Here is a 46,630-nt window from a genome sequence, read left to right on the forward strand (position 1 = left end):
GGTTAGCAATTCCTTTTTATAAAAGCGCATGGGGCAGTATTAAAGGTGGATTAGCTAATATGGATGTGTTAGTCAGCTTAGGAACATTAAGTATTTATTTTTATTCTCTATTTATGTTGTTGTATAGCTCAGAACATACAGCGCATGCTATGCCGCCTGTGTATTTTGAAGCAGGTGTTATGGTATTAGGTTTTGTTAGTCTGGGTAAATTTTTAGAAGAACGCACTAAAAAACACAGCTTAAATAGCTTAGGTTTACTGCTTAAATTAACACCAAAACAAGTCAAAGTATTACGTGATCAACAATGGCAAGAGATTCCTTTAGATCAAGTACAAGTGGGTGAGTTATTACGTGCTAATCAAGGTGAACGTATTGCCGCAGATGGTATTGTACAAAGTGGGAGTGGTTGGAGTGATGAAAGTCATTTAACTGGCGAGTCCAAACCTGAAATTAAAAATGTAGGGAGTAAGGTGTTGGCTGGTGCAATGTTGAGCGAGGGTACATTAATTTATCGAGCAGAACAATTAGGTAGCCATACTTTATTGGGTGATATGATGAATGCATTATCAGAAGCACAGGGAAGTAAGGCCCCAATTGCTCGTTTCGCAGATAAAGTAGCCGCAGTGTTTGTGCCTGCCGTTATTGGTATTGCGTTATTCACTTTTGTCTTAACTTATTGGATTAGCCAAAATGCAGTGACAGCATTGATTCATGCCGTGGCAGTATTGGTGATTGCTTGTCCTTGTGCATTAGGTTTAGCGACCCCTGCTGCGATTATGGTTGGTATGGGCAATGCAGTAAAACGTGGGATTTGGTTCAAAGATGCCGCTGCAATGGAAGAAAGTGCAGCCGTAAATACGGTAGTATTAGATAAAACTGGCACCTTAACTGAAGGTAAACCACAGATCGCTACATCTTGGCTTGACCAAAATATGGGCTATTCAGCAACACAATTGCTACAGATTGCAGCTTCGGTTGAGCAACATGCCAATCATCCTTTGGCGCAAGCGATTGTACAGTTGGCAGCTGAACAGCAGCTGGCTTTATTCAACACTACACAAATTCAGACCACACTTGGTGTAGGTATTCAGGCAGTGGTGGAGGATATTGGTGTTGTGAAAGTAGGTAAGCCAGAATATTGTCAATTATTACTGCCTACACTGACAGATCCTGTTTGGCAAATTGCAAGTATTGTTGCGGTTGCTGTCGATGAACAACCAATTGGTGCATTTGCAATTGCTGATAGTTTGAAAACGGATTCTCTGGTGGCGATTGAACGCTTAAGAAAACAACATATTGATGTGTATATCATGAGTGGTGATCAACAAAGTGCAGTGGAATACATTGCTCAGCAACTTAGTATTACACAAGCCTATGGAAATTTATCACCACGTGATAAAGCTGCAAAAATTCAGCAGCTTAGAGCAGAAGGCAAAGTCGTTGCTATGGTGGGTGATGGCATTAACGATGCGCCTGCATTGGCAACTGCTAATGTAAGTTTTGCTATGCAAAATGGGGCAGATGTGGCAGAGCATACTGCTTCAGCAACGCTGATGCAACATTCAGTTAATCAGATGGTAGATGCCTTGTTGGTTTCACAAGCGACTTTAAAAAATATCAGGCAAAATCTGTTTTTTGCTTTTATTTATAATGTGTTAGGTATTCCATTAGCTGCTTTCGGTTTATTGAATCCGATTATTGCGGGTGCGGCGATGGCAATGAGTTCAGTTTCTGTGTTAATGAATGCATTACGCTTAAAATCGCTGAAACTTGAGTAATAGTAGGGGTTTACTGAGATTAAGAAAAAGTCTATCGAATAATATGATTCGATAGGCTTTTTTCGTGATTTTAGCGGCAGTTGCTAGCTGATAAAATAACAAAGCGTAAATCATAAGGGTTATTGCTATCTGCCTTACGCCATTCTTCATAGTCAATGTGCCAATCGTTCCAATTGATAGTAGGGAAATAAGTATCGCCTTCTAATTCTGCTTGGATTTCAGTGAGATAGAGCTTGTCTGCTTGCGGCAAATATTGCTTAAACAGTTCACCACCACCAATGAGCATAATTTCAGCAGAATCTTTGACAAAATCGACCGCACTTTCCAGACTGTTTTTCCAAATAATACCTTGCTGTTGATAAGGCTGGCGTGATAGCACGATATTGGTTCTATTCGGCAACGGGCGTCCGATGCTTTCAAAGGTTTTACGCCCCATAATGACAGGCTTACCCGTTGTATTTTTACGAAACCAAGCTAAGTCGGCTGGAAGGTGCCAAGGCATTTGATTATCTTTTCCAATGACAGCATTTTTTGTCATCGCAACGATAAGGCTGAAAGTCATATGATGGTCCTGTTATTAAGCCAGAGAAATGCGATTACTATAACATAATTTGGGGTGTAGAAAAGGAGGTTATCTTGTCGGTTTAAGCAAGATAAAATTAATGCTTTTTTTAGTTATTAATGGTAATTTAGCCACAATTTTTGAACAAAAAAGAATAAGATGATGCTCAATATGAAAACAGATAAAACGATCGTAGTGAAATTTGGTACTAGTACCTTAACACAGGGTTCTGCCAAGTTAAATTTGCCACATATGATGGAAATTGTACGCCAACTTGCTCAGCTGCACCAAGCAGGTTTCCGTCTAGTTATTGTCACTTCTGGGGCGATTGCGGCTGGTCGTCATTATTTGAATCATCCTCAGTTGCCGCCTACAATTGCCTCAAAGCAATTGCTGGCTGCGGTGGGGCAGAGTCAGTTGATTCAAACATGGGAAAAGCTTTTTGCTATTTATGATATTCATATTGGGCAAATTTTATTGACTCGTGCAGATATTGAAGATCGCGAACGTTTCTTAAATGCAAGAGACACTTTACGTGCTTTACTTGATAATCAAATTATTCCCGTGATTAATGAGAATGATGCGGTGGCGACGTCAGAAATCAAAGTAGGGGATAATGATAATTTATCAGCGCTGGTTGCGATTTTAGTACAGGCAGAACAGCTTTATTTGTTAACTGATCAACAAGGACTTTTTGATAGTGATCCGCGTAAAAATCCAGCGGCTAAACTGATTTCAGAAGTGGATAAAATTACTGATCATATTCGTTCAATTGCGGGTGGCAGTGGGACCTCTTTAGGGACTGGTGGTATGTCTACCAAAATTAGTGCTGCCGATGTTGCAACGCGCTCGGGTATTGAAACGATTATTGCGCCAGGTAACCGAGCAAATGTGATTAGTGATTTAGCTTATGGTGCAGATATTGGGACAAAATTTACGGTACAAGCAGATCGTTTAGAAGGGCGTAAGCAATGGTTATATGCTGCACCAGCGGCGGGTGTGATTACGATTGATGAGGGAGCAGAAAGTGCGGTATTGATTCAATATAAATCATTACTACCTGCTGGGATTATTAATGTAGACGGACGCTTTTCGCGTGGTGAAGTGGTGAAAATTCGCACTCAACAAGGTAAAGATATTGCATTAGGCGTACCGCGCTACAATAGTGATGCATTACATTTGTTGAAAGGTAAAAAATCACAAGATATTGAGCAAATTTTAGGTTATGAATACGGCTCAGTTGCGGTACATCGAGATGATATGATTGTGCTATAAACTTAGGATAATACAATGAAGCAAATTAATTTACTGTTATTTAGTGTGATTGCACTTAATCTCGCGAGCTGTGCTCAACCTAGTGTTTCTGCACATCCGCAAATTGAAGCACATAAACCTTTTTCAGTGACGCAAACGGAAAAACGTATTAATACAATGGCATGTCAAGATAAAGACGATTGGTATTTGGATGGTTATCGTGTTGGGAAGTCGTTTCGTCAGCATAAACAAAAAATGTTAGCTCAACGTAGTACTTATTGTGAGCAGCAAACACAGCAAGCGATAGCACAAGTTTTTTTAATTTCGTGGGAAAATGGCTATCAACAAGGTTTAAAACGATAAAATGACGGTATTATGTAGCAGTTGCACAAAACCCATAATCGCTACAAAGCCCTGTTAAAATTCACAGCAAAATTTTAGCAAAACACCGCTGAGAAATCGACAAAAACGCCCTGCTCGCTATCAAAATGCGCAGGGCGTTTCATTTTTGATAAATTCAAGACAAGCTTACCCAATCCACTTGCTTTCAAGTAGAAATTTAACCATTTCAAAAACTAATTAAACCGTCAGATTTAAGCTTTACGCCACCAACGAGAAAAACTCATCCTGTTCGTTCGTACTCATTTCATTCAACCGCATCGTATATTCCTTGGAAATTTCTTGCGGCGAAAACGCGTCCATTCCGATAACCTCACTTTCGCGATGATTTCCTTGCCAGTAGCCTACCCATTCTCTTAACGGTAATCCCCATAAGCAGCGTTGCAGTACATCTTCAAAGAGTTGTCCGTTGGATTTACGGCGGTTATCGGAGTGATATGCAGCTTGATTCGCATAGAGTAAGGCGTATTTATTGCTTCTATGATGATGCACTCCACGGGTCAAATCGCGTTCACGCGCATTGAAAGATTCGGCTAAATTGTTGTTTATGCCACATTTACTGTACGCTTCCTGATGGTTGACCGACCAAACGTTGTAATGAAAATCTAACAATTTGTAAGCAGGATTTTCATCGCAGAAAATATCACTACCTTGCTTCACAAAGCGTTTGTTCATGGCAAAAATCGTATCGGCGTTTTCGCTGTAATCCATCGCCACAATGGTTCGGTTTGAGCCTTGCATTTCATCATTGGCCGCACGTTGCACTAGGCTGATAATGCAGCGTTTAGTTGGGCGGAATTTGGGATAGCCTGTTCTCTTTTCTCTCTGTTTGGCTCGATTATTGCGGAAATTCGCCTTACGTTGACGAAAGTTAATCCACATCCCGTCCTGATGAATCTCACCTTGCAACGGCGATAAATCGCGCGTTTTAAACAAGGCTTCACGCAGCTTTTGGCAAAGGACGTAAGCGGTTTTGTAACTGACACCCAAATGGCGACTCATCGTAATCGCGGAGATACCTTTGACTTCATTGACAAATAAGGTGATGGCCGCAAGTAAATCCGCGAGTGCCAGTTTATGAAAGGCAAAAACAGTGTTCGTAGTAACATAAAAATCGCGCGAGCAATGTTTGCACCTCCAACGTTTGTGAGAGTGAAGAAAATAAGCATTGTGTCGTTTACCGCAATGCGGACAGCAGACATCATTCAGGTTGTCGGGATTGCCCCAACGAGCACCTTTCATTAGGCGGAAGGCTTCCCATTCAGATAAGCGGTAAATGGTTTTGAGTTTGAGCGTGCGAGATTGAGAAGAAAGCAAGAAGTGTTGCATCGTGAAACCCTTGTTTTATTACATGAATTCCTACTGCAAGCATTCAATCAAAATGTGCAGTAGCCATAGTAATAAAACCCAAAGGGTGAGCCAATATGGGCTGCTTTAAAGGCGGTAAAACCAACCTCTTCTCTTGCTTTAAACAAGAGAAAAACTCGCTAGACTTCAATGCCTAACGAGCCTTTAATCTATCAAAAAATGAGCAGTTTGTCAATAGGAAGTGTTAGTTCACCAATTCGAATTTCCGTTGGTAAATCTCGTGCCATTCTAATACATGGCGTTTGGCTTCTTTCTCATCGCAGAGCCACTCAATTAAACTATCGATTTCTGCAATCGCTTTTTTAGCCTGCTGCAAGGCATAGGCTTGGGTGTAGGTAGGGAAGATTTGATGATGAAACGGATCGCGTTCATCATAGCTCTGCCATTTATCATAATCGGCTTGTTTACGCTGCTTCTCTCTTGCTTCCCAATCAATTCTTTCTCCCTGATACGGCTCTAATTTTGTTGGTTCTAGCTTATTCTGCAAGATGCGGATGAGTGCCTGTGTTTCATCGTCAAGTAGAAAATCTTCAAACCAAATCTCCGAAAATAAGCTACGTTTGAACGTGAAAGATTTCATCATTTCCCCTCCAAATAGGCTTCCCGTTTCGCTCTGTCTTTTGCCGAGAAAATCCAGTTTTTCGACACAAAGCAGTACATTGGCATTTCTTTGCGTGAAGTAGCCACTTCAGGAAAATGCGGAATAAGCTGAATCCCCATAATGAAGCCCTCCATACTGCACACCATCTTACTTAATCGCCCGTAATCGCGTAAAAAGGCGATGTCGCTTTTCATCAGCCACAATGACAGGCTAACGAATATGCACATCAAAATGAGATAGTAGAGGGGCTTTAAGGCTAGAGCGCGGCGACAAAGCCAGATTAAGAGGGGGATCGTAACAAGATCAAAGAGAAATGATGATGAGTCCATGGCGGTTTCCTTCTATGCGTTGATAAATCATCTGGTATGAAGGAATCCATAAAAAATAGCCCCTTCATCACCACTTTTTTTCAAGCCTTTTTAGGTCAAAAAAGCAAAAGTCGTAATGAAGGGACTATTGTCCCTGGGCAAAAAGGTATTAGTTATAGGGGGCGTTGTCAAGCGAAATTTTGCTGTGTATTTTATCGCCAAAATAGACTTAAACCCCGATGAAATCGCAAAAGTACCTTGTCAAGAAAAATCTTTTTTGTAGTTTGATTGCAGATATTTTGTTCTAATGGGAAGTGGTTTGCTAGTGTTTTATACAGTATTTGAATGTGGTATAATGTGGCAAATTGCAAAGGAATGGGACGATCGAAATGCTTTATATTCCACCGACAAATCCTGATTACTATGTCAGCAGTATTGTGGCATTGAATGTCATCAGCCCTGAAAATACGGGGGATTGGCATAGTGCAGCAGCATTAAGTTCTAATGCTTATCCACTAGACTTCTATCTCTACGGGGAAAATCAGCCGAAGAATACCCATCACTTGCTTGGCCAACACGGTATTATTGACGGCACACAACGGCTCAATGAGATGGGTTATTACCCAGAGCATACACCTGTTTGGATGGCCGACCACCCAAGAGCGTGCGTGGATTACCTTTATTATGCCGTGTTAAAAACAGGTTCGATTGGGCGTGTCGTGCTTGATGATTGGTTTCCGTCTGATGAAGATAAGGAATCGGTTTATGCCCTAATTCGTTCACTAGAGCCTAATTTAACGGAAAGTGAAAAGGAGAACTTACGATTATGGAAAAGCAAGAATCCAATAATGTAAACGAACGTGATAAACAACATGAACGATTGATGCGTGGCGTATTATCCCAATTAGTCGAAACCCCACTTGTATTGAAAGGCGGCACGGCCCTCTATTTAGGTTATGGGCTAAATCGTTTCTCTGAAGATTTAGATTTTGACTCCGATAAAAAGCTTAATCTTATCAGCAAAATTAAAAGTGCAGCGCCACACGGCATTATTATTGATGAGATCAACGTGAAGAAAGATACCGATACAGTCAGTCGCTATATGGTGAATTATCACGTTCGAGAGACGGGGCATAAAGACTCTCTCAAAATTGAAATTTCTTACCGTAATCCACCACCAGAAGAGCAAGTTTCAGTGAGAAATGGTATTCGAGTCGCTTCGATTGAACGTATTACCGACAATAAATTAAATGCAGCATTTGATGGCGATAATACCCGAACAAAAGGGCGTGATTTATTTGATTTGCACTTTATCGCTAAAAATTATGGATATGCTCTGTCATCTCCAATACTAGAGCGGTTAAAAGCGTTTGCACAAGATCCTGATAAATTAGTGAGTACCTATAGCGAAGATATACAGGCCGATCCACTCTTAAACAAAATTATGGATGTGGAAACGGTTTCCCTTGAACTTAATGAATTATCCAATAGCTTATATTATTCAAGATGGATGCTAGAAATTTCCGCTCAAAATGTCATGAAAGATTTGCTTCAGCCTTTCCCTGATGAGCTAATGAATAGAACATCAGAGAATAAGCCTAAAAGTGAGAATGAAGTAAGAGTTAATCCAATCAAGATGCGAATTAGATAAAAATAGCGAGTAGGGAGATCGCTATTTTTATTTATAGTTTTTTAACTAATTCATTATCTTTTTCGCTTTAGCCAAAATTTCATCAGCTTTTTGTATCTTGTTTAAATACTCTTTTTCTAATTTTCTAAGTTTTCTAGATATTGCTCTTTGTTCCGTAATAGGAATTATATCTACAATAATAGAATCCACTTGGGTTGGAGTTAATTCTATCATACCAGTAGAACCAGTATAAAGTCTTTCAATCTGAATATTCCCAAAGCCATTACGTAAGTAATCACATAAGTAATATGGGTCAATCTCATTTTGGTTCACTCTAATAATTGTCACATGTCCGTCCGCTATAGCAGGTATATCTAATTCATAAACAGCTGACTTACCTAGCGTTCCATCACCAGTAGAAGATAATAATATATCCCCTTTTTTTATAAGGGCATTGTTATCTCCTTTAGTCTTGGCGTCTGCAATATATTCATCATACAAGGATTTCTCAATCCAATCAGAATTCTCAATGGAAACCGTTCCAAATTTAGTTATATTACTTCCTGATTTTATTACTACTGCATAGCCATCTTTTTCATCAACATAGTTATCTGCAGAAGGGCTTTTTCCTCTAGATGTTTTTATTTTATTTATTTGGCTTATATTTTTTCCTTTTTTTTCTAGTTCTAATATTTTATCCTTTACATTTAGATTCCAATATTTAAAGTCAAACCTATAAGAGTTTATTTCATTTATTTCTTTAGCAAGAATGTCAAATGATTCCCAATTATACCCTGACCTATGAGTTCCTGATTCTTTATTGAATAACTCTGTAGAAAGTTCATTTAATAGCCTTTTTATATCAAACCCTCTGATTTTTTCACCTGAACCTAAATAGCCTAAAGAGCTAATACTACAAATAGGTATGCTATAATTATCATCAAGATCAACATCGGGCATCTCTCTTTTTTCAAGATATAATAGGCTAGATCTTACATTTATTTTATTTGGTTTAAATGTGTCTGATGGTAAGTTAACTATTGCTTTTATTTTACAATTTTCCATTATCCATTTTCTTAGCGGTTTAGAATTATCATTATTTAGAATTCCTTCGTCTATTACTGTGCATATTTCTCCAGTGCCATTTTTTAAACACTTTATCATCTTTTGAATAAATAAACTTTGACCTTTACCATTTTTTATATCAAATTGTTTTAAATCATCTTTAGATAATGAAGCCGTTTCTACGGTTCCAAAAGGAGGATTTGTTAATATTAAATCGCAATCAGGATAATCAATATTCCAGTTTTTTGCTGATAGACTTAGACTATCCTCATGTTGTATATTAGTATGTCCATCTCCTGAAATAATCATATTCATTTTTGCAGACGCTGCAACGCCTTCGTTTGCATCTGAACCAAAAAAAGTATCTTTTTTTATTTTTTCAGTTAACTCTTGTAATATATGATGCTGAATCTCTCTATTATTATACTTAGTATTAATCTGGTTAATTGCATCTTGCATTAAAAATACAAGAAACCCTCCTGTTCCACAAGAAGGATCTAATACTTTGAATTGATTTCCTAGCAGTAATGAATTAATAATTTTATTTCTTCCAACTATTGAAATCATAACTTCAACTAATTCTCTAGGAGTAAAGTATTGCCCCAATTTCTTACCTTTTAACGTTGCCCTAACGAAATATTCAAATGCAGCACCTTTAGAGTCCAAGCTGCAATCACAAAATGAAACATTAGATAATTCTTTCACTATATATTTAAATGTTTTAGGATTTTTTAATTTTATCTTATCTTCCAAAACTTCCCCATACGATTTTTGTTTAACGATATATTGAATCATATTCAGGATTGAGTCTTTTATTTGATCTGCTTCATGGTCTGGTTTCAAAGCTAATTCATGAAACTTATATGAGTAAGGAAGTAAAAAACCTTCGTCTAAATCTGATTTTTCCTCCAATAACTTTAAGAATAATAATTTCGAAAAATCAGAAAAAGCATTCTCCTCGTTTTTTTCTATTTTTCTAATAGCACTATGACATCTATAAAAAAGAGAATTAAGCTGTCTTAATGCCAAACCAGCTCTAAATGGTAAGCTAGAATCATTAGAAATAGAAATGTTTGTTTCATCAGGATTTGTTTTTAAGGTAGAAATAACTTTCTTTAACTGTTCTTTATTTGGAATTTTATCTTGAGATTTTCCATCCCATAAAATTCTATTTTTATTCTTCACATTAAAACATTGAATATCATGACCATTAGTTATTACTACAAATAGTACATTAATATCCTTTGATCTAGCGTACTCAATTGCTTGATCTCTATCTTTTTGTGTTAGGTTTTTATTAATTCTTTTAGCTTCTATTAAAAATAAAGGAGATTTTTTACCACAAGTAACTAAAATATCAACATATCCATTACTGTATCTTTCAGGTAATTTAATACAAGTCTCAAAATTAAGATCTTTTACAATGTCATACCCTCGTCTCTGTAAATAAGGGATGATTTTTTTTACAACTGTCTCTGTTTCAGTATTAATCATTAGCAACCTCCAAAAATAAATTTGTAAGGTTGATATTTAGAAAATAAACTATTTGTAGGCTTGTAGGCTTGTAGGCTTGTAGGCTTGTAGGCTTGTAGGCTTGTAGGCTTGTAGGCTTGTAGGCTTGTAGGCTTGTAGGCTTGTAGGCTTGTAGGCTCATTTTTCGTCCTTAATTATGCTTGTCAAGTGTTATTTAATTATTTCTAATTAAATTGTTTGATTAAATTCGTTATCTTGAGAAAGTGCCTGAATATTTAATTCAGCCGCTTTTTTTCCTAATGAATTACATTGTCTAAAATGAGAAAGTAATTGTTTTTCCTGATCGGCTAATTCAATGGCATCTTGGGTAAACATTTCACCTGTACCGCTCACTAACCAATTCAAGTTAATACCGACTTTCGCAATCGCGGTCATTCCTTCGGCGTTCGGCTCACGTTCGCCACCGATATACCCCTGCATTGTGCGGTAGGGTAATCCTGTCATTTCGGCAAAATCCTTGATCCGCCAATTTTTCAACTCACAGACTTGCTTCAATCTCTCTGATATACACATTTGCGCGTTCCTTATCAAAACACAGATTGACAATTAACGCATTTGAGCGTATAATTGCGAATTATGGTCATCATTATATCGCATTTGAGCGTAAGCTAGGTAATGGTATTTTGATGAAATTCGTCAAAATTATATGTAGTTTTTCCTCACTTTTTGCATAGTTTAGGATTATGGCCCAACACTTTCTCTTATCTAGTCAGGCGAAAACGATTTCATAGTTTAAGATAGCAAAACTATCTGACGAGGAAGCCTTCTGGATTTTCGCAAACCTACGTTGGCAAAGCACGGAGAATGTAGTTTGCCCGAAATGCGGCGTTCGTCACAAAGCCTATTTCATTGCAACGCGTAAGCAGTGGCGGTGCAAAATGAAGGATTGCCGACATACCTTTTCTGTCACGTCTGGCACGATTTTTGCCAACCGCAAAAAGTCGTTGCAAACCTACCTTTATATTATTGCCAAATTCGTGAATGCCGCGAAGGGTATTTCCTCTTTGCAACTGTCGCGCGATGCAGACGTAAATTACCGAACAGCTTTCGTGTTGTCGCATAAAATCCGCCAATCCTTACTTGAAAAGCGAGATATTCATGAACTATCAGGCTTGGTGGAAATGGACGGCACTTACGTTCACCCAGCGCCACGTAAAGCGAATAAGAAAACTGACCGCATCGACTATCGGCTCAAAGAAAACCAAAGCCCCGATAAGCGTTGTGTGATGGTTGCACGTGAGCATTATACCGAAACGGAAAAACAAGTTGACCGCCACGCACGCGGAGCAAAATCCACCCACGTTTTCGTGACCTATTCAGAAACCCAATCGGTAGTACAGCAGTTCGCGGATAAATTTATCCAGCGTGGCTCGCGCATTCATACGGACGAAAGCAACGCGTACTCGGCCTTAATGCCACACTACGATTTACATACGGTAAACCACCAACACGAATACCGTAGCGATGACGGCATCACCAACAATCAGGCGGAAAGTTACTTCTCGCGTTTCAAACGCATGTATTACGGCCAAGTCCATAAGATGAGCAACGTCTATCTGCTTGGCTATGCGAATGAAATTGCCTATCGTGAAGATAACCGCCGAAAATCGAATGGTTGGCAGTTCCGTGATGTACTGGAAAAATGCTTAACTACGGACAACAATACAAACTGGTGCGGTTATTGGCAGCGAAAGCATATCGCCGTAGAAAGGATATTGCACTGATGAACACCCTTATTCGCCAACTCCGTAAAGAGCTAAAAGCCCTTGCGTTTGAGAAAAAGCAGATTTTGGAACACCTCAACATCGTAAACACCAAAATTGACAGCCTTAACAAGAGTCTCAATTTAATGTTAGAGCAAAAAGCGATTGAGGAATACAACACGCCCAACTACACCTACCGAAAAGGCGTACGGCTATTCAGCATCAAAATCACCCACAATCTGATGAAGATAATGAAAAGTGAGGCTCGCAGCTTTACCATCGCAGAACTGACCTTACGCCTATTCGAAATCGAGGATAACCCCTCTGCACCTGCTGAAAAGCACTACGATGCCGTGCGGAAGCGAATGAATAAACTCTACGCGCAAGGGTTCATAACGCGCACCGAAATCAGCCGTAGAATCGTTAAGTGGCAGTGGAAAGGTTAACCAACCGCCATTGTGATTGGAACCTACCATACATTCCATTCTCATAATGGGTTTTCCTATCTAATATCCCTTCTTCGTGTAGTAAACGCAACGCAGCAGCAATCTTTTTTCGTAGTGTAGAGTAAATTGCTTTATCATAGAGAATATGCTCTAACTCCATGAATTTTAATGTGATTTCTTCAGTAGAAAACCATTGATGAGGCAATCGTTTTATGATTTTGGCAAGACCTTTGCGGAACTGATACTTTTCTCTCATTAACGCATATTCAGTTTTAGGAATAATCCTATCCTCAGAATCCAAAAAATAATTATCATTGAGCGGATTCAGGATGAACAAGGCTTGCTCTAGCACTTTGATCTTTTTCTTTGCATCTTTATAAGCATGATGATAATGTTGAGCTTGCTGATGAAGCTCGTTAATTTTATTGCTAATAAAGGAAACGGGTCTTGCCATAAATAAAAATCCTCGCAAAATTATAAAATCTTGCAAGGATTGTAAAATGTTAAGCGGTTAAAATCTTTGTGCAACTGCTACATAATACCGTAAAATGAAATAAAAGCGGTGAACATCACCGCTTTATTATTTATAGGATATCTAATAATTCCACTTCAAATACTAATGTACTAAATGGCGGAATTGATGCGCCTGCACCACGCTCACCATAAGCTAAGTTGTGAGGAATAGTTAAGCGCCATTTTGAACCCACTGGCATCATAGCTAGAGCTTCAATCCAACCAGCAATCACACCACTGACTGGAAACTCCGCAGGTTGACCTCGTTTAACTGAGCTATCAAATACAGTACCATCAATTAAAGTCCCTGTGTAGTGTACACGCACTTGATCTTGACGACTTGGTACAGAACCTGTGCCTTCAACTAATACTTCGTATTGCAAACCTGACTCAGTGATGTTAACGCCATCTTTTTTTGCATTTTCTGTTAAGAATTGCTGACCTGCTGCTTCAATTTCTTTGAATTGGGCTTGTTGCGCTTCAGTTGCTTGCTGCTGTAAGGTTTGTAAAGCTTGGCTAACCACAGTTAAATCTAATGCAGGTGGATTTTGGTTTAATACATCAAAGATACCTTTTGCGACAGCTTCCGCGCTGACATCAAGTTGACTATCCAGTAATTGTTGACCAATTTGTAGACCGATACCGTAACTGCCTTGCGCAGAAACGCTGTCTAATGAAACTTGTTCAAAAAATTGTTTGCTCATGCTATTTTCCTATTGTCGTTAAATATTATTTTTGGTGTGCTAAAATTTCACCCATCCGCACAGGGCTGTCTACTTGTAAATGATCTGCGAGCTGTACATGATCTTTTTCAAATAAATTGATGACAGTCGAGCCTAATTGAAATGCGCCCATTTCTTGTCCCTTCACTAATTTAATCGCGTTTTCGCCTTCATAACGCCAAGTCGTCACTTGATTTGGACGTGGCGGGTTAACAACACCTGCCCAAACTGTACTCATGCTTGCAGTAATTGTGGCACCTACTAAAATTTGCACCATTTTGCCAAATTCCGTATCAAATACACAGATAAGGCGTTCATTTCGCGCAAATAGATTTGGTACATGTTCAGCTAAGAAAGGATTCACGGAAAATAAGTCACCTGGCACATAAATCATTTGACGTAATGTCGCATCACAAGGCATATGTACACGATGATAATCACGCGGTGAAAGGTAAATCGTTGCAAATTCACCATGTTTGAATGTGTCTGTTAATGCTTGATCGCCAGCAAGTAAATCAGACAAGCTGAAATAATGCCCTTTAGCTTGTAATAAAAGATCATGAGCAATATGCCCAATTTGGCTGATTCGTCCATCTGCTGGGAGGCAAAGTGCGGTTGGATTTTGATTAATTGGACGCGCATTTTCCGCCAGTGGGCGAATAAAAAACTCATTGAAGCTCGCATAGTCACTAAAAGCAGGTCTAGCCGCTTCTGCCATGTTGACATTATATTTTTTAGCAAACAACTTGATCACAAAATGAGTGACTGAACCCCATTGCTGTTTGGCGAACCAACCTGCAAGTTGAGTTAAATAAAGTTGCGGCATGACGTATTGGAAAGCAATTTTAATTCGTTGCCAATAACTAAGTTGAGATTTTTTTTCTAATATATTCATGGTGATAAATCATCTTTTTAAGTTAGAATAAAAGGCTTTCAAACCTCAGTGCTGGGCGATTATAGCAAGTTATTCAATTTATGTAAGTAGTTGTGTTCATTTACGCCAGTTTACCGGAGAGTCCCCCATGAATGAAAATTCACTTTTACAATTTGATCGGCAACACATTTGGCATCCCTATGCAGCAGTAAATAGTGAACTACCATTATTTGCAGTACAGCGTGCAGAAGGGGTGATAATTCAATTAATGGATGGTAGGCAGCTTATTGATGGCATGTCTTCTTGGTGGTCTGCGATACATGGTTATAATCATCCACGTTTAAATCAAGCCGCGACGCAACAGCTGGCGCAAATGAGTCATGTCATGTTTGGTGGTTTAACCCATGAACCTGCTGTACGATTAGCACAACAACTTGTTCAACTCCTACCCGCGCCATTAGATAAAATTTTCTTTGCTGATAGTGGTTCTGTTGCGGTCGAAGTCGCAATGAAAATGGCAGTACAATATCAACAAGCTAGAGGTGAGCAGCAACGCTATAAATTCGCCACTATTCGTGCAGGTTATCATGGCGATACTTGGCATGCCATGTCAGTGTGTGATCCTGTGACAGGTATGCACAGTTTATTTGCTAAAGGATTACCCGTTCAATATTTTTTACCACAACCTTGTGTGAAGTTTGATGAAATCTGGCATGATGAAGCCATTACGCCATTAGAAGAGCTACTTGCTGAAAAAGGTCATGAAATTGCTGCTTTAATTTTGGAGCCTATCGTGCAAGGTGCAGGAGGAATGTATTTTTATTCTCCACAATATTTAGTACAAGCAAAAGCATTATGTGAACAGTATGGGATATTGCTGATTTTTGATGAAATTGCAACAGGGTTTGGGCGTACTGGTAAGTTATTTGCTTATCAACATGCACAAGTACTACCTGATATTATGTGTCTTGGTAAAGCATTGACTGGTGGTTATTTAACTCTCTCTGCTACGATTACGAGTCAACAGATTGCTGAAATAATCTGTTCTGGTGAAGCGAAATGTTTTATGCATGGACCAACTTTTATGGCAAATCCATTAGCTTGTGCCATTGCTGCTGAAAGTATCCAATTATTATTAGACAGTGACTGGCAAAGCAATGTGCAGCGGATTGAACAACAATTTAAACAAGAATTACATGCTGCGCAAATGCTCTCTGCGGTAAAAGAAGTCCGAGTGTTAGGGGCAATTGGCGTGATTGAAATGAAACAAGCTGTCAATATGGCGACTTTACAACTACGTTTTGTGAAAAATGGCGTATGGGTTCGCCCGTTTGGTAAGCTGGTATATTTAATGCCGCCTTTTATTATCCAGCCTCATGAATTATCGCAGCTTATTGCAGGCACTATTCAAGCTCTAAGGGAAGAATATGGCAATCTATAATCATTTCAGTCAGCAACTTGCCGGTTTGCGTGAACAAAATCAATTTCGCCAACTGCCACAATTAACACATCAGGGGCGTTTTATTCATAAAGATGGCAAAACCATGCTTAATATGTCATCGAATGATTATTTAGGCTTAGCGAATAATGCAGCATTACGCCAAGCTTTTCTCAATCAATATCAAGATCAATTACCAAGTTTGACTTCGTCTTCCTCGCGTTTGTTAACGGGGTCTTTTCCGATTTATGATTCACTTGAAACATTGATGGCGAACGCTTTTGGTCGTGAAAGCGCCTTACTGTTTAACAGTGGCTATCATGCCAATATTGGGATTTTACCTGCTTTAGCCGATAAGCAAACGTTAATCGTGGCAGATAAATTAGTCCATGCTAGTCTGATTGATGGTATTCGTTTAGCACAGTGTGATTTTCTACGCTTCCGTCATAATGATTATGCACATTTGGCACAAATCTTGCACAAAAAACACCGCACTTTTGCGCGTATTATTGTGGTGACGGAATCTGTATTCAGTATGGACGGTGATCTGGCTGATTTAAATCAACTGGTGGTATTAAAACAGCAATTTGACAATGTCATGTTGTATGTCGATGAAGCCCATGCCATTGGTGTTTATGGTGCAACAGGGCTTGGATTAGCACAGCAACAACAATGTATTGAACAGATTGATCTCTTAGTTGGTACTTTCGGTAAAGCTTTGGCTTCTATGGGCGCCTATGTGGTTTGTGATCAGGTGCTCAAAGACTATTTAGTCAATAAAATGCGTCCTTTAATTTTTTCCACTGCCTTGCCGCCATTGAATGTGGCTTGGACTCACTTTTTATTTGAAAACTTACCGCACTTTAGCCAGCAACGGCAACATTTAGCCCAGCTTAGTGATTACTTACGCCAACAAATTGTTCGCTTATTTAATGTTACCATGCCAAGTGAAAGCTGTATTGTGCCTTATATTTTAGGTGACAATCAGAACACGGTACAATTGGCACAGCAATTACAGCAGCAAGGCTATTATTGTTTACCTATTCGTCCGCCGACAGTACCACAAGGTACTTCGCGTATTCGTTTCTCTCTTAGTGCAGACATGACGTTTGATGATGTGACGGGATTAGTTGGCTGTTTACAGGAGTTGAGCGCGTGAAAATACAACATTTTGATCAACAAGGGCAGCATGTTATCGTCTATTTCGCTGGTTGGGGCACGCCACCAAGCGTGGTTCAGCATTTACGTCTACCTGAAAATTACGATTTAGTGATTTGTTACGATTATCAACAGTTAGCCTGTGATTTTGATTTCACTAGCTACCAAACTATTCGTGTTGTGGCATGGTCCATGGGCGTTTGGGTAGCAAAACGCATTATGCAGCCTTATCAATTGAGTTCAGCAACGGCAATTAATGGTACTGGCTATCCTTGTCATGATCAATTTGGGATTCCTTGTACTATATTTGAAGGAACCTTAACGGGATTGAATGAAGAAAATCGGCATAAATTTGAGCGTCGAATTTGTGGCAATAAAACAGCGCTGCAAGATTATCAACAGTTAGCACAACGCCCGACACTTGATGAAATTTACTCAGAACTGACCGCACTTTATCAAGGTTTACAGCAAGATCAACGTACCGATCTGATTCTATGGAGCAAGGCGATCATTGGTACAAAAGATAAAATTTTTCCTGCGCAACATCAACGCGATTATTGGCAATCTCGTTGCCAAATCACAGAAGTTGAAGCGGAGCATTTATTGTTTCCACAGTTTAGTCATTGGGCACAATGTTGGGAATACCAATGCAAAAGTTAACGAAACAGCGTATTAAACAACGCTTTACGCAAGCCTTGACGCACTATGATCAACAAGCCTTCGCTCAACAACAAATCCAACAGCGTTTAATTGATTTACTACCTTTAATGCAATGCCAAAAATTTGAAAATGTGCTGGAGTTAGGTTGTGGAACGGGGGGATTAACACAAGGTTTAATGACAGCACTTTATGCACAGCATTGGGAACTCAATGATCTTTGTGATGTGCAGCAGCATTTACAGATGACACTGCCTCAGCCTTTTAAATTTCATTGTGGTGATGCAGAACAGTTTCGTTTCAGCAAAAAATATGATCTGATTGCGGCAGCTTCAGTGGTGCAATGGTTTGAAGACAAACAAGGTTTTATTCAGCGGGTGAAAACTGGCTTAAGAAAACAAGGGTTCTTGTTGTTAAGTACGTTTAGTGCGACCAATTTATACGAAGTGAAACAAATTACGGGAATTGGGTTAGACTATCCGAGTGCAGCACAATGGCAGCAATGGTTGGTGCCAGAATTTGAGCTATTGGCATTCGCACAGGAGGAGATTGTATTGACCTTTGCGCAACCCATCGAAGTATTAAAACATCTGCAAAAAACAGGCGTCAATGCGATTAGCCAACATGGATGGACTAAAACTAAATTGCAGCATTTTTGCCACCAATATCAGCAAAATTATGCCAATTTGCAACAACAAGTGACTTTAACCTATGCGCCATTGTATTTATTGGCACGCTTAAAATAGTATCAAATAAACTCAAAAAGGATAAGTATGGCAGCGACAATTTTCTTTATCAGCGGTATTGATACCGATATTGGCAAAACTATCGTCACTGGCTGGTATGCTAAAAAATTAATGCTGCAAGGCTTCTCAGTGATTACCCAAAAGATGATTCAAACTGGCTGTGAAGGTATTGCAGAAGATTTATTAACTCACCGTAAAATACAAGGCATTGCACTAACTGAAGAAGACAAACAAGGAATCACTTGCCCTTATGTATTTGATTATCCTTGTTCTCCGCATTTAGCTGCAAGGTTAGCGCAGCGCAAAATCGACAGTAAAATCATTGAAAAATCGACCGCACTTTTAGCACAGAAGTATGACTATGTGCTACTAGAAGGGGCGGGGGGATTATATGTACCCTATAACGACAGTGAAACCACCTTAGATTATATTCGTACCCAGCAATATCCCGTCATTCTAGTCACATCTGGTAAGTTAGGGAGCATTAACCACACTCTATTAAGTCTACAAGCTTGTCAGGTTAACAAGATTAAAGTGCATGCTGTTGTTTATAATTTATACCCAACAGGCGATGCTATTATCAGTCAAGAAACCCAACATTTTTTACAAACTTATTTAGCACAGCATTTTCCTAACACCTTATTTGAAGTGATGGACTTCATTGCCTTCTGAACAGGTAGAACAAGTCATGTTTCACTTGAAATGGAGTGCTATTTTGCCTAGCATAGCCTTGTTTTTGTTAAGGTTTTATGGTGTTTAAACCGTATTATCAATTTATTTATTTGGGTTAAGGAGTTATGCAATGAAAATGTTAAAAATTTTTAAGCTTACTTTTGGAGTGATCACGCTTACTGCTTGTAGTCAAACAATGCAATCTGCCGAAAAGCATAGCCATTGGGGCTATACGGGGCATGAATCACCAGAGCATTGGGCGGCGCTTTCACCAAAATTTGCGATTTGTAGTGAAGGAAAAAGCCAATCACCAGTGAATATTGTTAACACGATTGATGGGAAGCTAGCGCCTATTAAAATTGATTATCGTCCTTCTCAGGTTGAAATTGTAAACAACGGACACACTATTCAAGTGGATTTCAAAGAGCCGACTAACCTCATGCAATTGAACGGTAACACCTATACATTAAAACAATTCCATTTCCATGTACCAAGTGAAAATCAAATTAAGGGAAAATCTTTCCCATTAGAAGCTCACTTTGTGCATGCAGATCAAGCGGGTAATCTTGCCGTGCTTGGCGTGTTATATACATTATCAAGTGAGAATCAGCGTTTAGCACCGATTTGGAATAACATGCCACAGAAAGCTGGTGAAACTTTCAAGCTCGAAAGCGCATTTGATCCCGCTAAATTGATTCCTAAAAAACGTGACTATTATCGCTTCAGCGGTTCATTAACCACGCCACCTTGCTCTGAAGGCGTCAATTGGTTAGTGTTAAAACAATATGACAATATTAGCCAATCACAAGTCGACGCTTTTTCTGCGTTAATGCATGGACATAATAACCGTCCTGTACAGCCAATTAATGCTCGTGTGATTGTTGAATAAGGACATTTTTTGACTTAAAAAGTGCGGTCAGTTTTACAGCGATTTTTTAGTTTAAAACTCGCAAAAAACAAACCGCACTTTTTGTGCGGTTTGTTCGTGTTTGTTAGGTTAGCCTGCTTTAAAACAAGCGACAAAGTGATTATCTTGTCCTTTGAGTAACGGTTTATCTGCAATGCAGTGCTGATCTGCTAATGGACAGCGGGTTCGGAATACGCAACCTGATGGTGGGTTAATCGGGGAAGGCAGGTCGCCTTCAAGTAATTGAATCTGTTTGTTGCGTTCCAATTTAGGATCAGGAATGGGTACCGCAGACATCAAGGCTTTAGTATATGGGTGTTTGGTGTCATGATAGACCTGTTCATAATCGCCTAGTTCGACGGCATTACCTAAATACATGACCAAAACACGATCAGAAATATGCTTCACTACCGCTAAATCATGTGCAATAAAAATGAGCGATAATCCCATTTCGCGTTGTAATGATTTTAATAAATTGACTACTTGTGCTTGGATTGATACATCAAGTGCAGAAACAGGTTCATCACAAATGATCAATTTAGGTTCTACAATTAAAGCACGCGCAATCCCAATACGCTGGCATTGACCGCCTGAAAATTCATGGGGATAGCGGTTAATTAAGTTTGGTAATAAGCCGACTTTCATCATCATCGCACGTACTTTTTCTTTCACTTCTTCTTTCGTTAAGTGTGGTTGATAAATTTTTAAAGGCTCAGCAATAATGCTGCCAATAGTCATGCGTGGATTTAATGATGCTAATGGGTCTTGGAAGATCATTTGAATATCACTGCGTACAGCCTTCCATTCTTTTGCATTTTGTTGGGTTAAGTCTTTACCTAACCAAAGAATATTACCACCAGAGCTTTTTACTAAGCCAGTAATCGCACGTGCTAAAGTGGATTTACCACAACCTGATTCGCCTACTACACCAAGTGTTTCGCCTTCATATAGGTTGAAAGACACATTATTGACTGCTTTTAAAGTTTGGTGTTTGGTGAAAAACAAAGATTTGGTATCTTTAATTTCGAAATGAACGCTTAAATCTTTGACTTCTAGGATGACTTTTTTCTCTGTCGTCATTATGCGTTTCCTCTAATTAACTGTTCTGCTGATAAAAAGCACGCGCGCAGGCGTTGATCTGCCAATATTTCTAATTTTGGTGCTTTTAAACATTGTTCTGTGGCATGAATACAACGAGGTTGGAATGGACAACCACTTGGTAGTTGAAGTAAGTTTGGTGGATTACCAGGAATAGTAATCAGCTCTTCTTCTTGACCATCAACACGTGGAACCGCACCAATTAAGCCTTTCGAATAAGGGTGGCTTGGGCTATAGAAAATTTGTTCTGCTGTGCCATATTCCATTGTTCGTCCAGCATACATAACCAACACGTTATCACAAATGCCTGCCACAACACCTAAGTCATGCGTAATCATGATGATTGCTGTATTAAATTCAGTTTTAAGCTCGTTTAATAACGTCATGATTTGTGCTTGAACTGTCACATCTAACGCAGTAGTTGGTTCATCAGCGATCAATAATTTTGGACGACATAATAGTGCCATGGCGATCATGACGCGTTGGCGCATACCACCTGAAAATTCATGAGGATACATATTCATACGTTTGCGGGATTCTGGCATTTTTACAGCATCTAACATACGTACAGATTCTTCAAATGCCGTTTTACGATCCATACCTTTGTGTAAGATCAAGACTTCCATCAGTTGCTCACCAATTTTCATGTAAGGATTAAGCGATGTCATGGGATCTTGGAAGATCATAGCAATTTGTTCTGCACGCAGGCGGTTAAGCTGTGCTTCTGGTAAATTAAGAATTTCTTCACCATTAAATTTGGCTGAACCCGCAATACGTCCGTTATCAGCAAGTAACCCCATTAAAGCGAAGGCAGTTTGGGATTTACCTGAACCTGATTCACCAACAATTCCTAATGTTTCACCCGCATTTAAAGAAAATGTTAAGTTATTGACCGCTGTAACATCGCCATCTGGCGTTTTGAAAGTGACACGCAAGTCTTGTACATCGAGTAGTAAATTTTTTGTTGTCATTGTGCTCTCCAAAGGCTTGTACTAGCGATCTTTCGGGTCAAGTGCATCACGCAAACCATCACCGATAAAGTTAAAACAAAATAGGGTAATGACTAAGAACAGCGCTGGGAATACTAATAACCAAGGTGCAGCTTCCATTGATTTGGCACCATCGTTCAGTAATCCACCCCAGCTACTTAGCGGTTCCTGTGTCCCCAGACCTAAGAAGCTTAAAAATGATTCAAATAAGATCATACCTGGTACCAGTAAGGAGGCATAAACGACTACAACGCCAAGCACATTAGGCACAATATGACGCCATACAATTTGACGAGAAGAGACACCACACACGATCGCGGCTTCGATGAATTCTTTTTGCTTCAAACTTAAGGTTTGTCCACGTACAATCCTTGCCATGTCTAGCCAAGACACCATACCTATTGCCACAAAAATGAGGAAAATATTGCGTCCAAAGAAGGTGACTAACAAGATAACGAAGAACATAAATGGGAAAGAGTTAAGAATCTCTAGAAAACGCATCATAAAAGTATCAACTTTACCACCAATATAGCCAGAAGTTGCACCATATAATGTGCCGACTAAGACGGCGATTAATGCGCCTGCAATACCAACTAATAGCGAGATTCTACCGCCAATGGCGACTCGAACGAGTAGATCTCGCCCAGATGCATCGGTACCAAAATAATGCATTGTTTCCCATTCTGGTGGAATTGAAATGGCTCCAAAATCAAGCTCATCGTAAGGATAAGGCATGAGCATTGGGGCAAAAATAACGAAAAGGCTAATACAAAATAAAATAAATAAACTGGTTAATGCCGCTTTATTATGAAAAAAGCGACGGCGTGCATCTTGCCATAAACTACGTCCTTCAACCGTTTCTAATGTTTCCACAACGGTTTCTAGCAGTTCAGCATCTTTTTGATTTTTTAACATTTTTTATCCCTGTTAGCACTGCAAATTAATAACGGATTTTTGGATCGATAACCGCATATAAGATATCGACAACAGCATTAAATGTAATCGTTAATGCGCCAACTAAAATGGTTAGGCTTAATACTAAAGAATAATCACGGTTGAGTGCGCCATTAACGAAAAGTTGTCCAATACCTGGAATACCAAAAATACTTTCAATGACCATTGAGCCTGTGATAATACCGACAAAGGCAGGACCCATATAAGAAATCACAGGTAATAAAGCCGGGCGTAATGCATGCTTGGTTAAAATACGTCCCATTGGTAAGCCTTTGGCTTTGGCGGTACGAATAAAATTAGAATGTAATACTTCAATCATGGAGCCACGTGTGATACGTGCGATACTGGCAATATAAGATAAACAGAGCGCAATCATGGGCATTAACATGAATTTAAATGCGCCGCCTTCCCAACCACCGGAAGGTAACCATTTTAATGTGATAGAAAAGACCAGTATCAATAATGGGGCAACCACAAAGCTGGGGATGACTACGCCAGTCATAGCAAAGGTCATAATCAAATAATCCAGCCACTTATTTTGTTTTAGTGCAGCAATCGTGCCTGCGCTGACACCAAGTGTTAAAGCAACTAAAAAGGCAGAAAAGCCCAGTTTAAAGGAAACTGGAAAGGCTGTCGCGACAAGCTGATTTACCGTATAGTCTTTATATTTAAAAGAAGGACCAAAATCACCATGTGCAAGATCTTTTAAGTAAATAACGTATTGTTTGTAAAGTGGTTCATTTAAGTGGTATTTAGCTTCGATATTAGCAATGACTTCAGGTGGATAATTTTTTTCACTGGTAAATGGGCTACCCGGTGCTAATCGCATCATGAAAAAAGAAATTGTAATCAGAATAAAAAGCGTTGGAATTGCCTGAAACAAACGACGAATGATCAATTTAAACATACAAGATAATCCAATTTAAAACACGCCAACGTGTAAAAAAATAAGAAAGTGCGGTCGGTTTAGTAAAAGTATTGACCGCACTATAAAGTCGTATAGAAATTATTGTTTAACTAAATAAACATCTTTTAAGTAGTAGTTTTTACCTGGGTGCTTAGTCGCAAAGCCTTTTACATAAGGTTTTACCATACGAGGATCAACATAGTAATACATTGGTACTAATGCTGTATCTTTTTCTAGCTGTTGCTCAAGTTTAGCGTAAACTTCTGCACGACCTTCATCACTCTCTACTTGGTAGGATGAGGCTAATAATGCATCATATTCTGCACTCTTATAGAAAGCAGTATTGTTACTACTGGTTGATAAGAAATAGTTTAAGAACGTTGTTGCTTCGTTATAGTCAGCACACCAGCCTGCACGAGTGACATCATAGTTACCTTGATGGCGTGAGTCTAAATAGGTTTTCCATTCTTGGTTTTCTAACTTAATGTTTACTGCACCATCGAGATTTTTCTTCCAAATAGAAGTTGCCGCAATCGCAATTTTCTTATGGTTATCTGAAGTGTTGTAAAGTAAGTTGAAAGTTAATGGATTATTCTTATCAAAGCCAGCTTCTTTTAGTAATTCGACAGCTTTTTTATTACGCTCTGCTTGCGGTAAGTTTGACCACTCAGGCGTTGTGATTTTTTCACCGCCATTAATATAAGGTGGTGTAAAACTATATGCAGGAACTTGACCTTGCGCAGTCACTTTTTCAGTAATAATGTTACGGTCCATTGCCATTGATAAGGCTTTTCTTACACGAACATCATTGAATGGTGCTTTTTTATGATTGATTTCATATAGATAAGTGCATAGCACCGGTGGTGTATATACTTCATTTGGGAATTCGGCTTTTAATTTAGCAAAAAGCTCTACTGGAAGTGCGTGGTTAGTGATATCTAAATCACCTGCGCGATAGCGTGAAACATCAGTATTTTCAGAGGTAATTGGATAAAGCGTGACATGAGTTAATACTGTTTTTGGGTGGTTCCAATAATGATTATTTGGTACCATCTCTAATTTTTCATTGATGATCCAATTAGTAATTTTAAACGCCCCATTACCGACAATATTCTTAAGATCAGTCCATTTATCACCAAACTGTTCTACAAGTTTTTTATTTACTGGTGCAAGTACATAGTGTTCAGTGAGTTTATCTGCATAAGGGACACTTTCAGAAAGTGTGAGTTGTAACGTATGTGCATCAAGTGCTTTTACACCTAAGTCTGTGATAGGTTTTTTACCTGCAACAATATCTGCTGAATTTAATAATTTTAAATATTTTAAATAGCTGGAATAAGGCGAGGCTGTTTTTGGATCAGCTAAACGTTGGAAAGCAAACACGAAATCTTCTGCGGTAACAGGTTCACCATTTGACCATTTGCCATCTTTACGAAGATGGAACGTCCAAGTTTTGAAATCTGCACTATGTTCCCATTTTTCTGCGGCACCTGGAATGATATGACCATCAGCATCTGAAATCACTAATGTTTCGAAAAGTTGACGAGCAACTAATGCTTCGGGCGTTCCTTCGATTTTATGCGGGTCAAGAGAGGATGGATCTGAGCCATTATTCATTCTGAGTTCTTGCTTATCAGCAAGAACAGTACCTGCAGGTACTTCGGCTGCGAAAGCGCTTTGTGTTGCCAAAAGCGTTAACGCACTTGTTAATGCGACATTAAGAAATGTTTTTTTCACTGTGTTTGTCATAGTTTTACCTTTTTTTGTGAGTAAAAAGAACTTCTATTAATAAAGGAAAAATGGAGTGCTGTAAAGTATTGAAAGTGTGATTTGTGAGCTAAAATAGATAAATTTGATTTAGATACACCATTTGTTATTTTCTTTTGAAGTTTTTCTACTCTTTATTCATCATTTTTAAATAAATGAATTAAAATTGATGTGATGAAAAAGGTTTTTTGCTAAATTTTCGGGGGAAGTTCAGTGAAAAAGTAATAATTTCCTTTGACTATTTTGTTCTCAAACGGTAATATTCACGCCCTATGCAAAAGGTAAAATTACCCCTAACTGTTGACCCAGTTAAAGATGCACAGCGTCGATTAGATTATGATGGCTATTATGCTATTAATCAGCTTGAACGTCTTTCTGAGTCAGTAAGTAAAGTGCTCAGCGATGCACAGGTTAGATTATCGTTTTTTATTGATCCACAAAAATTAGTGGTCATGAAAGGTCAAGCAACAGTTGATATTGAAGTTGTCTGTCAACGTTGTCAAAAAGCCTTTATGCAAACTATCGATTGTACATTTTGTTACAGTCCTGTGGCTAATTTGGATCAAGCCGATGTATTGCCCGAAATTTATGAGCCAATCGAATTTAATGAGTTTGGTGAAATAGATTTACTTGGTACTGTTGAAGATGAATTAATTTTAAGTCTACCAATTGTACCATTGCATTCATCTGAACACTGTGAAGTGTCCGTAGCTGAACAGGTTTTTGGCGAATTGCCCGAAGAGCTGGCAAAAAAACCGAACCCGTTCGCTGTATTAGCTAGTTTAAAGCAAAAGTAAATTTAGGAGTATAGCCAATGGCTGTTCAACAAAACAAAAAATCTCGTTCAAGACGCGATATGCGTCGTTCACACGATGCATTAACCACTGCCGCAGTATCAGTTGATAAAGCAAGCGGTGAAACTCATTTACGTCACCACGTAACTGCTGATGGTTACTATCGTGGTCGTAAAGTGATTAATAAATAATTTATACATTATTTAATTAAGGTAATCACTTGAGTCGTCTAACCCTTGCGTTAGATGTGATGGGCGGGGACATAGGTCCCCGTATTACTATCCCTGCATCCTTACTTGCGTTGGAAAATGATCCAATGCTTTCTTTATTATTGTTTGGTGATAGCCAGCAAATTCTTCCCTTACTTGAAAACATCCCCGCTTCTGTTCAACAACGCCTTACTGTTTGTCATTGTTCACGTACGATTGATAATGAACATGGTATTTCTTATGCATTGCGCAATAGCAAAGGGACATCAATGCGTTTGGCTATCGAAGCCGTACAAAAAGGTGAAGCGCAAGGTTGTGTTAGTGCAGGGAATACAGCTGCATTAATGGGGCTTTCAAAAATTTTGTTACAACCACTTAAAGGGATTCAACGCCCTGCGCTTATTTCTGTGATTCCAACTGTTGATGGCAGAAAAAGTGTTATGCTTGATCTTGGTGCTAACATTGATTGTGATGCGGAAAACTTATATCAATTTGCATTGATGGGCAGTATTTTTGTCGAAAATATTTTAAATTTGGTTTATCCGAGAGTTGCGTTACTTAATATTGGCAGTGAAGATATCAAAGGGCATAAGTCAATTCGAGATGCGGCAGTTTTATTAGAAAAGGATACCGCACTTAATTATGTTGGCTTCATTGAAGGTAACTTTTTGTTAAATGGCAAAGCTGATGTTATTGTAAGCGATGGATTTGCGGGCAATGTGGCATTAAAAACGCTTGAAGGTGCGGCTAAAAATGTTATTGCCTTACTAAAAGGTAAATCGAAAAATAGTCTACTGAAACCTATATTTTCTTGGTTATTACGTCATTTATTTAAAGATAGCTATCAGCGTTTAAAGCAAATTAACCCAGATGAATATAATGGTGCTTCTTTAATTGGATTGGCATCCGTTGTAGTAAAAAGCCATGGTAGTGCAAATATCGAGGCCTTTTCTTATGCAATTGCTGATGCTGCATTTCAAGTGCGTCAGCAAATTCCAACAAAAATTTTAGCTGGACTCGAAAAATACGAGTCATCTGCGCATATAAAAATAACAAGTGATCATTAATTTAATATAGCGAGTTCGCTATCCTTTTTAACGAGATTTATTATGTATAGTAAAATCTTATCAACAGGTAGTTACTTACCCAAAAATATTCGTACTAATGCAGATTTAGAAAAAATGGTGGAAACCTCTGATGAATGGATTTCTGAACGTACTGGTATTAAAGAACGTCGTATTGCTGATCCACATGAGACGGTAGCAACTATGGGCTTTGAGGCAGCAAAAAAATGTTTGGCTATGTCACCGATGGATGTGAATGAAATTGATTTAATTGTTGTTGCAACAACAAGTTCAACTCATGCATTTCCAAGTGCTGCTTGTCAAATTCAAAAAATGCTTGAAATTAAAGATGCTATTGCTTTTGATGTGGCTGCTGCTTGTTCAGGTTTTGTTTATGCATTAACAGTTGCAGATCAATTTATTCGTACTGGAAAAGCCAATAAAGCACTTGTCATTGGTGCAGATCTTTTTTCTCGTACTTTGAATCCAGCAGATCGTGGTACTGTAATTTTGTTTGGCGATGGTGCTGGTGCGGTTATTTTAGAACGCTCAAATGAAGCAGGAATTCTTTCTACGCATTTACATGCGACTGGAGAAAATGCAGATGTTTTAACGCTAGCCAATCAAGCGCGAGGTGTTGAAAGCGATCCCGCATATTTAGAAATGCAAGGTAATGCGACGTTTAAAATTGCTGTACGTGAGTTAGCAAATGTCGTAGAAGAAACTCTTGAAGCAAATAATTTGGATAAAAAAGATATTGATTGGTTAGTGCCACATCAAGCCAATTTACGTATTATTTCGGCAACAGCAAAAAAATTGGAAATGGATATGTCGCAAGTAGTTGTTACTCTCGATCGTCATGGTAATACTTCGGCGGGTAGTATTCCAAGTGCGCTAGATGAGGCTGTGCGTGATGGTCGTATTCAGCGTGGTCAGATGTTATTGTTAGAAGCTTTTGGTGGTGGTCTGACTTGGGGATCGGCATTAGTTAAGTTCTAATAGCACTGGTCATGCATAAAAGCGCGGTCGATTTTTAAAAAGTTTTAATGAATAAGGAAAAAAACATGAAAAAATTTGCAATGGTATTTCCGGGGCAAGGTTCACAAGCGGTGGGCATGTTAGCTGAATTAGCAGAGCAATATCCTGTTGTACAACAAACTTTTCAACAAGCTTCAGAGGTATTAGGCTATGATTTGTGGCAATTAGTGCAGAAAGGCCCAGCAGAAGAATTAAATAAAACTTGGCAAACTCAACCTGCATTGTTAGTGGCTTCTGTTGCAATTTATCGTGTTTGGCAACAACAATATCCGAATTTAAAACCCGAATTAATGGCAGGACATAGTTTAGGCGAGTATTCTGCGTTAGTTTGTGCTGATGTGATCGATTTCCAAGATGCGATTAAATTAGTAGAGTTACGTGGTAAGTTAATGCAACAAGCTGTACCAGAAGGTACGGGAGCAATGTATGCTATTATTGGTTTAGATAATGCGTCAATTATTAAAGCTTGTGCAGAATCAGAACAAGGTGAAGTGGTTTCAGCCGTAAACTTTAATTCACCAGGTCAGGTTGTTATCGCTGGTGCAAAAGCCGCAGTTGAACGTGCCGCAGTCGCTTGTAAAGAAGCTGGAGCAAAACGTGCTTTACCTTTAGCAGTCAGTGTACCTTCACATTGTGCATTAATGAAACCTGCGGCTGATCAATTAGCGGTTTCTTTAGATAATATTGCAATTAAAACACCAACGACTTCAGTGATTAATAATGTTGATGTTGCAACAGAAACGGAAAGTTCAGCAATTCGTAGCGCACTTGTTCGTCAGCTTTATAGCCCTGTGCGCTGGACTGAAAGCGTAGAAAAAATGGCAGAGCAAGGAATTGAAGTACTCATTGAAATTGGACCAAATAAAGTGTTAACAGGTTTAACAAGTCGTATTGTAAAAGAGCTTGTTGCTCAAGCAGTAAATGATGTTAATTCATTAGCATTAGCCGAACAGGCATTGGCATAAGATAGATTTTGTCTAGTATTGCTATGAAACATGGTGTTCACTTTATTGTTCTTTTGTGTAATGGCTACATTTGTTGAACATACTTTAGTGATTGTTTCTTCTGGCGCTACTTTAAATACACACGTTGTCTAAAACATTAACACAATGTAAACAAAAGTAAATTTTGAGTGTGTATTGAAAGAAATACAATATAAAGAAAAGAGTAAAGAACGATTTAAACTTCGCTGTGTCGAATTAGTGAATGAGGCACAAATTTAATTAAGGAGATATTTATGCAGGGTAAAATCGCGTTAGTCACAGGCGCAACTCGTGGTATTGGACGTGCAATAGCAGAGGAATTAGTTGCGAAAGGGGCGTTTGTTATTGGTACTGCAACATCAGAGAAAGGGGCGGAAAGTATTTCTGCGTATTTAGGTGAAAAAGGAAAAGGTTTGGTTTTAAATGTATCCGATTTTGCTTCAATCGATGCAACATTAGAAAAAATCAAAGCTGATTTTGGTGATATTGACGTGCTAGTCAATAATGCGGGTATCACACGTGATAATTTATTGATGCGTATGAAGGATGAAGAATGGTTTGCTATTATGCAAACTAACTTAACATCAGTTTACTATTTATCAAAAGCGATGTTGCGTTCAATGATGAAAAAACGCTTTGGTCGTATCATTACTATTGGTTCTGTGGTGGGCTCAATGGGAAATCCAGGACAAACTAACTACTGTGCAGCGAAAGCGGGTTTAATCGGTTTTAGTAAAGCGTTGGCAAAAGAAGTGGCTTCGCGTGGTATTACCGTGAACGTAGTTGCCCCAGGTTTTATCGCGACAGACATGACAGAAGTGTTAACAGATGAGCAAAAATCAGGTATTTTGTCGCAAGTTCCGGCGGGTCGTTTAGGAGAACCAAAAGATATTGCGAAAGCAGTTGCGTTTTTAGCTTCTGATGATGCGAGCTATATTACAGGTACAACTTTGCATGTGAATGGTGGTATGTATACCAACTAATTGTGTGAAATCAATTACAGATTTTAGGGGATAAAAGCATAGCCAAAGATTGAGGTTAATGTTAAAATCTTGGTTGCAATGTAACTTGGTTACGCCACTTTAAAGCGTAGATGAAGTAACGTAACTGTATTTTTCACTGTATGTGTTTTTTAAAAGATGGTTTTAAGGTTTGACCACCAGCAAAAATCATTGTAACTTTACAAAAAATATATACACTAACTAACTCGTCGCAGTGAGCGAAAAACTAAACAATAGGAAGAAACAAATGAGCATTGAAGAACGCGTAAAAAAAATCATCGTTGAGCAATTAGGCGTTAAAGAAGACGAAGTTAAATCTGAAGCGTCTTTCGTTGAAGATTTAGGTGCGGATTCTTTAGATACTGTTGAATTAGTGATGGCTTTAGAAGAAGAATTTGATATCGAAATTCCAGATGAAGAAGCAGAAAAAATTACAACAGTTCAATCTGCGATTGATTACGTTCAAAACAATCAGTAATTCACATTTAGGCGGTTTGTATAACCGCCTAAATTTTTTCCCATCTTATCACTATCATTTCCTCATTTGATCTAAATAACTCCCTATTTTTTATAAGCATTTTACTTTTTTTGATTTAAACCAAATAATTGTTTTATTTTTCGAAAAAATTACTTAAAAGAAAGTGAAAAGGATTGTGTACAAATATAAATCAAGTATGATGTCGCTAATATTTTTTATAACATTTTAGAGGTATATCTATGCTTTATTTAGAGTTTTTGTTCCTACTACTCATGCTATATGTGGGTAGCCGTTTTGGCGGTATAGGATTGGGGGTTGTATCTGGGATAGGCTTAGTGATCGAAGTCTTTATTTTCCGCATGCCAGTTGGAAAAGCCCCAGTTGATGTTATGTTGATTATTCTTTCCGTTGTTACTTGTGCATCTATTTTAGAAGCTGCTGGTGGCTTAAAATTTATGTTGCAAGTCGCAGAACGTATTTTACGTAGTAATCCGAAACGTATCACATTACTTGGTCCAATCGTTACTTATTTAATGACATTTATGCTTGGAACAGGTCACTCAGTCTATTCTATTATGCCAATTATTGGTGATGTGGCATTAAAAAATAAAATTCGCCCTGAGCGTCCAATGGCAGCAGCATCTGTTGCATCTCAATTAGCGATTACGTCAAGTCCACTTTCTGCAGCAGTAGTATTCTATCTTGGTAAAATTGTTGAATTACCCGGCTTTGCACATATTTCCTTATTAGATATTATTTCAGTTACCGTTCCTGCAACCTTTATTGGTACACTTGCATTATCTTTATATAGTATGCGCCGTGGTAAAGAGCTAGAAGATGATCCAGAATACCAGCGCCGCTTACAAGATCCAATTTGGCGCGATCGTATTTTAAATACAACAACGACAACGTTAAATGAAGAGTTACCGCCAGCGGCAAAACAATCGGTTTACTTATTCTTGCTAGCTTTAGCTGTTATTGTCATTGTGGCGATGTTCCCTGAAATTCGTACTATTGGTGAGGGTGATAAAGTTAAACCTATTTCGATGTCACTTATTATCCAAATGATGATGCTCTGTTTTGGCGGTATTATCTTATTAGTGACTCGAACTAATCCTCAAATTGTACCAAATGGTGTTGTATTTAAATCAGGTATGGTGGCAGCTATTGCAATTTTTGGTATTGCATGGATGAGTGATACTTACTTCAAATTCGCTATGCCAGAGTTTAGAGAAGGTATTACTTCAATGGTAAGACATTACCCTTGGACCTTTGCACTTGCGTTATTTGCTGTGTCAGTAGTCATTAACAGTCAAGCTGCAACGGCTGTCATGATGTTACCTGTTGGTCTTGAATTAGGTCTACCTGTGGCATTATTGGTCGGTTTAATGCCCGCTACTTATGGTTATTTCTTTATTCCAAACTATCCATCAGATATTGCAACAGTCAACTTTGATGTGACAGGTACAACAAAAATAGGTAAGTATTACTTTAACCATAGCTTTATGGTACCAGGACTTATTGGGGTTGTGACAGCTTGTTGTGTTGGTTATGTGATAGCACAAATCATGATTTAATTTGTGATTTTTGTTATAAAAATGCGGTCAAAGTTAAAATATTGACCGCATTTTTCATATCATTTGGTTATTTTTCTTTCTATATTTAAGGAACATGTATGTTTAGAGCGTTAGGACAAATTTTCACAAAACTGACCGCACTTTTATTGCTTGTATTCAGTGTCAATACGATGGTTGTAGCAGAAACTGCAGAGTCAAAGCAAAAATTAGATGAAATTGAAAGGCTTCTCTTTATTCATGGGACCGAAGGTCCTGTCAAATTTCCTTTACCTGGTGGTGTTTTTGACTTGCCTAGTGATATGGTACTTTTGCCTGGATTTTATGCTAATCAATTCATGGAGCTTATTGGTAATAACGCGAATATAGGTCGTTTAGCAATAGTGATGAAAAAAGATGACCCTTCTTGGATTTTTGATATCGTCTATTCTGATATCGGTTATATCTCAGATAAAGAAGCAAAAACATGGGATATAGATGCACTGTTTGAGAAATTGCGAGAAGGTGATAAAGAGCGCAATGAAATTCGTCGTGAAAAAGGTGCAGCAGAAATTGATACCTTAGGTTGGGTCAAAAAACCAATTTACGATGACAAAAAGCACCATCTCGTTTGGGCTATTAATTTAAAACCAATAGGACCTAATGTAGAGGAAGGGGCTAGCAATATTGTTAATTATAATGCTTATCTGCTTAGTCGTATAGGTTATATCGGGTTATCATTCTTGACTGAAGAATCAACATTTGAGTCTGAGCAAGCGATTGCGGAAGAGCTGCGTGAGCGTATCCACTTTAATAAAGGGGAAGGATATGAAGATTTTACACTAGGGAAAGACAAAGTTGCTTGGTTTGGGATATCTACTTTAGTTAGCGGTACATTTGGACAAAAATCAAGTTTATTTACAGAGAGAGATAAATTTTTTTTGCTAGTTGCGATGATTATTATTGCAGTTGTATTGTTTGCTGTTATTGCATTTAAACGATTATTAAGACGGAAAGCGTTAATTTCATCGAATAGCCATGATACAGTTCAGTAATAGAAAAGCCTCAAAATCAATTTTTGAGGCTTTTAACATTTGAGTTGTAAAACTATGAACGCTTCATAATCTCGAAGAATTCATCATTAGTTTTTGCTACCATGAGTTTATCAATGAGGAATTCCATTGCTTCCACTTCACCCATTGGGTTAAGAATTTTACGTAGGATCCACATTTTTTGTAACTCATCAGGTGTAGTGAGTAAGTCTTCTTTACGTGTACCTGAACGATTAAAGTCGATTGCTGGGAAGACACGTTTTTCTGCAATTTTACGGGATAGATGTAATTCCATATTACCTGTACCTTTGAATTCTTCAAAGATAACTTCATCCATTTTAGAACCTGTATCGACGAGAGCAGTGGCAATAATGGTTAAGCTACCGCCTTCTTCTACATTACGTGCCGCACCGAAGAAGCGTTTTGGGCGATGTAATGCATTTGCGTCCACACCACCAGAAAGAATCTTACCAGACGCGGGGGTCACGGTATTATAAGCTCGTGCTAGACGGGTAATTGAGTCTAATAGAATAACAACATCTTTTTTATGTTCAACTGAGCGTTTTGCTTTCTCAATAACCATTTCTGCCACTTGCACATGACGCGTTGCTGGCTCATCAAAAGTTGAAGCAATTACTTCACCTTTTACTGAACGTTGCATTTCAGTCACTTCTTCTGGACGTTCATCGATTAAAAGTACGATAAGCTCACATTCTGGATAGTTGTGGGTAATACTTTGCGCAATATTTTGCAATAACATTGTTTTACCCGCTTTAGGTGGCGCGACGATAAGACCACGCTGTCCTTTACCAATAGGCGAAGCTAAATCTAAGATACGAGCAGTTAAGTCTTCTGTTGAACCGTTACCACGCTCCATTCTCAAACGAGAATTAGCATGTAATGGAGTTAAGTTTTCAAATAGGATTTTGCTACGTGAAACTTCAGGTCTATCGTCATTTACTTGATCAACTTTTAATAAAGCAAAATAACGTTCACCTTCTTTAGGTGGGCGAATTTTACCTTCAATTTTATCACCAGTTTGTAAGTTGAAACGGCGAATTTGGCTTGGCGATACATAGATATCATCAGGACCAGCGAGATAGGAACTGTCTGCTGAACGTAAGAAACCGAAACCATCTGGTAAAATTTCTAATACGCCGCCACCAAAGATGTCTTCCCCACTTTTGGCATGTTGTTTTAAGATAGCAAAAACAATGTCTTGTTTGCGTAAACGCGCTAAATTTTCTAAGCCCATTTGTCCTTCGCCGAGTTCGACAAGTTCGGAAACGGGTCTATTTTTAAGTTCTGTAAGATGCATAATATTTGAGGGTTGTTATTGATTTGATAAAAAGAATAAATGAATGAATATGTGATTTTTTAGAATGTGCGTAAATTATCACTAAAACCCGCTACTGTCTAGTTTTAGCCCGGATTTTTGTGAAAAAAATTGAAAAAGTGCGGTCAGTTTTTGGGGATTTTTCTACTTCATGCTATTCTTAGCACAATTTTTTCTAAGCGATTTCTTATTTTTTATGCAAAATAATTATTTAACTCAACTCCGTTTTACTGATTTGCCTTTAAATAGCAAAGTATTAAGTGCACTACAAGCGAAGGGCTTTGATTATTGTACGCCAATTCAAGCACTTTCTTTGCCTATCAGCTTGGCTGGGAAAGATGTGGCGGGACAAGCACAAACAGGTACGGGAAAAACAATGGCATTTTTAACAGCCACTTTTCACCATTTATTAGAACGTCAAACAGGATCTTCTTTTTCACAGCCTCGAGCATTAATTTTGGCACCAACCCGTGAATTAGCAGTCCAAATTAACAATGATGCTGAGTTGTTAGCTAAAGCAACAGGGTTAAAAACAGGTTTAGCCTATGGTGGAGATGGTTATGATAAACAGTTAAAAGCGATTGAAGAAGGTGTTGATATTTTAATCGGCACGACTGGACGAGTAATTGACTATGTCAAACAAGGCATTGTTTGCTTAGATCAAATTCAAGTGGTAGTGCTGGATGAAGCTGATCGTATGTTCGATCTGGGATTTATTAAGGATATTCGCTATTTGTTGCGTAAATGCCCGCCACCACAACAGCGCTTAACTATGTTATTTTCTGCTACATTATCCTATAAAGTGCGTGAGCTAGCATTTGAAGATATGAATGAGCCTGAATATGTCGAAATTGAGCCATTACAAAAAACGGGTCATCGTATTAAAGAGGAGCTATTTTATCCATCAAATCAAGACAAAATGGCGCTGTTGTTGACTTTATTAGAAGAAGAATGGCCAGAACGTTGTATTATCTTTGCCAATACGAAACATCGCTGTGAAGATATTTGGGGTTATTTGGCCGCAGATGGGCATCGTGTCGGCTTATTGACTGGCGATGTTGCACAGAAAAAACGCCTTTCTTTATTAAAGCAGTTTACTGATGGGCAATTAGATATTTTAGTTGCGACTGATGTAGCTGCACGCGGTTTGCATATTGCTGATGTGACGCATGTTTTTAATTATGATTTACCTGATGATCGGGAAGACTATGTACATCGTATTGGACGTACGGGGCGTGCTGGCGAAAGTGGTGTTTCAATCAGTTTCGCGTGTGAAGAATATGCAATGAATTTGCCAGCAATTGAAGAATATATTGCACATAGTATTCCTGTTAGTCAATATGATGCAAATGCGTTATTAGTATTACCAAAGCCTCATCGTATTAAGCGAAGTGGGCATTCAGCGAAGAACAACGCTAATATGCAGCGGAATTCGCAAAATAAACGGCATTTAAAACGAAATTTCAAATAAATTAAGTGCATAAAATTATCTATTAACAGGATGAATAGCCAAATCAAATGATAGATAATTTAGCATCGTAAGTAAATTAAAGGATATGAATTTGAATACATTGACTGATTTTATTATCGATAAATTAGATGATTTAAAAGCAACGGATATTTTACATCTTGATGTACGTGGCAAATCACCAATTACAGATGATATGGTGATTTGTACTGGTACATCAAGTCGTCATGTTTCTTCTTTAGCGCAAAATTTAATTACAGAATGTAAACGCGCTGGTTTTGAAACTTTTGCTGATGAAGGTCTAGATACGGCAGATTGGATTGTTGTGGATTTGGGGCAAGCGATTGTTCACATCATGCAAGCAGACAGCCGAGAAATGTATCAACTGGAAAAACTGTGGGGCTAAGTTGTGAAAATTCAACTGATCGCCGTTGGTACAAAAATGCCGACTTGGGTAACACACGGGTTTGAAGAATACCAGCGTCGTTTTCCAAAAGATATGCCGTTTGAGCTTATTGAGATTGCTGCGGGTAAGCGTGGTAAAAATGCGGATATTAAGCGTATTTTGGAACAAGAAGGTAAAGCAATGCTAGCTGCTTGTGGTAAAAATCGAATTGTCAGTTTAGATATTCCTGGCAAACCTTGGACTACAGAACAGTTAGCTGTCCAGCTTGAAGCATGGAAACATGATGGTCGTGATGTATGTTTATTAATTGGGGGACCAGAAGGATTATCGCCAGAATGTAAAGCAGCAGCTGAACAAAGCTGGTCATTATCACCTTTAACTTTACCACATCCATTAGTGCGTATTGTCGTCGCAGAAAGCTTATATCGAGCTTGGTCTTTGACTACTAATCATCCTTATCATCGTGAATAATTGATTAATTCCACTATGAATTTGAAAAAATTGCTGTCACAACCACAACAAGAACTAATTCGAGATAAAAAATCGGAGCGCAATCTTTTTGCACGCCGTGCATTAGTGTCTTTTATTGTTGTGCTAATTTTATCAGCAATTTTGGCAACCAATTTGTACCACTTACAAATTATGAATTATGACAGTTATCAAACACGTTCAAATGGTAATCGGATTAAATTATTGCCTTTGCCCCCCACTCGCGGCTTGATTTATGACCGTTATGGTAAACTTTTAGCGGAGAATTTAACTTTCTTTGGTTTATATATAGTGCCTGAAAAAGTGGAAAATTTAGACCGCACTTTTGAAGAATTAAAGACAATAGTTGGATTAACCGAAGAAGATATTGACGCATTCAAAAAAGAACGTCGCCGTTCTTCTCGTTATACTTCGATTTTATTAAAACCACATTTAACGGAAGAACAAATTGCTCGCTTTTCAGTAAATCAATATCGTTTTGCTAGTTTAGAGATTAAACCTTACTTCAAGCGTCATTACTTGTATGGTGAACCGTTGACACATATTTTAGGTTATGTAGCAAAAATTAATGATAAAGACGTAGAGCGTTTGAAAAAAGAAGATAAATATGCCAATTATGCTGGTACACATGATATCGGTAAGTTAGGTATTGAACGTTATTATGAGTCGCAGTTACATGGCACAACAGGGTTTGAAGAAGTTGAGGTTAATAACCGTGGTAAGGTGATTCGTAAATTACGTGAGCAACCTGCTATTGCCGGTAAAAGTATTCATTTGACGATTGATTTAGAGTTACAGCGTTATATTACTGATTTACTTGGTAATCAAAAGGGCGCTGTGGTGGTACTTGACCCGAAAGATAATAGTATTTTGGCGATGGTTTCTACTCCAAGTTATGACAATAATTTGTTTGTTGGTGGGATTTCAAGTGCGGATTATAAACGCCTTTTAAATGACCCTAATCGACCTTTATATAGCCGTGTGACACAAGGCGCTTATCCACCAGCGTCAACTGTTAAACCTTTTATTGGTGTCGCGGCGTTACATGAAAATGTGATTACACAAAACATGACAATTTTTGATCCCGGTTATTGGATTTTACCAAATACGACGAAACGTTTTCGTGATTGGAAAAAAACAGGACATGGGCATACTGATTTAAATAAGGCTATTGTAGAGTCTTCTGATACTTATTTTTATCAAACCGCTTATAACATGGGAATTGACCGTTTGTCTGATTGGATGAAACGTTTTGGTTTTGGTGTGCCAACGGGTATTGATATTCAAGAGGAAACGGCAGGGATTATGCCAAGTCGTGACTGGAAGCAAAAACGGCATAAACGACCTTGGGTGCAGGGGGATACGATTTCAGTAGGAATAGGACAAGGCTATTGGATAGCAACGCCATTACAAGTGGCAAAAGCGACAAGTATTTTAATCAATAATGGTAAAGTGCATACCCCTCATTTGATGAAAAGCATTGAGGGAAGTGCGGTCGAATTTTATCAAGATCCTTTATTGTATGAGGATATTACTGAACCAAAAGCGGCTTATTGGGAAGCAGCTAAACGTGGTATGTATAATGTAGTCAATGCTTCTAATGGTACTGGACGTAAAGCTTTTGTGGGGACGAATTATCGTGTGGCTGGAAAATCGGGCACAGCACAGGTCTTTAGTTTAAAAGAAAATCAGACTTATGATGCAAGTGGACTGAAAAAAGAATTACATGACCATGCATGGTTTACGGCTTATGCGCCTTATGATGATCCTAAAATGGTGGTGGCAATTATTTTAGAAAATGCGGGTGGTGGCTCCAGTGTCGCAGCACCTGTCGTGCGACAAATTATGGATTATTACCTTAATCAACGTTTACCACAAATGAATCATTTATCAACAGCGCCACAAACGGAATCTGAGGTGATTGAATAATGCGCGAAAAGAACATTTGGCTTTCACTATGGCAGAAGTTACATATTGATTTATGGTTACTATTAGGGCTTATTGCGATTACGGGTTACGGTTTATTAGTGCTATATAGTGCCTCTGGTGGTAATGAAGCGATGTTTCGTAATCGTTTGGTTCAGGTGTCATTAGGTTTTGCAGTGATGTTCATTATGGCACAATTTCCGCCTAAATTTTATCAACGCATTGCACCACTTTTATTTGCTGTTGGGATTATTTTATTAATTTTGGTTGATGCGATAGGTACCACAAGTAAAGGTGCACAACGTTGGTTAGACATGGGATTATTCCGTTTTCAACCTTCTGAAATTGTTAAGTTAGCAGTGCCATTGATGGTGGCAGTTTATTTAGGGAAGCGTCATCTTCCACCAAAATTGAGTCATACTTTCATTGCGTTAATTTTAATTTTAGTCCCCACTTTTTTGGTTGCGATTCAGCCTGATTTAGGCACCTCGATTTTAGTGAGTGCCTCTGGTTTGTTTGTGGTTTTTTTAGCTGGAATGAGTTGGTGGTTAATTTTGATCGCTGTTATAGGATTGGCTGCTTTTATCCCAATTATGTGGTTCTATTTAATGCATGATTATCAACGTACACGTGTGTTGACGTTATTTGATCCTGAAAAAGATCCTTTAGGCGCGGGCTTTCATATTTTACAATCTAAAATTGCCATTGGTTCTGGTGGTTTGAGCGGTAAAGGCTGGATGGAAGGAACACAATCTCAGCTTGAGTTTTTACCTGAACCACATACAGATTTTATTTTCGCTGTATTAAGTGAAGAATATGGCATGATTGGTTTTCTGATTTTAATGGCAATTTATTTGTTTATTGTTGGAAGAGGGCTAATCATTGGTTTAAATGCGCAAACGGCATTTGGGCGCATTTTGGTTGGGGCAATTACACTCATTTTTTTCGTTTATGTGTTTGTCAATATTGGTATGGTGAGTGGAATTTTACCCGTGGTTGGTGTGCCTTTACCCTTATTTAGTTATGGTGGTACCTCATTTGTGACATTGATGGCTGGCTTTGGTTTAATTATGTCAATTCATACACATAAGGAGCATTTTCTAAAGGGAACTAATTAGCATTTTGACTATCTTAGATTATGACTAAAAATAACAGAACTAACTCATGATGAAACAAAAAACTTTTCAGATATTGACCGCACTTTTTGTTGCTTTAATTGCATTAAGTACAAAAGCAGAAATGACAAAGCAGTTATTTGGCTTACAAGGACCTAAATTAACTTATCAACAACCAGATACTAAATCCTATTCTTATTGGATAAAAGGTGTAGGTTACCGCACTCAAACAACCAATGAAGCGAAAGCTTATTCAAGAGAAGGTATTGCCAGTTTTTATCATCGAAAATTTCATGGTAGAAAGACATCGAATGGTGAAATTTACAATGAAAATTTATATACTGCTGCACATAAAACTTTACCAATAAACTCGTATGTTTTAGTGACAAATTTACGTAATAACCGTAAAGTGATCGTGCGTATTAATGATAGAGGACCTTTTGTTAAGGGGCGAATTATTGATTTATCACGTGCAGCGGCGAGGGAAATTGGGATTATTGGCAGTGGGATTAGTAAAGTACGAGTGGAAATTTTTTCTGTTGATCAACAAGGTAAAATTTCAGGTCCTGCCACTGCGGCTTTAACTAAGTTGGCAAAAAATCAAGCGGTTGCCAATAGATTAGATAACAGTCTTGTAAGTGATACAGCCACGAGTGAGCGACTAACAGATAAGGTTACATCAACAAAGAGAACAGCAACTGATGTAACCGCATATAAAATTCGTGTCCTTAGTTTAGATTCAAAACAGCAAGCCGAATCTTTGATTGTACGGCTTGGGCGTGATGATCTAAAAGTAGAAATTACCCCGAATGACACAAAATTTGATATCCACTTTGGGCCTTTTAGTGAAAAATCCCAAGTTGATGAATTAAAAACACAGTTGAGGAAACTCAATTATTCTAAACCATTAATTGTATATACATTTGGTAATTAATCTAAATCAGGATACTGACAGTATGTTTAAAAAAGTCGTAAAGAGAACGCAGGTTACACTTATTGTAAGTTTATTTGTTGCATCAAATGTCGTTGCACAAGATATTGACTATGGGATTGGTGCGCCGCAATTAAATGCACAGACATTTATTTTGATGGATTATAATTCTGGCGCGGTACTTGCCTCATTAAATCCAGATCAACGTCAATATCCTGCTTCATTAACAAAAATGATGACCAGCTATGTGGTAGGAGATGCGTTAAAGCAAGGCAAAATCAGTAATACAGATATGGTAACCATTGGCGAGAGTGCGTGGGGTAAAAATTTTCCTGGCTCTTCTAAAATGTTCTTAAATTTAAATCAGCAAGTTTCTGTTGCTGATTTAAATCGTGGTGTGATTATTGTGTCAGGCAATGATGCTTCAGTGGCTGTTGCAGAGCATGTTGCTGGTTCAGTACCAGCGTTTGTTAATGTAATGAACAAATATGTAGCACAATTTGGTTTAAAAAATACTCATTTCACCACAGTACATGGTTTAGATGATGATAACCAATATTCTTCGGCACGAGATATGGCACTTATTGGTGCGCATTTAATTCGTGATTTACCAGAAGAATACCGTATTTATGCAGAAAAAGACTTTACTTTTAATAAGATTAAACAGAATAATCGCAATGGTCTGCTTTGGGATAAAACTTTACAAGTTGACGGTATTAAAACAGGTCATACTGATAAAGCAGGTTACAACTTAGTTACTTCCGCAGTGAATGGGAATAACATGCGTTTGATTTCTGTAGTAATGGGTGTGCCAACCATTAAGGGTCGCGAGGTTGAAACTAAGAAACTTTTACAGTGGGGATTTGCAAATTTTGAAACTTTCAAAACACTTGAAGCAGGTAAAGCGGTTTCCGACCAATCCGTGTACTATGGCAACAATAGTAATGTTGCATTAGGTGTGCTGCAAGATGGTTTTATTACTATTCCGAAAGGAAGACAAACAGATTTAAAAGCGCGTTATGAGCTGCATTCAAAATATTTAAAAGCACCATTGGCTAAAGGACAAATTGTTGGGCAGGTGGTGTATCAGCTCGATGGTAAAGATGTGGCAAAAGTCGATTTACAAGTGATGCAAGAAGTACAAGAAGGTGGCATTTTTGGTAATGCGTGGGATTGGTTAGTATTAACAGTAAAAAGTCTGTTTGATTAATTCAATTTCGTCCTTATCTTGTAATAAATAAATTGGATATTTTTATGACCGCACTTTAAGTGAATAGCTTAAAAGTGCGGTTACATTTTGGTTAATTTTAGGATATTGAAATGACAGAAAAAACAGTACAGCTTAATGACCTTCCGCAAGCAAAACTAAAAGATCTTTTAGCGTTTCCATGTACATTCACTTTTAAAGTTGTTGGGAGTAATCGTAACGATTTAGTGGATGATGTTGTTGCTGTAGTGCAAAAATATGCTAAAGGTGATTATAATCCACGTGAACAAGTAAGCAGTAAAGGTACCTATAATTCTGTTTCAATTGATATTGTGGCAGAAAATATTGAGCAAGTAGAAACCTTATATGAACAACTAGCCAACATTAATGGCGTAAGAATGGTGTTATAACAGCGAATGGTAAAACAAACAGAACTTATCGTTCGTCAATTAGGTGTACAGCACTACCAAGACATTTGGCATAACATGCAACGTTTTACTGATCAACGTGATGCACAAACACCCGATGAAATTTGGTTAGTACAACACTTGCCTGTGTTTACACAAGGGCAAGCAGGTAAAGCGGAACACCTTCTCCAACAAACGGCAATCCCTGTTGTACAATCCGATCGTGGTGGACAGATCACTTATCATGGACCGGGTCAGCAAGTCATGTACGTGCTAATTGATATTAAGCGCCAAAAGGCGTTAGGTAATGAGCTGAATGTACGTCAATTAGTTACCGCACTTGAACAGGCAGTAGTACAAACATTAGCAGATTATGGACTTAAAGCCTATGCCAAGCCTGATGCGCCGGGCGTTTATATTGATGAAAAGAAGATTTGTTCGCTTGGCTTACGCATTCGTAAAGGATGCTCTTTTCATGGGTTAGCACTGAATATCAATATGGATTTGTCGCCTTTTCATTTCATTAATCCTTGTGGTTATGCGGGATTAGAAATGTGTCAACTCGCTGATTTTATTCAGCCAGCTGAAGCAACTTGTGAGCAAGTTGCACCAAAATTAGTTGCACACTTTGCCCAATTATTAGGATATAATGCAACAAAATTTTAACATCTCAACGAAATTTGAAATTTTGCGAAAACTGACCGCACTTTTCAGATAGCGTGATTGGAGTAAGGAAGTCAAATGGGCACACCTTTTAAAATGGAACGTGGCGTGAAATATCGTGATGCTGCTAAAACGTCCATTATCCCAGTAAAGAATATCGATCCTGATCAAGAGCTATTAAAAAAGCCTGAATGGATGAAAATTAAGCTGCCAGCGAATTCGGCAAAAATTAATAGTATTAAAAATGGCATGCGCCGCCATGGTTTGCATTCTGTATGTGAAGAAGCGTCTTGCCCAAATTTACATGAATGTTTTAATCATGGTACTGCGACTTTTATGATTTTAGGTGCGATTTGTACGCGCCGTTGTCCATTCTGTGATGTGGCACATGGTAAACCATTGCCCCCTGATCCAGAAGAACCACGTAAATTAGCGGAAACTATTCAAGATATGAAGTTGCGCTATGTTGTGATCACTTCAGTGGATCGTGACGATTTGCCTGATCGTGGTGCAGGACATTTTGCAGAATGTGTTAAGGAAATCCGCCAACTTAATCCAGATATTAAAATAGAAATTTTAGTACCTGATTTCCGTGGACGAATTGAGCAGGCACTAGATAAGTTAAAAGATAATCCGCCTGATGTATTCAATCATAATTTAGAAAATGTACCGCGTTTATATCGTGAAATTAGACCAGGTGCCGATTATGAATGGTCATTAAAGTTATTGCATGACTTTAAAGCAATGTTCCCCCATATTCCGACAAAATCAGGTTTGATGGTTGGGCTGGGTGAAACTAATGAAGAAATCTTAGAAGTGATGCAGGATCTGCGTAAAAATGGCGTGACGATGTTAACATTGGGGCAATACTTGCAACCAAGCCGCCATCATTTGCCTGTTGCGCGTTATGTGCCACCAATAGAGTTTGATGAGTTTCGTGATAAAGCACAGGCTATGGGCTTTGAGCATGCAGCTTGTGGACCATTTGTGCGCTCATCTTATCATGCCGATCTACAGGCTAAAGGTGAAATTGTGAAGTAACTTATTTAGGCTAGAAAAAATGGAAAGTATAAAAACTTTCCATTTTTCATTAGTAGTGATTTGCAAAAATTACTAGATTGGATAAGCACGATTTAAATCATATTTAAATAGTACTAATGCCATGCCGATTAATAAAATATCTTTGAAAATAAAGCCATTAAAACCGAGTTGTGGCAATAAACTTACCGTGACAACAGCAGTAATAAAAACTAAAAAGCTACCTAGCAAACCGACTTTAGGTCGACTAAAGCCCATTGCTAAACTCACATAAGCAATAGTCTCAACTACGCCTAGTAAATAGCTTGTATTATGAAAACCTAATAAGTCATACAAAAAATTTAACCAACTATTTGCGATAATTGGTTTCAGCCCCTCGACTTCGAATTCAAACCATTTCGTGTTACCAAAAACAAAAAACAGAATAATTACGGTCAGACGCAGCACAACGATATCAATTTCTGACTGTTGAAATTTTTGACGCCATGTTTTCATATTGCTTTCCTCAATGATAATAGAATAAAACAGCAATAAGTTAGACGAAGCAATGACATATCTCTTACAAAATTATTTCGAATTTAATGCTGAAACATTTTCGGCGTAAATAAAAATACCTGTATCTATTTGAGTACAGGTATCTATTTGTTTAAGTCCTTGGTAGGAAATTATTCTTTTCCTTTATCATTCACAATTTCACAGTATTGAGGACTATATTACCTAATGAGATGTTTATGATGACGGGTTAAAATTTTGCTAACAGCATGGCTTCTAATTTTTCTTGGTCAGCAGCAAATTTACGGATTCCATCAGCCAATTTTTCCACTGCCATCGCATCACTATTGTGCTGCCAGTAGAATTCCGCTTCAGTTAATGGCGTTGGTTTGGCTTTCACCTCACCAGTGTAGCTTAATTTACGCACCAATGGACTGGTATTTTCTTGTAATTCTTTTAACAATGCTGGCGCAATAGTTAAACGGTCGCAACCTGCTAACTCTGTAATTTCACCTACATTACGGAAACTCGCACCCATCACAATAGTGTTATAACCATGTTGTTTATAGTAATTGTAAATTTTCGTCACGGAAATCACACCCGGATCTTCCGCTGGCGCATAATCTTTTTTATCACCGTTCGCTTTATACCAATCTAGAATACGACCCACGAAAGGGGAAATTAAATACACTCCTGCTTCAGCACAAGCACGTGCCTGAGCTTCAGAGAATAACAGCGTTAAGTTACAGTTAATTCCTTGTTTTTCAAGCGCTTCTGCTGCACGGATACCTTGCCAAGTGGAGGCGATCTTGATCAGGATACGCTCATTGGCAATCCCTGCTTCGTTATAAAGTGCGATTAATTTTTTCGCTTTTTCAATTGTGGCGTCGGTATCATAAGAAAGGCGTGCGTCCACTTCAGTTGAAATGCG

Annotated in this window: 49 protein-coding genes (1 of these 49 running past the window's edge); 32 read left to right on the forward strand and 17 right to left on the reverse strand. The window is 38.3% G+C overall.

The features are described 5' to 3' along the window. On the forward strand, positions 1-1,778 hold the 3' portion of the coding sequence (locus ACFSAV_RS11495; RefSeq protein WP_379099837.1) for a heavy metal translocating P-type ATPase. The gene continues 385 nt to the left of window position 1, outside the view; only the last 1,778 of its 2,163 coding nucleotides appear in the window; the start codon falls outside the window, past its left edge; it ends in the stop codon at positions 1,776-1,778. Positions 1,779-1,848: 70 nt separating this feature from the next. Here the strand turns inward: ACFSAV_RS11495 and folA are convergent, their stop codons facing one another. Then, positions 1,849-2,340 (reverse strand): type 3 dihydrofolate reductase, encoded by a 492-nt coding sequence (gene folA / locus ACFSAV_RS11500; protein WP_379099840.1) that lies wholly within the window; start codon positions 2,338-2,340, stop codon positions 1,849-1,851. A gap of 171 nt (positions 2,341-2,511) precedes the next feature. Here folA and proB point away from each other — a divergent pair, with 171 nt between their 5' ends. After that, the gene (proB, locus tag ACFSAV_RS11505) at positions 2,512-3,615 is read left to right on the forward strand and encodes a glutamate 5-kinase (RefSeq protein WP_101775455.1); all 1,104 of its coding nucleotides are present in this window, start codon (positions 2,512-2,514) and stop codon (positions 3,613-3,615) included. A gap of 15 nt (positions 3,616-3,630) precedes the next feature. Further along, positions 3,631-3,957 (forward strand): hypothetical protein, encoded by a 327-nt coding sequence (locus tag ACFSAV_RS11510; protein ID WP_379099843.1) that lies wholly within the window; start codon positions 3,631-3,633, stop codon positions 3,955-3,957. Between the two features lie 237 nt (positions 3,958-4,194). Here the strand turns inward: ACFSAV_RS11510 and ACFSAV_RS11515 are convergent, their stop codons facing one another. The 3 genes from ACFSAV_RS11515 to ACFSAV_RS11525 form a co-directional block, all read right to left on the reverse strand. Continuing rightward, positions 4,195-5,322: an IS1595 family transposase gene (locus ACFSAV_RS11515; protein ID WP_379099846.1), complete on the reverse strand. Its 1,128-nt coding sequence runs from the start codon at positions 5,320-5,322 to the stop codon at positions 4,195-4,197. A 223-nt stretch (positions 5,323-5,545) separates the two neighbouring features. Continuing rightward, positions 5,546-5,944 (reverse strand): hypothetical protein, encoded by a 399-nt coding sequence (locus ACFSAV_RS11520; RefSeq protein ID WP_379099849.1) that lies wholly within the window; start codon positions 5,942-5,944, stop codon positions 5,546-5,548. Beyond that, complete coding sequence (locus ACFSAV_RS11525) at positions 5,941-6,096, reverse strand: hypothetical protein (protein WP_379099852.1); 156 nt, start codon at positions 6,094-6,096, stop codon at positions 5,941-5,943. Before ACFSAV_RS11525 ends, ACFSAV_RS11520 begins: the two co-directional genes overlap by 4 nt. A 563-nt stretch (positions 6,097-6,659) precedes the next feature. Between ACFSAV_RS11525 and ACFSAV_RS11530 the strand changes: the two genes are divergently transcribed. After that, complete coding sequence (locus ACFSAV_RS11530) at positions 6,660-7,124, forward strand: hypothetical protein (RefSeq protein ID WP_379099949.1); 465 nt, start codon at positions 6,660-6,662, stop codon at positions 7,122-7,124. After that, positions 7,097-7,921, forward strand: a complete 825-nt coding sequence (locus ACFSAV_RS11535; RefSeq protein WP_379099856.1) for a nucleotidyl transferase AbiEii/AbiGii toxin family protein — start codon at positions 7,097-7,099, stop codon at positions 7,919-7,921. Before ACFSAV_RS11530 ends, ACFSAV_RS11535 begins: the two co-directional genes overlap by 28 nt. Before the next feature lie 45 nt (positions 7,922-7,966). On the opposite strand, the gene ACFSAV_RS11540 is transcribed toward ACFSAV_RS11535, so the two are convergent. Together ACFSAV_RS11540 and ACFSAV_RS11545 are read right to left on the reverse strand one after the other, a co-directional pair. Further along, a complete protein-coding gene (locus ACFSAV_RS11540; RefSeq protein ID WP_379099859.1) occupies positions 7,967-10,459 on the reverse strand; it encodes an N-6 DNA methylase in 2,493 nt (830 codons plus the stop codon). A gap of 207 nt (positions 10,460-10,666) precedes the next feature. Further along, the gene (locus tag ACFSAV_RS11545) at positions 10,667-11,011 is read right to left on the reverse strand and encodes a helix-turn-helix domain-containing protein (RefSeq protein WP_379099862.1); all 345 of its coding nucleotides are present in this window, start codon (positions 11,009-11,011) and stop codon (positions 10,667-10,669) included. Positions 11,012-11,235: 224 nt separating this feature from the next. On the opposite strand from ACFSAV_RS11545, the gene ACFSAV_RS11550 reads away from it, so the two are divergent. Both ACFSAV_RS11550 and ACFSAV_RS11555 read left to right on the forward strand, forming a co-directional pair. Next, on the forward strand, positions 11,236-12,222 hold the full coding sequence (locus ACFSAV_RS11550) for an IS1595 family transposase (protein WP_379099951.1): 987 nt from the start codon (positions 11,236-11,238) through the stop codon (positions 12,220-12,222). Further along, on the forward strand, positions 12,180-12,647 hold the full coding sequence (locus ACFSAV_RS11555; RefSeq protein ID WP_379099865.1) for a hypothetical protein: 468 nt from the start codon (positions 12,180-12,182) through the stop codon (positions 12,645-12,647). The genes ACFSAV_RS11550 and ACFSAV_RS11555 overlap by 43 nt, the downstream gene beginning before the upstream one ends. Here the strand turns inward: ACFSAV_RS11555 and ACFSAV_RS11560 are convergent. From ACFSAV_RS11560 to asd, 3 genes are all read right to left on the reverse strand, one after another. Next, positions 12,625-13,101 (reverse strand): hypothetical protein, encoded by a 477-nt coding sequence (locus ACFSAV_RS11560; RefSeq protein WP_379099868.1) that lies wholly within the window; start codon positions 13,099-13,101, stop codon positions 12,625-12,627. The two genes, ACFSAV_RS11555 and ACFSAV_RS11560, sit on opposite strands and share 23 nt — an antisense overlap. A 130-nt stretch (positions 13,102-13,231) precedes the next feature. Further along, on the reverse strand, positions 13,232-13,864 hold the full coding sequence (locus tag ACFSAV_RS11565; RefSeq protein WP_379099871.1) for an FKBP-type peptidyl-prolyl cis-trans isomerase: 633 nt from the start codon (positions 13,862-13,864) through the stop codon (positions 13,232-13,234). Between the two features lie 25 nt (positions 13,865-13,889). Next, the gene (gene asd / locus ACFSAV_RS11570; protein ID WP_379099874.1) at positions 13,890-14,777 is read right to left on the reverse strand and encodes an archaetidylserine decarboxylase; all 888 of its coding nucleotides are present in this window, start codon (positions 14,775-14,777) and stop codon (positions 13,890-13,892) included. Between the two features lie 127 nt (positions 14,778-14,904). On the opposite strand from asd, the gene bioA reads away from it, so the two are divergent. The 6 genes from bioA to ACFSAV_RS11600 all read left to right on the forward strand — a co-directional run bounded on the left by bioA (position 14,905) and on the right by ACFSAV_RS11600 (position 20,316). Further along, positions 14,905-16,197 carry an adenosylmethionine--8-amino-7-oxononanoate transaminase gene (gene bioA, locus ACFSAV_RS11575; protein WP_379099877.1) on the forward strand — a complete coding sequence of 431 codons (1,293 nt, stop codon included), beginning with the start codon at positions 14,905-14,907 and terminating at the stop codon, positions 16,195-16,197. Beyond that, positions 16,184-17,353 carry an 8-amino-7-oxononanoate synthase gene (gene bioF / locus ACFSAV_RS11580; RefSeq protein WP_379099880.1) on the forward strand — a complete coding sequence of 390 codons (1,170 nt, stop codon included), beginning with the start codon at positions 16,184-16,186 and terminating at the stop codon, positions 17,351-17,353. The genes bioA and bioF overlap by 14 nt, the downstream gene beginning before the upstream one ends. Next, positions 17,350-18,012: a pimeloyl-ACP methyl esterase BioG family protein gene (locus ACFSAV_RS11585; protein ID WP_379099882.1), complete on the forward strand. Its 663-nt coding sequence runs from the start codon at positions 17,350-17,352 to the stop codon at positions 18,010-18,012. Before bioF ends, ACFSAV_RS11585 begins: the two co-directional genes overlap by 4 nt. Then, complete coding sequence (gene bioC, locus ACFSAV_RS11590; RefSeq protein ID WP_379099885.1) at positions 18,000-18,755, forward strand: malonyl-ACP O-methyltransferase BioC; 756 nt, start codon at positions 18,000-18,002, stop codon at positions 18,753-18,755. Before ACFSAV_RS11585 ends, bioC begins: the two co-directional genes overlap by 13 nt. 27 nt (positions 18,756-18,782) lie before the next feature. Then, positions 18,783-19,427, forward strand: a complete 645-nt coding sequence (gene bioD, locus ACFSAV_RS11595; RefSeq protein WP_379099888.1) for a dethiobiotin synthase — start codon at positions 18,783-18,785, stop codon at positions 19,425-19,427. Positions 19,428-19,557: 130 nt separating this feature from the next. After that, complete coding sequence (locus tag ACFSAV_RS11600) at positions 19,558-20,316, forward strand: carbonic anhydrase (protein ID WP_379099891.1); 759 nt, start codon at positions 19,558-19,560, stop codon at positions 20,314-20,316. 108 nt (positions 20,317-20,424) lie between these two features. Here the strand turns inward: ACFSAV_RS11600 and oppF are convergent, their stop codons facing one another. The 5 genes from oppF to ACFSAV_RS11625 all read right to left on the reverse strand — a co-directional run bounded on the left by oppF (position 20,425) and on the right by ACFSAV_RS11625 (position 26,031). Beyond that, positions 20,425-21,414, reverse strand: a complete 990-nt coding sequence (gene oppF, locus ACFSAV_RS11605; protein WP_379099894.1) for a murein tripeptide/oligopeptide ABC transporter ATP binding protein OppF — start codon at positions 21,412-21,414, stop codon at positions 20,425-20,427. Then, complete coding sequence (gene oppD / locus ACFSAV_RS11610) at positions 21,414-22,403, reverse strand: ABC transporter ATP-binding protein (protein WP_379099897.1); 990 nt, start codon at positions 22,401-22,403, stop codon at positions 21,414-21,416. The genes oppF and oppD overlap by 1 nt, the downstream gene beginning before the upstream one ends. A 21-nt stretch (positions 22,404-22,424) precedes the next feature. Beyond that, positions 22,425-23,336, reverse strand: coding sequence for an oligopeptide ABC transporter permease OppC (gene oppC / locus ACFSAV_RS11615; protein ID WP_101775233.1), 912 nt, complete (start codon positions 23,334-23,336; stop codon positions 22,425-22,427). 25 nt (positions 23,337-23,361) lie between these two features. After that, the gene (oppB, locus tag ACFSAV_RS11620; protein ID WP_101775234.1) at positions 23,362-24,282 is read right to left on the reverse strand and encodes an oligopeptide ABC transporter permease OppB; all 921 of its coding nucleotides are present in this window, start codon (positions 24,280-24,282) and stop codon (positions 23,362-23,364) included. A 99-nt stretch (positions 24,283-24,381) separates the two neighbouring features. Continuing rightward, a complete protein-coding gene (locus ACFSAV_RS11625; RefSeq protein ID WP_379099900.1) occupies positions 24,382-26,031 on the reverse strand; it encodes an ABC transporter substrate-binding protein in 1,650 nt (549 codons plus the stop codon). A gap of 290 nt (positions 26,032-26,321) precedes the next feature. Here ACFSAV_RS11625 and yceD point away from each other — a divergent pair, with 290 nt between their 5' ends. From yceD to ACFSAV_RS11670, 9 genes are all read left to right on the forward strand, one after another. Beyond that, complete coding sequence (gene yceD / locus ACFSAV_RS11630) at positions 26,322-26,846, forward strand: 23S rRNA accumulation protein YceD (RefSeq protein ID WP_379099903.1); 525 nt, start codon at positions 26,322-26,324, stop codon at positions 26,844-26,846. A 17-nt stretch (positions 26,847-26,863) separates the two neighbouring features. Further along, positions 26,864-27,034: a 50S ribosomal protein L32 gene (rpmF, locus tag ACFSAV_RS11635; protein ID WP_005544470.1), complete on the forward strand. Its 171-nt coding sequence runs from the start codon at positions 26,864-26,866 to the stop codon at positions 27,032-27,034. Between the two features lie 29 nt (positions 27,035-27,063). Beyond that, positions 27,064-28,119, forward strand: a complete 1,056-nt coding sequence (plsX, locus tag ACFSAV_RS11640) for a phosphate acyltransferase PlsX (protein WP_379099908.1) — start codon at positions 27,064-27,066, stop codon at positions 28,117-28,119. A 42-nt stretch (positions 28,120-28,161) separates the two neighbouring features. After that, positions 28,162-29,115 carry a beta-ketoacyl-ACP synthase III gene (locus ACFSAV_RS11645; protein WP_379099911.1) on the forward strand — a complete coding sequence of 318 codons (954 nt, stop codon included), beginning with the start codon at positions 28,162-28,164 and terminating at the stop codon, positions 29,113-29,115. 65 nt (positions 29,116-29,180) lie between these two features. Next, on the forward strand, positions 29,181-30,119 hold the full coding sequence (gene fabD, locus ACFSAV_RS11650; protein WP_379099914.1) for an ACP S-malonyltransferase: 939 nt from the start codon (positions 29,181-29,183) through the stop codon (positions 30,117-30,119). A gap of 272 nt (positions 30,120-30,391) precedes the next feature. Next, positions 30,392-31,120 carry a 3-oxoacyl-ACP reductase FabG gene (gene fabG, locus ACFSAV_RS11655; protein WP_379099917.1) on the forward strand — a complete coding sequence of 243 codons (729 nt, stop codon included), beginning with the start codon at positions 30,392-30,394 and terminating at the stop codon, positions 31,118-31,120. 265 nt (positions 31,121-31,385) lie between these two features. Then, positions 31,386-31,616 (forward strand): acyl carrier protein, encoded by a 231-nt coding sequence (acpP, locus tag ACFSAV_RS11660; RefSeq protein ID WP_034617387.1) that lies wholly within the window; start codon positions 31,386-31,388, stop codon positions 31,614-31,616. Positions 31,617-31,855: 239 nt separating this feature from the next. After that, on the forward strand, positions 31,856-33,193 hold the full coding sequence (locus ACFSAV_RS11665; RefSeq protein WP_101775241.1) for an anaerobic C4-dicarboxylate transporter: 1,338 nt from the start codon (positions 31,856-31,858) through the stop codon (positions 33,191-33,193). A 98-nt stretch (positions 33,194-33,291) separates the two neighbouring features. After that, positions 33,292-34,224 carry a DUF2167 domain-containing protein gene (locus ACFSAV_RS11670; protein WP_379099922.1) on the forward strand — a complete coding sequence of 311 codons (933 nt, stop codon included), beginning with the start codon at positions 33,292-33,294 and terminating at the stop codon, positions 34,222-34,224. Between the two features lie 52 nt (positions 34,225-34,276). On the opposite strand, the gene rho is transcribed toward ACFSAV_RS11670, so the two are convergent. Then, on the reverse strand, positions 34,277-35,539 hold the full coding sequence (gene rho, locus ACFSAV_RS11675; protein WP_046339095.1) for a transcription termination factor Rho: 1,263 nt from the start codon (positions 35,537-35,539) through the stop codon (positions 34,277-34,279). Positions 35,540-35,753: 214 nt separating this feature from the next. On the opposite strand from rho, the gene rhlB reads away from it, so the two are divergent. The 10 genes from rhlB (at position 35,754) to lipA (ending at position 45,210) form a co-directional block, all read left to right on the forward strand. Further along, on the forward strand, positions 35,754-37,028 hold the full coding sequence (gene rhlB / locus ACFSAV_RS11680; RefSeq protein WP_379099925.1) for an ATP-dependent RNA helicase RhlB: 1,275 nt from the start codon (positions 35,754-35,756) through the stop codon (positions 37,026-37,028). Positions 37,029-37,113: 85 nt separating this feature from the next. Beyond that, positions 37,114-37,431: a ribosome silencing factor gene (rsfS, locus tag ACFSAV_RS11685; RefSeq protein WP_379099928.1), complete on the forward strand. Its 318-nt coding sequence runs from the start codon at positions 37,114-37,116 to the stop codon at positions 37,429-37,431. 3 nt (positions 37,432-37,434) lie between these two features. Then, the gene (gene rlmH / locus ACFSAV_RS11690; RefSeq protein ID WP_101775244.1) at positions 37,435-37,902 is read left to right on the forward strand and encodes a 23S rRNA (pseudouridine(1915)-N(3))-methyltransferase RlmH; all 468 of its coding nucleotides are present in this window, start codon (positions 37,435-37,437) and stop codon (positions 37,900-37,902) included. Between the two features lie 15 nt (positions 37,903-37,917). Beyond that, complete coding sequence (gene mrdA / locus ACFSAV_RS11695; RefSeq protein WP_379099931.1) at positions 37,918-39,849, forward strand: penicillin-binding protein 2; 1,932 nt, start codon at positions 37,918-37,920, stop codon at positions 39,847-39,849. After that, positions 39,849-40,964, forward strand: a complete 1,116-nt coding sequence (rodA, locus tag ACFSAV_RS11700) for a rod shape-determining protein RodA (RefSeq protein ID WP_379099934.1) — start codon at positions 39,849-39,851, stop codon at positions 40,962-40,964. The genes mrdA and rodA overlap by 1 nt, the downstream gene beginning before the upstream one ends. A gap of 49 nt (positions 40,965-41,013) precedes the next feature. Continuing rightward, positions 41,014-41,895, forward strand: coding sequence for a septal ring lytic transglycosylase RlpA family protein (locus tag ACFSAV_RS11705; RefSeq protein ID WP_379099954.1), 882 nt, complete (start codon positions 41,014-41,016; stop codon positions 41,893-41,895). Between the two features lie 22 nt (positions 41,896-41,917). Then, the gene (locus ACFSAV_RS11710; protein WP_101775248.1) at positions 41,918-43,102 is read left to right on the forward strand and encodes a serine hydrolase; all 1,185 of its coding nucleotides are present in this window, start codon (positions 41,918-41,920) and stop codon (positions 43,100-43,102) included. Positions 43,103-43,212: 110 nt separating this feature from the next. Then, positions 43,213-43,509, forward strand: coding sequence for a DUF493 family protein YbeD (ybeD, locus tag ACFSAV_RS11715; protein WP_379099938.1), 297 nt, complete (start codon positions 43,213-43,215; stop codon positions 43,507-43,509). Positions 43,510-43,515: 6 nt separating this feature from the next. Further along, the gene (gene lipB, locus ACFSAV_RS11720; protein ID WP_379099941.1) at positions 43,516-44,172 is read left to right on the forward strand and encodes a lipoyl(octanoyl) transferase LipB; all 657 of its coding nucleotides are present in this window, start codon (positions 43,516-43,518) and stop codon (positions 44,170-44,172) included. A 75-nt stretch (positions 44,173-44,247) separates the two neighbouring features. Beyond that, positions 44,248-45,210, forward strand: a complete 963-nt coding sequence (gene lipA, locus ACFSAV_RS11725; protein ID WP_101775251.1) for a lipoyl synthase — start codon at positions 44,248-44,250, stop codon at positions 45,208-45,210. Between the two features lie 72 nt (positions 45,211-45,282). Here the strand turns inward: lipA and ACFSAV_RS11730 are convergent, their stop codons facing one another. Together ACFSAV_RS11730 and ACFSAV_RS11735 are read right to left on the reverse strand one after the other, a co-directional pair. Next, positions 45,283-45,702, reverse strand: a complete 420-nt coding sequence (locus ACFSAV_RS11730; protein WP_101775252.1) for a DUF417 family protein — start codon at positions 45,700-45,702, stop codon at positions 45,283-45,285. Between the two features lie 247 nt (positions 45,703-45,949). After that, a partial coding sequence (locus tag ACFSAV_RS11735; protein WP_379099945.1) for a transaldolase occupies positions 45,950-46,630 on the reverse strand: 681 nt, incomplete at its 5' end.

It is taken from the genome of Pasteurella oralis, assembly GCF_042681465.1.
Lineage (GTDB): Bacteria > Pseudomonadota > Gammaproteobacteria > Enterobacterales > Pasteurellaceae > Pasteurella > Pasteurella oralis.

Bases quoted from the DNA above. Each gene is read 5' to 3' on its own strand.
- folA (WP_379099840.1), bottom strand. From the start codon at position 2,340: ATGACTTTCAGCCTTATCGTTGCGATGACAAAAAATGCTGTCATTGGA.
- proB (WP_101775455.1), top strand. From the start codon at position 2,512: ATGAAAACAGATAAAACGATCGTAGTGAAATTTGGTACTAGTACCTTA.
- ACFSAV_RS11510 (WP_379099843.1), top strand. From the start codon at position 3,631: ATGAAGCAAATTAATTTACTGTTATTTAGTGTGATTGCACTTAATCTC.
- ACFSAV_RS11515 (WP_379099846.1), bottom strand. From the start codon at position 5,322: ATGCAACACTTCTTGCTTTCTTCTCAATCTCGCACGCTCAAACTCAAA.
- ACFSAV_RS11520 (WP_379099849.1), bottom strand. From the start codon at position 5,944: ATGATGAAATCTTTCACGTTCAAACGTAGCTTATTTTCGGAGATTTGG.
- ACFSAV_RS11525 (WP_379099852.1), bottom strand. From the start codon at position 6,096: ATGGAGGGCTTCATTATGGGGATTCAGCTTATTCCGCATTTTCCTGAA.
- ACFSAV_RS11530 (WP_379099949.1), top strand. From the start codon at position 6,660: ATGCTTTATATTCCACCGACAAATCCTGATTACTATGTCAGCAGTATT.
- ACFSAV_RS11535 (WP_379099856.1), top strand. From the start codon at position 7,097: ATGGAAAAGCAAGAATCCAATAATGTAAACGAACGTGATAAACAACAT.
- ACFSAV_RS11540 (WP_379099859.1), bottom strand. From the start codon at position 10,459: ATGATTAATACTGAAACAGAGACAGTTGTAAAAAAAATCATCCCTTAT.
- ACFSAV_RS11545 (WP_379099862.1), bottom strand. From the start codon at position 11,011: ATGTGTATATCAGAGAGATTGAAGCAAGTCTGTGAGTTGAAAAATTGG.
- ACFSAV_RS11560 (WP_379099868.1), bottom strand. From the start codon at position 13,101: ATGGCAAGACCCGTTTCCTTTATTAGCAATAAAATTAACGAGCTTCAT.
- ACFSAV_RS11565 (WP_379099871.1), bottom strand. From the start codon at position 13,864: ATGAGCAAACAATTTTTTGAACAAGTTTCATTAGACAGCGTTTCTGCG.
- asd (WP_379099874.1), bottom strand. From the start codon at position 14,777: ATGAATATATTAGAAAAAAAATCTCAACTTAGTTATTGGCAACGAATT.
- bioA (WP_379099877.1), top strand. From the start codon at position 14,905: ATGAATGAAAATTCACTTTTACAATTTGATCGGCAACACATTTGGCAT.
- bioF (WP_379099880.1), top strand. From the start codon at position 16,184: ATGGCAATCTATAATCATTTCAGTCAGCAACTTGCCGGTTTGCGTGAA.
- bioC (WP_379099885.1), top strand. From the start codon at position 18,000: ATGCAAAAGTTAACGAAACAGCGTATTAAACAACGCTTTACGCAAGCC.
- bioD (WP_379099888.1), top strand. From the start codon at position 18,783: ATGGCAGCGACAATTTTCTTTATCAGCGGTATTGATACCGATATTGGC.
- ACFSAV_RS11600 (WP_379099891.1), top strand. From the start codon at position 19,558: ATGAAAATGTTAAAAATTTTTAAGCTTACTTTTGGAGTGATCACGCTT.
- oppF (WP_379099894.1), bottom strand. From the start codon at position 21,414: ATGACGACAGAGAAAAAAGTCATCCTAGAAGTCAAAGATTTAAGCGTT.
- oppD (WP_379099897.1), bottom strand. From the start codon at position 22,403: ATGACAACAAAAAATTTACTACTCGATGTACAAGACTTGCGTGTCACT.
- oppC (WP_101775233.1), bottom strand. From the start codon at position 23,336: ATGTTAAAAAATCAAAAAGATGCTGAACTGCTAGAAACCGTTGTGGAA.
- oppB (WP_101775234.1), bottom strand. From the start codon at position 24,282: ATGTTTAAATTGATCATTCGTCGTTTGTTTCAGGCAATTCCAACGCTT.
- ACFSAV_RS11625 (WP_379099900.1), bottom strand. From the start codon at position 26,031: ATGACAAACACAGTGAAAAAAACATTTCTTAATGTCGCATTAACAAGT.
- yceD (WP_379099903.1), top strand. From the start codon at position 26,322: ATGCAAAAGGTAAAATTACCCCTAACTGTTGACCCAGTTAAAGATGCA.
- rpmF (WP_005544470.1), top strand. From the start codon at position 26,864: ATGGCTGTTCAACAAAACAAAAAATCTCGTTCAAGACGCGATATGCGT.
- ACFSAV_RS11645 (WP_379099911.1), top strand. From the start codon at position 28,162: ATGTATAGTAAAATCTTATCAACAGGTAGTTACTTACCCAAAAATATT.
- fabD (WP_379099914.1), top strand. From the start codon at position 29,181: ATGAAAAAATTTGCAATGGTATTTCCGGGGCAAGGTTCACAAGCGGTG.
- fabG (WP_379099917.1), top strand. From the start codon at position 30,392: ATGCAGGGTAAAATCGCGTTAGTCACAGGCGCAACTCGTGGTATTGGA.
- acpP (WP_034617387.1), top strand. From the start codon at position 31,386: ATGAGCATTGAAGAACGCGTAAAAAAAATCATCGTTGAGCAATTAGGC.
- ACFSAV_RS11665 (WP_101775241.1), top strand. From the start codon at position 31,856: ATGCTTTATTTAGAGTTTTTGTTCCTACTACTCATGCTATATGTGGGT.
- ACFSAV_RS11670 (WP_379099922.1), top strand. From the start codon at position 33,292: ATGTTTAGAGCGTTAGGACAAATTTTCACAAAACTGACCGCACTTTTA.
- rho (WP_046339095.1), bottom strand. From the start codon at position 35,539: ATGCATCTTACAGAACTTAAAAATAGACCCGTTTCCGAACTTGTCGAA.
- rhlB (WP_379099925.1), top strand. From the start codon at position 35,754: ATGCAAAATAATTATTTAACTCAACTCCGTTTTACTGATTTGCCTTTA.
- rsfS (WP_379099928.1), top strand. From the start codon at position 37,114: ATGAATTTGAATACATTGACTGATTTTATTATCGATAAATTAGATGAT.
- mrdA (WP_379099931.1), top strand. From the start codon at position 37,918: ATGAATTTGAAAAAATTGCTGTCACAACCACAACAAGAACTAATTCGA.
- rodA (WP_379099934.1), top strand. From the start codon at position 39,849: ATGCGCGAAAAGAACATTTGGCTTTCACTATGGCAGAAGTTACATATT.
- ACFSAV_RS11705 (WP_379099954.1), top strand. From the start codon at position 41,014: ATGAAACAAAAAACTTTTCAGATATTGACCGCACTTTTTGTTGCTTTA.
- ACFSAV_RS11710 (WP_101775248.1), top strand. From the start codon at position 41,918: ATGTTTAAAAAAGTCGTAAAGAGAACGCAGGTTACACTTATTGTAAGT.
- ybeD (WP_379099938.1), top strand. From the start codon at position 43,213: ATGACAGAAAAAACAGTACAGCTTAATGACCTTCCGCAAGCAAAACTA.
- lipB (WP_379099941.1), top strand. From the start codon at position 43,516: ATGGTAAAACAAACAGAACTTATCGTTCGTCAATTAGGTGTACAGCAC.
- lipA (WP_101775251.1), top strand. From the start codon at position 44,248: ATGGGCACACCTTTTAAAATGGAACGTGGCGTGAAATATCGTGATGCT.
- ACFSAV_RS11730 (WP_101775252.1), bottom strand. From the start codon at position 45,702: ATGAAAACATGGCGTCAAAAATTTCAACAGTCAGAAATTGATATCGTT.